The organism is Brevundimonas sp. (assembly GCF_024711105.1).
In the GTDB taxonomy this organism is placed as follows: Bacteria; Pseudomonadota; Alphaproteobacteria; order Caulobacterales; family Caulobacteraceae; genus Brevundimonas.
The window spans coordinates 1-42458 of sequence record NZ_JANJTL010000045.1; the positions used below are offsets into that span (position 1 = coordinate 1).

The 42458-nt window shown below is 70.3% G+C and carries 52 protein-coding genes, 3 tRNA genes and 1 pseudogene; 28 read left to right on the forward strand and 28 right to left on the reverse strand.

Annotated features, from left to right (window positions below):
* Both Q0M60_RS03380 and Q0M60_RS03385 read right to left on the reverse strand, forming a co-directional pair.
* A pseudogene (locus tag Q0M60_RS03380) lies at positions 1-467 on the reverse strand (M3 family peptidase); the annotation flags it as partial.
* Between the two features lie 144 nt (positions 468-611).
* Positions 612-688 (reverse strand) — tRNA-Arg (locus tag Q0M60_RS03385).
* A gap of 148 nt (positions 689-836) precedes the next feature.
* On the opposite strand from Q0M60_RS03385, the gene Q0M60_RS03390 reads away from it, so the two are divergent.
* Together Q0M60_RS03390 and Q0M60_RS03395 are read left to right on the forward strand one after the other, a co-directional pair.
* A complete protein-coding gene (locus tag Q0M60_RS03390) occupies positions 837-1721 on the forward strand; it encodes a DUF3137 domain-containing protein (protein ID WP_296815908.1) in 885 nt (294 codons plus the stop codon).
* A gap of 10 nt (positions 1722-1731) precedes the next feature.
* The gene (locus tag Q0M60_RS03395; protein ID WP_296815910.1) at positions 1732-3453 is read left to right on the forward strand and encodes a gamma-glutamyltransferase family protein; all 1722 of its coding nucleotides are present in this window, start codon (positions 1732-1734) and stop codon (positions 3451-3453) included.
* Here Q0M60_RS03395 and Q0M60_RS03400 read toward each other — a convergent pair whose 3' ends face one another.
* The 4 genes from Q0M60_RS03400 to rplU form a co-directional block, all read right to left on the reverse strand.
* Positions 3454-4899 carry a HAMP domain-containing sensor histidine kinase gene (locus tag Q0M60_RS03400; protein ID WP_296816037.1) on the reverse strand — a complete coding sequence of 482 codons (1446 nt, stop codon included), beginning with the start codon at positions 4897-4899 and terminating at the stop codon, positions 3454-3456.
* Between the two features lie 48 nt (positions 4900-4947).
* Entirely contained in the window at positions 4948-5502 is a 555-nt protein-coding gene (locus Q0M60_RS03405) for a GNAT family N-acetyltransferase (RefSeq protein ID WP_296815913.1), read from the reverse strand.
* Positions 5503-5619: 117 nt separating this feature from the next.
* Positions 5620-5889: a 50S ribosomal protein L27 gene (gene rpmA, locus Q0M60_RS03410; protein WP_296815916.1), complete on the reverse strand. Its 270-nt coding sequence runs from the start codon at positions 5887-5889 to the stop codon at positions 5620-5622.
* Positions 5890-5922: 33 nt separating this feature from the next.
* Positions 5923-6465 (reverse strand): 50S ribosomal protein L21, encoded by a 543-nt coding sequence (rplU, locus tag Q0M60_RS03415; protein WP_296815919.1) that lies wholly within the window; start codon positions 6463-6465, stop codon positions 5923-5925.
* A 206-nt stretch (positions 6466-6671) separates the two neighbouring features.
* Between rplU and Q0M60_RS03420 the strand changes: the two genes are divergently transcribed.
* The 5 genes from Q0M60_RS03420 (at position 6672) to Q0M60_RS03440 (ending at position 10757) form a co-directional block, all read left to right on the forward strand.
* Positions 6672-6746: transfer RNA gene (locus Q0M60_RS03420), tRNA-Gly, on the forward strand.
* 126 nt (positions 6747-6872) lie between these two features.
* A complete protein-coding gene (locus Q0M60_RS03425; protein WP_296815922.1) occupies positions 6873-7523 on the forward strand; it encodes an FkbM family methyltransferase in 651 nt (216 codons plus the stop codon).
* A gap of 57 nt (positions 7524-7580) precedes the next feature.
* On the forward strand, positions 7581-8294 hold the full coding sequence (locus Q0M60_RS03430) for a TMEM175 family protein (RefSeq protein WP_296815924.1): 714 nt from the start codon (positions 7581-7583) through the stop codon (positions 8292-8294).
* A gap of 111 nt (positions 8295-8405) precedes the next feature.
* Positions 8406-10250 (forward strand): PAS domain-containing protein, encoded by a 1845-nt coding sequence (locus Q0M60_RS03435; protein WP_296815927.1) that lies wholly within the window; start codon positions 8406-8408, stop codon positions 10248-10250.
* Between the two features lie 39 nt (positions 10251-10289).
* The gene (locus Q0M60_RS03440) at positions 10290-10757 is read left to right on the forward strand and encodes a hypothetical protein (protein WP_296815930.1); all 468 of its coding nucleotides are present in this window, start codon (positions 10290-10292) and stop codon (positions 10755-10757) included.
* Here the strand turns inward: Q0M60_RS03440 and Q0M60_RS03445 are convergent.
* Both Q0M60_RS03445 and Q0M60_RS03450 read right to left on the reverse strand, forming a co-directional pair.
* Entirely contained in the window at positions 10754-11287 is a 534-nt protein-coding gene (locus tag Q0M60_RS03445) for a carboxymuconolactone decarboxylase family protein (RefSeq protein ID WP_296815933.1), read from the reverse strand. The two genes, Q0M60_RS03440 and Q0M60_RS03445, sit on opposite strands and share 4 nt — an antisense overlap.
* Before the next feature lie 90 nt (positions 11288-11377).
* Complete coding sequence (locus tag Q0M60_RS03450) at positions 11378-11932, reverse strand: peroxiredoxin (RefSeq protein ID WP_296815935.1); 555 nt, start codon at positions 11930-11932, stop codon at positions 11378-11380.
* Between the two features lie 137 nt (positions 11933-12069).
* Here Q0M60_RS03450 and Q0M60_RS03455 point away from each other — a divergent pair, with 137 nt between their 5' ends.
* Positions 12070-12960, forward strand: a complete 891-nt coding sequence (locus Q0M60_RS03455; RefSeq protein ID WP_296815938.1) for a hydrogen peroxide-inducible genes activator — start codon at positions 12070-12072, stop codon at positions 12958-12960.
* On the opposite strand, the gene Q0M60_RS03460 is transcribed toward Q0M60_RS03455, so the two are convergent.
* Positions 12957-13388 carry an SRPBCC domain-containing protein gene (locus tag Q0M60_RS03460; protein ID WP_296815941.1) on the reverse strand — a complete coding sequence of 144 codons (432 nt, stop codon included), beginning with the start codon at positions 13386-13388 and terminating at the stop codon, positions 12957-12959. The two genes, Q0M60_RS03455 and Q0M60_RS03460, sit on opposite strands and share 4 nt — an antisense overlap.
* 105 nt (positions 13389-13493) lie before the next feature.
* Here Q0M60_RS03460 and alaS point away from each other — a divergent pair, with 105 nt between their 5' ends.
* Positions 13494-16142, forward strand: coding sequence for an alanine--tRNA ligase (alaS, locus tag Q0M60_RS03465; protein WP_296815944.1), 2649 nt, complete (start codon positions 13494-13496; stop codon positions 16140-16142).
* A 3-nt stretch (positions 16143-16145) separates the two neighbouring features.
* Here the strand turns inward: alaS and Q0M60_RS03470 are convergent, their stop codons facing one another.
* The 5 genes from Q0M60_RS03470 to Q0M60_RS03490 are packed head-to-tail and all read right to left on the reverse strand — an operon-like array spanning position 16146 to position 18838.
* Positions 16146-16565, reverse strand: a complete 420-nt coding sequence (locus Q0M60_RS03470; RefSeq protein ID WP_296815947.1) for a Fur family transcriptional regulator — start codon at positions 16563-16565, stop codon at positions 16146-16148.
* A gap of 16 nt (positions 16566-16581) precedes the next feature.
* Positions 16582-17016: a GNAT family N-acetyltransferase gene (locus Q0M60_RS03475; RefSeq protein ID WP_296815949.1), complete on the reverse strand. Its 435-nt coding sequence runs from the start codon at positions 17014-17016 to the stop codon at positions 16582-16584.
* A complete protein-coding gene (gene tsaB / locus Q0M60_RS03480; RefSeq protein WP_296815952.1) occupies positions 17013-17645 on the reverse strand; it encodes a tRNA (adenosine(37)-N6)-threonylcarbamoyltransferase complex dimerization subunit type 1 TsaB in 633 nt (210 codons plus the stop codon). The genes Q0M60_RS03475 and tsaB overlap by 4 nt, the downstream gene beginning before the upstream one ends.
* A 2-nt stretch (positions 17646-17647) precedes the next feature.
* The gene (locus Q0M60_RS03485; protein WP_296815954.1) at positions 17648-18250 is read right to left on the reverse strand and encodes a DUF1131 domain-containing protein; all 603 of its coding nucleotides are present in this window, start codon (positions 18248-18250) and stop codon (positions 17648-17650) included.
* A 21-nt stretch (positions 18251-18271) separates the two neighbouring features.
* The gene (locus tag Q0M60_RS03490) at positions 18272-18838 is read right to left on the reverse strand and encodes a NifU family protein (RefSeq protein WP_296816040.1); all 567 of its coding nucleotides are present in this window, start codon (positions 18836-18838) and stop codon (positions 18272-18274) included.
* Between the two features lie 117 nt (positions 18839-18955).
* Between Q0M60_RS03490 and Q0M60_RS03495 the strand changes: the two genes are divergently transcribed.
* From Q0M60_RS03495 to Q0M60_RS03505, 3 genes are read left to right on the forward strand one after another with little or no spacing between them, the layout of a single operon-like run.
* Positions 18956-19852, forward strand: a complete 897-nt coding sequence (locus Q0M60_RS03495) for a co-chaperone YbbN (RefSeq protein WP_296815957.1) — start codon at positions 18956-18958, stop codon at positions 19850-19852.
* A gap of 9 nt (positions 19853-19861) precedes the next feature.
* On the forward strand, positions 19862-20521 hold the full coding sequence (locus tag Q0M60_RS03500) for an LON peptidase substrate-binding domain-containing protein (protein WP_296815959.1): 660 nt from the start codon (positions 19862-19864) through the stop codon (positions 20519-20521).
* 7 nt (positions 20522-20528) lie between these two features.
* On the forward strand, positions 20529-20720 hold the full coding sequence (locus tag Q0M60_RS03505) for a Trm112 family protein (protein WP_296815961.1): 192 nt from the start codon (positions 20529-20531) through the stop codon (positions 20718-20720).
* Here Q0M60_RS03505 and Q0M60_RS03510 read toward each other — a convergent pair.
* Positions 20717-21688 carry a complex I NDUFA9 subunit family protein gene (locus tag Q0M60_RS03510; RefSeq protein WP_296815963.1) on the reverse strand — a complete coding sequence of 324 codons (972 nt, stop codon included), beginning with the start codon at positions 21686-21688 and terminating at the stop codon, positions 20717-20719. The two genes, Q0M60_RS03505 and Q0M60_RS03510, sit on opposite strands and share 4 nt — an antisense overlap.
* 148 nt (positions 21689-21836) lie before the next feature.
* Here Q0M60_RS03510 and Q0M60_RS03515 point away from each other — a divergent pair.
* The 5 genes from Q0M60_RS03515 (at position 21837) to lptB (ending at position 24684) form a co-directional block, all read left to right on the forward strand.
* Positions 21837-21923: transfer RNA gene (locus tag Q0M60_RS03515), tRNA-Leu, on the forward strand.
* Between the two features lie 111 nt (positions 21924-22034).
* Entirely contained in the window at positions 22035-22649 is a 615-nt protein-coding gene (locus tag Q0M60_RS03520; RefSeq protein WP_296815966.1) for a ribonuclease D, read from the forward strand.
* Between the two features lies 1 nt (position 22650).
* On the forward strand, positions 22651-23343 hold the full coding sequence (lptC, locus tag Q0M60_RS03525; protein WP_296815968.1) for an LPS export ABC transporter periplasmic protein LptC: 693 nt from the start codon (positions 22651-22653) through the stop codon (positions 23341-23343).
* 20 nt (positions 23344-23363) lie between these two features.
* Entirely contained in the window at positions 23364-23915 is a 552-nt protein-coding gene (locus tag Q0M60_RS03530; RefSeq protein ID WP_296815971.1) for an LptA/OstA family protein, read from the forward strand.
* 31 nt (positions 23916-23946) lie between these two features.
* Complete coding sequence (gene lptB, locus Q0M60_RS03535) at positions 23947-24684, forward strand: LPS export ABC transporter ATP-binding protein (RefSeq protein WP_296816043.1); 738 nt, start codon at positions 23947-23949, stop codon at positions 24682-24684.
* Here the strand turns inward: lptB and grpE are convergent.
* From grpE to Q0M60_RS03550, 3 genes are read right to left on the reverse strand one after another with little or no spacing between them, the layout of a single operon-like run.
* Positions 24681-25301 (reverse strand): nucleotide exchange factor GrpE, encoded by a 621-nt coding sequence (grpE, locus tag Q0M60_RS03540; protein WP_296815974.1) that lies wholly within the window; start codon positions 25299-25301, stop codon positions 24681-24683. The genes lptB and grpE overlap by 4 nt on opposite strands.
* Positions 25298-26371, reverse strand: coding sequence for a heat-inducible transcriptional repressor HrcA (hrcA, locus tag Q0M60_RS03545; protein ID WP_296815977.1), 1074 nt, complete (start codon positions 26369-26371; stop codon positions 25298-25300). The genes grpE and hrcA overlap by 4 nt, the downstream gene beginning before the upstream one ends.
* On the reverse strand, positions 26368-26925 hold the full coding sequence (locus Q0M60_RS03550; protein ID WP_296815980.1) for a GNAT family N-acetyltransferase: 558 nt from the start codon (positions 26923-26925) through the stop codon (positions 26368-26370). The genes hrcA and Q0M60_RS03550 overlap by 4 nt, the downstream gene beginning before the upstream one ends.
* 51 nt (positions 26926-26976) lie before the next feature.
* Here Q0M60_RS03550 and rph point away from each other — a divergent pair, with 51 nt between their 5' ends.
* On the forward strand, positions 26977-27690 hold the full coding sequence (rph, locus tag Q0M60_RS03555; protein ID WP_296815982.1) for a ribonuclease PH: 714 nt from the start codon (positions 26977-26979) through the stop codon (positions 27688-27690).
* Here rph and Q0M60_RS03560 read toward each other — a convergent pair.
* Positions 27687-28196 (reverse strand): prolyl-tRNA synthetase associated domain-containing protein, encoded by a 510-nt coding sequence (locus Q0M60_RS03560; protein ID WP_296815985.1) that lies wholly within the window; start codon positions 28194-28196, stop codon positions 27687-27689. The genes rph and Q0M60_RS03560 overlap by 4 nt on opposite strands.
* A 45-nt stretch (positions 28197-28241) precedes the next feature.
* Between Q0M60_RS03560 and Q0M60_RS03565 the strand changes: the two genes are divergently transcribed.
* Positions 28242-28979 carry a DUF6065 family protein gene (locus tag Q0M60_RS03565; protein ID WP_296815986.1) on the forward strand — a complete coding sequence of 246 codons (738 nt, stop codon included), beginning with the start codon at positions 28242-28244 and terminating at the stop codon, positions 28977-28979.
* Here Q0M60_RS03565 and Q0M60_RS03570 read toward each other — a convergent pair.
* Positions 28976-29518 (reverse strand): hypothetical protein, encoded by a 543-nt coding sequence (locus tag Q0M60_RS03570; RefSeq protein ID WP_296815990.1) that lies wholly within the window; start codon positions 29516-29518, stop codon positions 28976-28978. The two genes, Q0M60_RS03565 and Q0M60_RS03570, sit on opposite strands and share 4 nt — an antisense overlap.
* A 73-nt stretch (positions 29519-29591) precedes the next feature.
* Complete coding sequence (locus Q0M60_RS03575; protein WP_296815992.1) at positions 29592-30095, reverse strand: S-type pyocin family protein; 504 nt, start codon at positions 30093-30095, stop codon at positions 29592-29594.
* Between the two features lie 76 nt (positions 30096-30171).
* Here Q0M60_RS03575 and dut point away from each other — a divergent pair, with 76 nt between their 5' ends.
* Both dut and Q0M60_RS03585 read left to right on the forward strand, forming a co-directional pair.
* Positions 30172-30630 (forward strand): dUTP diphosphatase, encoded by a 459-nt coding sequence (dut, locus tag Q0M60_RS03580; RefSeq protein WP_296815994.1) that lies wholly within the window; start codon positions 30172-30174, stop codon positions 30628-30630.
* A gap of 121 nt (positions 30631-30751) precedes the next feature.
* Positions 30752-31315: an HNH endonuclease gene (locus Q0M60_RS03585; RefSeq protein ID WP_296815995.1), complete on the forward strand. Its 564-nt coding sequence runs from the start codon at positions 30752-30754 to the stop codon at positions 31313-31315.
* Between the two features lie 3 nt (positions 31316-31318).
* Here the strand turns inward: Q0M60_RS03585 and Q0M60_RS03590 are convergent, their stop codons facing one another.
* The 5 genes from Q0M60_RS03590 to Q0M60_RS03610 are packed head-to-tail and all read right to left on the reverse strand — an operon-like array spanning position 31319 to position 34635.
* On the reverse strand, positions 31319-31951 hold the full coding sequence (locus Q0M60_RS03590; RefSeq protein WP_296815998.1) for a hypothetical protein: 633 nt from the start codon (positions 31949-31951) through the stop codon (positions 31319-31321).
* 31 nt (positions 31952-31982) lie between these two features.
* Positions 31983-33035, reverse strand: coding sequence for a quinone-dependent dihydroorotate dehydrogenase (locus Q0M60_RS03595; RefSeq protein WP_296816000.1), 1053 nt, complete (start codon positions 33033-33035; stop codon positions 31983-31985).
* Positions 33032-33373, reverse strand: a complete 342-nt coding sequence (locus Q0M60_RS03600; protein WP_296816003.1) for a DUF952 domain-containing protein — start codon at positions 33371-33373, stop codon at positions 33032-33034. Before Q0M60_RS03600 ends, Q0M60_RS03595 begins: the two co-directional genes overlap by 4 nt.
* Positions 33370-33861, reverse strand: a complete 492-nt coding sequence (locus Q0M60_RS03605) for a histidine phosphatase family protein (protein ID WP_296816006.1) — start codon at positions 33859-33861, stop codon at positions 33370-33372. The genes Q0M60_RS03600 and Q0M60_RS03605 overlap by 4 nt, the downstream gene beginning before the upstream one ends.
* 9 nt (positions 33862-33870) lie before the next feature.
* A complete protein-coding gene (locus Q0M60_RS03610) occupies positions 33871-34635 on the reverse strand; it encodes a methyltransferase domain-containing protein (protein ID WP_296816008.1) in 765 nt (254 codons plus the stop codon).
* 17 nt (positions 34636-34652) lie between these two features.
* On the opposite strand from Q0M60_RS03610, the gene gloB reads away from it, so the two are divergent.
* Positions 34653-35402 carry a hydroxyacylglutathione hydrolase gene (gloB, locus tag Q0M60_RS03615; protein ID WP_296816010.1) on the forward strand — a complete coding sequence of 250 codons (750 nt, stop codon included), beginning with the start codon at positions 34653-34655 and terminating at the stop codon, positions 35400-35402.
* A gap of 19 nt (positions 35403-35421) precedes the next feature.
* Here the strand turns inward: gloB and Q0M60_RS03620 are convergent, their stop codons facing one another.
* Together Q0M60_RS03620 and Q0M60_RS03625 are read right to left on the reverse strand one after the other, a co-directional pair.
* Positions 35422-36231 (reverse strand): DUF4908 domain-containing protein, encoded by an 810-nt coding sequence (locus tag Q0M60_RS03620; protein ID WP_296816013.1) that lies wholly within the window; start codon positions 36229-36231, stop codon positions 35422-35424.
* A gap of 67 nt (positions 36232-36298) precedes the next feature.
* Positions 36299-37024, reverse strand: a complete 726-nt coding sequence (locus tag Q0M60_RS03625; RefSeq protein WP_296816016.1) for a beta-ketoacyl-ACP reductase — start codon at positions 37022-37024, stop codon at positions 36299-36301.
* A 252-nt stretch (positions 37025-37276) separates the two neighbouring features.
* Here Q0M60_RS03625 and Q0M60_RS03630 point away from each other — a divergent pair, with 252 nt between their 5' ends.
* The 6 genes from Q0M60_RS03630 to Q0M60_RS03655 all read left to right on the forward strand — a co-directional run.
* A complete protein-coding gene (locus Q0M60_RS03630; RefSeq protein WP_296816019.1) occupies positions 37277-37960 on the forward strand; it encodes a hemolysin III family protein in 684 nt (227 codons plus the stop codon).
* Between the two features lie 80 nt (positions 37961-38040).
* Complete coding sequence (phaR, locus tag Q0M60_RS03635; RefSeq protein WP_296816022.1) at positions 38041-38646, forward strand: polyhydroxyalkanoate synthesis repressor PhaR; 606 nt, start codon at positions 38041-38043, stop codon at positions 38644-38646.
* Positions 38643-38954, forward strand: a complete 312-nt coding sequence (locus tag Q0M60_RS03640) for a hypothetical protein (protein ID WP_296816024.1) — start codon at positions 38643-38645, stop codon at positions 38952-38954. The genes phaR and Q0M60_RS03640 overlap by 4 nt, the downstream gene beginning before the upstream one ends.
* A gap of 257 nt (positions 38955-39211) precedes the next feature.
* Complete coding sequence (locus tag Q0M60_RS03645; RefSeq protein ID WP_296816027.1) at positions 39212-39910, forward strand: hypothetical protein; 699 nt, start codon at positions 39212-39214, stop codon at positions 39908-39910.
* Between the two features lie 7 nt (positions 39911-39917).
* Positions 39918-41630, forward strand: coding sequence for a CHAT domain-containing protein (locus Q0M60_RS03650; RefSeq protein ID WP_296816029.1), 1713 nt, complete (start codon positions 39918-39920; stop codon positions 41628-41630).
* Positions 41627-42458: caspase family protein (locus Q0M60_RS03655; RefSeq protein WP_296816032.1), on the forward strand; the 832-nt coding region annotated here is incomplete at its 3' end. The genes Q0M60_RS03650 and Q0M60_RS03655, both read left to right, overlap by 4 nt.

Below are 42458 nucleotides of genomic sequence, written 5' to 3' on the forward strand. Positions count from 1 at the left end.
ACGGCGCGGATGCGCTGGAACAGGGCGTCGTTGAAGGTGATCTCGTCCGAGGCGGCCGACAGGATCGGCGACATCTCGCGGTTCAGCGCCTGCCATTCCGGCGAGCCGATGTTGGCCGTCATCACGCCGAAGATCGAACCGGCTCGGCCCAGGTGCTCGCCCGCCCGCTCGAGCGGCAGGATGGTGTTGTCGAAGCTCGCCGGGGCGGGGTTCGCCACGATGGCGGCGATCTCGTCGCGGCGGACGTCGATGCCCTTCATCAGGGCGTCGCGCGCCAGGTCCACCGTCACCTGATCCCACGGCGGGACGCCCTGGAACGGGCCGGGCCAGGGGTCGGCCAGCACGTTGCCCGTCAGGACGGGCGCCGGCGCGGGAGTCGCCGGCGTTGTGGCCGCAGCGGTGGCGCAGCCCGTGGTGGCGACCGCGAGCACGCCCGCGCTGGTGAGGATCATCTGACGTCTGTTCATGGAAACTCCCGCGAGGAATCGGCCGGCGGCTGATCACGCGCCGGGACCTGTCGGACCTACTTAGCCCGACCGCGCCTGACCGTCACATGAACGGGCTGTAATGCGTCCACCGGAGACGCCGAGGTCTGGAAAGGAAGGAGAAAATGGCGCGCCCGGAACGATTCGAACGTCCGACCCTCAGATTCGTAGTCTGATGCTCTATCCAGCTGAGCTACGGGCGCGCTGGCCGGGCGCTTGGGGTGGCCCGGCGAAGGGGCGGACACCTACCTTCGAAGGCGACCGGATGCAAGGCCCGCGTGAGGCTTTCCCAAGGCGCTGTTCCGCGCCATGATGCGCCTCTGGAAAACACCTTTAGAGTGAGAGACTTCCATGAGCGCCACCGACTGCGACGCCCTGTGTGACGGCCCGCTGAGCGAGGCCCTCGCGGGACTGGAGGCCACGCGGTCCAAGGCGGTGAAGCGCTTCTGGACCATCCTGGGCGTCTGCCTGCTGTTGGCGGCCGTGGTCTTCTTCATTCCGATGGGCCTGGAGGTTCAGCTCGTGCTGGCGGTCATTCTGGCCGTCGGCGGCTTCATCTTCGCCTCCATGCCCCTGACCAAGGCGGGCAACAGCCTCAAGCACCCGGTGCTGCAGGCCGTCTGCTCGACGCGCGGCATGAGCTACACGCCCGAGAATTTCGTCGGTGACGGCTATGAGGGGCTGCACCCCGTCTTCGGCAAGCCGACCAGCCGAACCTTCTCCGACCGGTTCGCCGGCGAGGACAACGGCAGGTCCTTCGCCTTCTACGAGGCGAACCTGGTCACCGGCTCGGGCAAGAGCCGCCAGGAGATCTTCAACGGCATGGTCTTCACCGCGTCGCGCGGCTCCGGCCTGGTGGGCGAGACGGTGGTGGCGCCGGACCGGGGTCTGCTGAACGTTTTCAAGCCGGGCAAGGGCATGGAGCGGGTCAAGTTCGACGACGCCGAGTTCGAACGCTACTTCGAGGTCTATTCGACCCAGCCGGACGAGGCGCGTAGCCTGATCAACCCCATCGTCCAGGCCAAGCTCAAGGAATGGCGCGGCAAGAAGGGCAAGCTCTACGCCCGTATCGCCGGCGACCAGGTGGCCATCGCCTTTCATGAGAGCGGCAAGAACCGCTTCGAGCCGGGGCCGATGCTGAAGTCGGTGCCGGGCCGCGAGCGCGTGCGCAACATCTGCGCCGACGTCGACCGCAGCATGGACCAGTTGAGGGACATCGTCCGCCACCTGGGCTAAGGACGGCGGCATGCGCCGCTTCTCCGCCGTCCTCGCCGTCGCCTCCCTCCTTGTCGCGGCCTGCGCGCCGCCGTGGACCGGCCCTCGTCTGCCGATGGAGGCGCCTCCGGACGCTTCCGGAGAGGGTCCCTGGGGGCCGATGGTGGCCGCCGCCAATCCGATGGCGGTCGAGGCGGGCATGCAGATCCTGAACGCCGGCGGCTCGGCGGTGGACGCCGCCGTGGCCGTCCAGGCGGTGCTCGGCCTGGTCGAGCCGCAGAGTTCGGGGCTTGGCGGCGGGGCCTTCATGGTCCATTTCGACGCCGAGAGCGGCGCGGTCACCGTCTACGACGGGCGCGAGACGGCGCCTGCGGCCGCCACGCCCGAGCTGTTCATGGAGAACGGCGAGCCGATGGGCTTTCGCGAGGCGGTGCTGTCGGGGCGCTCGACCGGCGCGCCCGGCGCGGTGGCCATGCTCGACATGGCTCATCGCGAGCACGGCCGACTGCAATGGCGCGACCTGTTCACCGAGGCCGAGCGGCTGGCCCGCGACGGCTTCCCGATCCCGCCGCGCATGGGCGCCCAGCTGAACTCCGAGGCGCCGCAGGCCCACACGCCCTGGGCCGAGGCCTATTTCGAAAGGCCGGACGGCAGCCGCCCCCAGATCGGCGAAACCTGGCGCAATCCCGCCTACGCGGAGACCGTCCGCACCCTCGCCGAGGAAGGCGCCGAGGCCTTCTACGAGGGCCGCATCGCGCGCGAGATCGTCGAGGCCGTGCACGCCGGCGACAATCCGGGCTTGCTGACGCTGGGGGATCTGGCCGCCTACGAGCCGATCCGTCGCGAGGCCCTGTGCCGACCCTATCGCGTCCACGTCGTCTGCGTACCGCCCCCGCCTTCGAGCGGCGTGGCGCTGCTGCAGCTGCTGGCCATGGCCGAGCACACGACGGACATCCAGGCGGGCCCGGACGCGCCCGAGGCCTGGGTCGCCTTCGCCCGGCTGCAGCGCCTGATGTACGCCGACCGGGATCTCTATGTGGGCGATCCGGCCTTCGTGACCGTGCCGGTCGCAGGCCTGCTGGACCCCGCCTATGTCGCCAGCCGCGCGGCGCTGGTCCCCACGGTCAACGGCCCCGTCGAGGCCGGGACGCCGCCGGGCTCGCCCTACGTGGCGCTGGATACCACCGCCGAGGTCGCCGGCACCTCCCATTTCGTCATCGTCGACCGCTGGGGCGACGCGGTCAGCATGACCACCACGGTCGAAAGCGGCTTCGGTTCGGGCCGGATGGCGGCCGGCTTCTTCCTGAACAATCAGCTGACCGACTTCGCCTTCTCGCCCATCGACGCGGCAGGCCGTCCGGCGGCCAATGCGGTGGCGCCCGGCAAGCGGCCGCGCTCGTCCATGGCGCCCGTGATCGTGCTGGACCGCCAGGGCCGGCTGGTCGCGCTGCTGGGCTCGCCCGGCGGCAACTCCATCCTGGCCTATAACGCCAAGGCTCTGATCGGCGTGCTCGACTGGAACCTGTCGATGCAGGCGGCCTTTGATCAGCCCAACCTCGTGGTGCGCGGCTCCAGCGTCGGCGCCGACACCGAGCTGTTCGCCGATCCGGTGCGCGATGCGCTCGCCGCCGCCGGCGCGCCGCTCAGGCCGAACGCCACCGAGACTTCAGGCCTGCACGGCGGGATCTGGCGTGACGGACGCTGGGACATGGGCGCGGACCGCAGGCGGGACGGCGTCGCCCGCGCCGACTAGTCAGGACTGCGCGGGCAGGGTCAGGCGGAAGACCGCGCCAGACGGCCCCGTGCTTTCCAGCTCCAGATCGCCGCCCTGGGCCTGGGCCAGCTCGCGTGCGATGGGCAGGCCCAGCCCCGCGCCGTCGGCCCGCGCCGAGCCGGTGAAGGGCTGGAACAGCCGATCCCGCGCCCGTTCGGGCAGGCCCGGGCCTGTGTCGCGGACATGGATGGCCACCAGCCCCGCGTCGCGCGCGGCGGTGACCGTGACCTTGCCGGTGCGGTCCCCTTCCGGATCCGCCTCGATGGCCTCACGCGCGTTCCTCAGCAGATTGACGAGGATGCGATGCAGGTGATCGGGGTCGGCCTCGACCCTCAGGCGCACCGGCGCCTTGTTGACCAGCTTGACGCCCGTGTCGGTCAGGCCGGCGTCCTCCGCCGCGGCGGTGACGGCGGCGGCCAGACGCAGCGGCCGGGTCGCGGGACGGGCCTCCTCCGAGCGGCCGTAGGCCAGCACGCCCTGGGCCAGCCGCAGCGCCCGGTCGAGCGCCCGTTCAAGGCGCGGCAGCGCGCGCGCCACCGTGGGATCGCCCGAGGACGCCAGGCGGTCCGACGCCATCTGGGCGGCGGTGAGCATGTTCCTGAGGTCGTGGCTGATCTTGGCCACCGCCTCGCCGAGCGCCGCCAACCGGGCGCGCGAGCGCAGGGCGTTGCGGACCTCGTCCTGCATGCGGGTCAGTTCGTCCTCGACCCGACCGATCTCGTCGGCGCGGGGCCGGCCAAGCGGCGGCGGCGCGGCCTCCGGATCGGCGCGGAACCGTTCAATGGCCTCGGTCACCCGTCCGATCGGACGCAGGACCAGGAAGGTTAGTGCCGCATAGAGCAGGGCCCCGGCCACCACCGAAATGACCAGGGACGACAGGACGATCTGCAGGACGTAGGCGCGCAGCTCCAGCTTGAGCGGCTCAGCCTCGGCGACGATCTCGATGAAGTCGCCGTCGCGGAACCGCGGCTCGGCCATGACCCGGATGCGACGGTCCTCCTCGCCCAGCAGCGTCTCCCACGGGTCGATCAGGCGCGCGGCCATGTCGGGATCGCGCAGGTCGATCAGGTCGGGCGGCGTCTCGCCCCCCTCCTGGCCGCGCAGCAGCCGGCGGATGCCCTCTTCCTGGAGCACCACGACGTCGGCGCCGACTCCGCGCAGCAGCCGCCCGGCCAGGTCGTCCTGCACCGTCGCGTAGGGCGCCGCCTCCACCGCCAGGGACGCCACCTCCGCGGCGCGGACCCGATCGGTCAGCCATCGCTCGTGAAAGCTCGCCGCCGCAGGCGCCAGGACCAGCAAATCCACCGCCACGGCGAAGGCGCCGGTGAGCAGCAGCAGCCGCGCCGACAGGCCGTGAATCCAGGCGAGCCGGGCCGGCCGCCGCACAGGCGGCGTGTCGATTTCGGCTGTCTCGCCCTCGATCATGGCCAACCGTTAGCCTGTCCGCCCTGCAAAGGTAAGGCGAAGCAAGGCTCAGGCCAGCCAGACCATCATCCGCGAAGACGCCTCCTCGCCCCGCGCGACGCTGAACATCGGGCGGCGCTCGCCCGTATAGAGGAAGCCGGCCTTGGCCAGCACGGCCCCGGACGCCGGATTGTCCTCGAAGTGACCGGCCTGGACGGCGCGGCGCTTCCAGCGCGTCTTGGCCCAGCCGAGCGCGGCCTGAACCGCCTCGGTCGCCAGGCCCCGGCCCCACCAGCGCCTGCCGATGCAGTAGCCGAGCTCGACGCCGGGCCCGCGGCCCGTGTGGGGCGCGGTCTGGGCCGGGAACAGACTCAGCATGCCAACCGGGCCTTCGTCCTCGTGATCGAGGATGAAGTTGCGCTCGACGCGCGGGTCCTGGCCCTGGGCGCGGGCGATCCAGTCGAAGGCGTTCTCGAGCGCATAGGGATGCGGCATGCGCGCGGTCATTTTCGCCACCTCGCGGTCGGAACAGATCTCGGTGATGCGGGCGGCGTCGACGTCGGTCGGCGCGCGCAGCGTCATCCGACGCGTTTCGATCAGGGGGCTGGTCTCAATGACGCACATGGTCGTCCCTTTCGGACCCGAAAACGAAAGCGGGGAGCCCGGCGTCCGGACTCCCCGCGTCGTCTTCGTCCGGATCGCCTGATTGTGGGGGCGATCCGTGACCTGTGTCAGAGATCGCTACTCGGCAGCGGCCTGCGGCTGCATGATCGAGACGTAACAACGGCCGCCACGCTTGGTGGTGAACGTGACGGCGCCGTTGACGAGCGCGAACAGGGTGTGGTCGCGGCCGATGCCGACGTTGTCGCCCGGATGGAATTTGGTGCCGCGCTGACGCACGATGATGTTGCCGGCGAGCACGCGCTCGCCGCCGAAGCGCTTCACGCCAAGGCGTTTGGACTCGGAGTCGCGACCGTTACGCGACGAACCACCGGATTTCTTGTGAGCCATGGGAGGGTGCTCCTGATCTTTATGGGCGGACGCTTAGGCCTTGTCGGCCTTGGGCGCGGCCTTTTTCTTGGCGGCGGGCTTCTTGGCTTCGGTCTTGGCCTCCGCTTCCGGAGCGGCCTCGGCCGGCGCCTTGGCGGGCTTGGCGGCCTTGGCCGGCTTGGCCTCGACCTCGGCTTCGACGCGCGGAGCCAGGCCGCGGGCGCGGGCGTTCATCTCGGCCTTGGTGGTCAGGTCGACCGCGCCGTCCCACTTGGCGGACTTGCCGTCGCCCGACAGGCCGGTGACGCGCAGAACGCTCTCGAGCTGGCGGTGGCCCTGGGTGCGGCGATAGCCCTGGCGGCGGATCTTCTTGAAGACCTTGACCTTCTCGCCCTTACGGGTCTCGACCAGCACGGCCGAGGCGAAGGCGCCGTCGATCACCGGCGCGCCCACGGACACGCCCTTGTCGTCGCCCAGCATAAGGACCTGGTCCAGACGGACCTCGGCGCCGGGCTCGCCTTCCAGCTTCTCGACGACGACGAGGTCACCCGGTTGAACCCGGTATTGCTTGCCGCCGGTTTTGATCACCGCGTACATGGGAAAAGCCTTCAGCCTGACGCAAAAAAGTTCGCGCCCGCGAGGGGGACCCGCGGGCGAAGAGGGCGGACTTATACGGATCGGCGCGTCGGAGTCAACGCGGACCTCGGCTCCAACATTGGCGAAATGAGCCCCTTGCGCCGCCGCGCCGGGTTCGGCTATAGCCCCGCCCTCTCGACTGAGGAGCCCACCCGGCTCCGAAGAGCGCGGGCGTAGCTCAGGGGTAGAGCATCACCTTGCCAAGGTGAGGGTCGGGCGTTCGAATCGCCTCGCCCGCTCCAGTCGAGATCCCAACATCTTCGCAGGGCGAGTCGCGGGTTCCTGCAGTCTCGCGTACTTCCAGTCCGTTGAAAAATGGGGCAGAGCGGGAGCATGACCCGCCTGAGGCCGCGCTGCGGCATCCGCCCATGAACCGCACTTTCAACGAGCTGATGCCATTCCTCGGGACTTTGGGCTTCAATCCAAAGACCGTTATTGACGTCGGCGTGGCCTGGGGTACGCCGTCGATGTACCAGGCGTTCCCGGAAGCCTATCTCGTTCTCGTCGAGGCGCTTCCGTATTTCGAACAGCACCTCAAGAACGTCCTGGCGGCGCGCCACGGAGAGTATCATCTCACTGCGGTCGCCGCCGAACGGGGGGAAGCCGAGTTCGCGATCCCCGAAGACACCCAGGCGCTGGCCGGCGCTTCCTTGCTCTATTCCCAGAAGGGGGGAGAGCTTCGCTACCGAGTGCCGATCGCTCTCTTGGACGACATTTGTGATCCTGAACGGCTCGAAGGGCCTATTTTGCTGAAGACGGACGCCCAGTCCGCCGATCTGGATGTCCTTCGGGGCGCGGAGCGCTTGCTGAACGCGGTTGAGGTCGTCGTGGTGGAGGCCAACGTGGCCGGACCCGTAAACCTCCTCCCTGACATCATCGCACACATGACCTCGCGGAACTTCCGGCTCTTCGATTTGGTGGACCCCGTTTATCGCCCCAGCGACCAGGCGCTCGGGCAACTAGACGCCTGTTTCGTGCGACGGGATTCCCAGCTGGTCGCGCATCGCGGCTGGCGGTAGGTAGCCGCCTATTGCTGTTCTCCGGCTTTTCCCGCAGCGTCCTTGCGGGAGGGGCCAATGACCGACGCTATCGCCGAGGCGCTCGAAAAGCGCATTCGTCCGACCGAGACCAAGCGGCTGGACGCCTTCGTGGACGCAGCCTTCGCCTTCGCGGTCTCGCTCTTGATCATCGCCGGCGGTGAGCCGCCGCGCAGCTTCGAGGAGCTGATGACGGCGCTGGGGCGTATCCCCGCCTTCGCCATGGGCTTCGCCCTGATCGTCATGTTCTGGCTCGGGCACCGCCAGTTCGGCCGCCTTGCGCCCCGGCGCGACGGCGTGTCGGTCGTGCTGAGCCTCGCCATCGTCTTCATGGCGCTGATCTACGTCTTTCCCTTGCGCATGCTGACCGACGCGGCGGCGCATTTCCTCTCGGGCGGCATCCTGCCGGGCGGCGTGACCATCGACAGTTACGCGGACCTCGCGGGCGTTTACACCGTCTATGGCGTCGGCTTCGCCGTCCTGGGCGTCCTCTATTGCCTGCTCTACCGGCACGCCGCCCGGCGAAGCGACCAACTCGGCGTGGCCGCAGAGGACCTTGACGATGTCCGGTCCTGGGCCGGCGTGTGGGCGATCATCGCGCTCTCGGGCGTCGTCTCCGCTTTGGTCGCCCAGGTGTTCCCGCTCCACCTTTTCCCGGGCCTGCCGGGATTCTGTTACTGGCTCATCCCGGTCGGGATCTTCGTGCTGAACCGCCGGAAGGCCAGACCGGCGGGCACATCCTCCGAGGCCTGAGGCGCATCCGCACGACTCGCCTGCGGGGCGCATGTGGTCTATCGGTCGAAAGCGGCCCGGCCCTTGCTTGCCTGAGGTTCCTTCGAGGGCTGCCGCAAGGGTGCGTGCGTAATGATCATGGAAGGCGACATCGACTGGGTTCCCTTGCTGGGCCTGGCTTCGGCGGTCTTTGGCGCGCTCGCCCTCTTCTTCATCTTCGCCGCCGGTCGGGCGGGCCTAGCGTATCGAAATGCGACAGGGGACCGTGACCGGGCCCTGGCCGAGGCCGAGGCGCACCGCACGCGGCTTTTCGAGGTGCTGGCCGCCATTCCCGTGGCGCTCGTCGAGACGGACCTGCAGGGCAAGTTCGTCTTCGCCAACCGCGCCGCGCATCAGCTTCTGGGCCGCCGCGATCAGGAGCTTCTGGGCCTGAGGTTCCACTCGGCCACCTGGGGCATCACCTATCCCGACGGCCGCGTCATCCCGCCCGAGCTCCTGCCCAATGCGCGGGCGCTGCGGGGCCAGACGGTCAAGGGCTTCCAGCACGTCATCGCCCACCCCGGGACCAAGCGGAAACTGCTCGTCTCGGTGACCGCAATGCCCATCCTGAACGGCATCGGGGAGGTCACCGGCTCCATGGCCGCGGTCGTCGAGATCGACAGCCTAAACCCGGCCGCCTCGCCCGAGGCCGAGCTGACGCGCCGCGTGTTCGACGCCGCGCCGTCCGTGCTGCTGGTCGTCGGCGGCGAAGGTCAGGTGCGCGAGGCCAACCGCCTGGCCTCCGATCTGTTTGGCGTGGAACCCGACGCCCTGCGTGGCCGTCCGTTCGCGGAACTGGTGGCTCCGGAGCACCGCTGGGAAGCCGCGCGTGCGTTCGCCCTCGAAGTCATCCGGACCGGCGAGGCGCCGGCGGCCACGCTCGAGGAGGCGATCACTGCGGGCGATGGCCAACGGCGCTTCGTGCGCTGGACCGCGCTTCCCCTGCCCTTCGCAGGTGATCTCGACGCCGTCCTGATGGTCGGCGAGGACGTCACCGAACAGCCGCTCGAGACGGACGAGGACGCGGTGCGCAGCGCCGCCGAGCTGACCCAGGTGACCGAGCGGCTCATGCTGGCCGAACAGGCGCGGGAACGGGCCGAGCGCGTCGCCGCCGAGGCCGAGGCGGCGCTGAGCGCGGCCCTCGCCGCGTCCGAGGATCGTCGGGCTCGCGCCGAGGGCGACGCCACGAGCGCCCGCCGACTGGAGGACGTCGGCCGCCTGACCGGCGGTGTGGCGCAGGACTTCAATGCGCTGCTGACCGTGATGCTCGGCGCGCTCGACATGATCGGACGCAACGCCGAGAGCCCCGAACGCGTGCGGCGGGTGGCCGAGGCCGCGCTGGCCGCCGGCCGCCGCGGCGAACGCCTGACGCGTCAGCTTTCCGCCTTCTCGCGCGGCGAGGATGTGGAGCTTCGGGCGCTGGACCTTGCCGTCGTGGTGCGGGGCCTGCCCTCCCCGATTCAGGCGGGGGCCGTGGACATCAAGACGGCCGAGGCGCCCCTGTGGGCCCGTTTCGATCCCGTCCGGCTGCAGGCGGCGGTGACCGCGCTTCTGGAAAACGGCCGTCAGGCTCAGGGCGCCTCGGGGGCGCTGCGCCTGCGCGTCGAGCCGGTCCGGCTGGACACCGGTGACGGCGAATTGCCCGCCGGCGACTACATCCGCCTGACTGTCGAGGACGAAGGCCCCGGAATGGCTCCCGACGTCCTGGCGCGCGCGCAGGAACCCTTCTTCTCGACGCGCGAGGGCGCGCAAGGCCTGGGCCTCGCCCAGGCGCGGGGCTTCGCGCGATCGGTCGGTGGCGGCCTGCGCCTGCAGTCCGAGCCCGGCCGCGGAACGGTCGCCGCCCTATGGCTGCCCCGCGCGGACGCGCCGGCGAGCCCTGGCGACAATGGCGAGGACGGCGCCAATTCTCCTGACGTCCACGCCAGACCGATGTAATCTGGACGTCAGGGGGCTGGTTCGGATCGGGAGGGATCCTTGAAACTGCTCAGATTCATCGCGGCCTTGGCCGTGATCGCCTATGCTGGCTGGCTGGCCTGGCCGCTGATTTCCCCATTCTTCGAAGGCGGCGGCGCGGGCGCGGCGATCGAGATGTCGCGCGCGGAAGCGTCGATCGAGGCGGCCGGCAACATGCCGCGCACCCTGATCTGGGGCGCGGCCATCCTGCTCTATGTCCTGTCGGCGTTCCTGCTCGGAGGCGGAAATCCCCGGGCCTTCATCGCCTATCTGCTGGGCTTCATGGCGGATGCCGCGCTGCGGCTGGCGATGTCCGGTGACGGGGGCGCGGCCGACGTGGCGGCCCGTTCCGCCGAGGCGGCCCCGGCGGGCCTGGACCCGACCTGGTTCGTGCTCGGCGCCCTGTTGATCGGAGCCGTCGTGGTCTTCTGGCTGTCGCGGCGCAGGCGCCGGGCCAGGGCCGCGCCGCTCGCGCTTCAGGAAGGCTAGGCGGCCCGGGCGGCTTCCGCGGCCAGGACCCGCGAGACCGCGTTCACCACCGCGCCGATGCGCAGGGCGGCCTGGACCTGGGTGTTGGTCGCCCCGTGGTCGCGCAGCGTCTTCTCGTGTGCGTCGACGCAGGCGCCGCAGCCGTTGATGGCCGAAACCGCCGTGCACCACAGCTCGAAGTCGACCTTCGGAGCTCCGGGGTTGCCCAGCACATTCATGCGCAGCCGGGCCGGCAGGGTGGCGTACTCGCGGTTCGCCATCAGGTGCAGCGCCCGATAGTAGACGTTGTTCATTCCCATGATGGCCGCGGCCGAACGGGCGGCGTCGCGCACCGCGGGCTCCAGCCGGGCCTCGGCCTCAGCCTCGAAGGCGCGGACCACGGCCGGCGTTCCCACCGCGTGGGCGCAGGCCAGGAAGGTCCCCCACTTCTGCTGGTCGTTCAGCGTCGTCTCGGCGGAGAGCGACGACAGGTTCAGCGACAGATCCTTGGCGTAGGCGGGAATCGTCTCCCGCAGGGCGTCCAGCGACATGGGGACTCCGGATAATTCTCGATCTCTGAGGGGAACGGGGCCCGCCCGGGGAGGGAGGGGGAGGACGGGCCCCGTCTGGCCGGCGGCGGCTTAGGCCGCCAGCGTCTCGCCGCCCACCGGGCGGTTGCACGGACACAGTTCGTCGGTCTGCAAGGCGTCGACGACACGCAGGGTGTCGGCCGGCGCACGGCCCACGTTCAGGTTGGTCACGTAGACGTGCTGGATGACATTGTGCGGGTCGACCACGAAGGTGGCCCGCAGGGCCACGCCTTCTTCCTCGTCGAGAACGCCGAGCGCGCGGGCCAGCTTGCCGCCGTTGTCGGCGAACTGCCAGATCGGCAGCTTGTTCAGGTCGGCGTGGTCACGCCGCCAGGCCAGCTTGGTGAACTCATTGTCGGTCGAGCCGCCGAGCACCACGGTGTCGCGGTCTTCGAAGTCCTTACCGAGGCGAGCGAACTCCGCGATCTCGGTCGGGCACACGAAGGTGAAGTCCTTCGGGTAGAAGAAGATGACCTTCCACTTGCCCGGGAAGCTGTCCTGGGTGACGGCTTCGAAGGCCGACTGGCCGTTCTCTTCGTGGCTGTTGAAGCCGGGCTTCACGCCCACGATCTTGAAGTCAGGAAGTTTCTGGCCGACGCCGAGCATGGGTCTCTCACAAAAGCGGATATAGGGAGGGGCCGAATCGCGCCCCGCGCGACCGGCGAGCGCTATCTGGGGATCCGGATCCCCTATGGCAAATCGATTGTTATTGGCGGCTCGATAAGATGAGCTTATAGGCAGCCGTGCTCCCGACCCTGCGCCAGCTTCGCTACCTGACTCTCTTGGCCGAGCACCGGTCATTCCGGGCGGCCGCCCAAGCCGCGCATGTCAGCCAGCCGGCCCTTTCGGCCGGCATCGCCGAACTCGAGAAGATCCTTGGGGCTCCGGTCGTGGACCGGGCGCGCAGCGGACTGGTCCTGACCGCCGTGGGCCAGGCCGCGGTCGAGCGGGCCGGCGACATCCTGGCCCGCACCGAGGATCTGGTCGACGCCGCCCAGGCGGCGGGACGGCCGCTGACCGGCCGGTTCCGGCTGGGCGTGATCCCCACCATCGCGCCCTTCATGCTGCCGGTGGCTCTGCCGCGACTGAAGGCGGCCTATCCGCAGCTGAGGCTGTATCTGCGCGAGGACCTCACGCCACGCCTGGTCCAGGGCCTGAAGACCGGCGGGCTGGAGGCTGCCCTGATCGCCCTGCCCTATGACATGGCCGGGCTGGAGTGGGCCCATATCGCCGACGACGAGCTCCTGGCCGCCACGCCCGCCGACCACCCCCTGGCCGCGCAGAGCAAGGTGACGCCCGAGGCCCTGGACGGCGAGGCCATGATCCTTTTGGAGGACGGCCACTGCCTGCGCGAGCACGCCCTGGCCGCCTGCGGCCTGCCCGATCCCGGTCCGGGCGACGATGAAGGCTTCGCCGCCTCCTCGCTTCCGACCTTGGTGGAGATGGTCGGCTCGGGCCTCGGCGTCTCCTTCCTGCCGGCAATGGCGGTCCGCTCGGGCCTGACCCGCAACAGCCAGGTGGCGGTCCGGCCGCTGGCCGCCGACCATCCCAGCCGCGAGATCGTCATCGCCTGGCGGAAGGGCTCAAGCCGCGGCGCCGAGGCGCGCCTGCTGGCGGAGGCCTTCCGGCCCTAGGACTCCGCGCGCGCCTTGATGGCCTCGTTCACCGCCTCATAGGCGGCGCGCAGCTTGCGCCGCCGGGCCGCGGCCCAGTCCTCGCCGCGCCAGCCCTCAAAAATCTCGCCGTTGGCGAGCACGCAGCCGGCCCCCTCGCCGAGCGGCTCCAGCTCGAAATAGCGGCGAGAGCGCGCCATGAAGCCACGCTTGTCGTCCCAGATGAGCTGGGTCTCAGGCGTCCAGTCTGGCACGCGGACCTGGGCGCGGCGGTCCGGCTCGCCGTCAAGCCGTTCGACCAGGTCCAGCGTCCCGCCGATGGCGATGCGGCCGGACGCCTCCGGATGCAGGGGATTCCACTCTCCCCAACGCTCCAGGTCCGCGATGATCTCCCAGACCCGCTCCGTGGTGGCGGCGACGCCGATGCGATGTTCGATACGAATGGCCATGGCCGCTATCTGCCATGGAGAAACGCGGTGTGCGAGCGCGCCCGTCAGCTTGGCTTCGCAGGCGCGAAAGCCCTATATGGCGGGCTCCCCATCAGACAGTCGGCCATGACCTCCCTCAAAGACATCCGCTCGACCTTCATCGACTTCTTCAAGGCCGACGGGCACCTGGAGGTGCACTCCGCGCCGCTCGTGCCGCAGAACGATCCGACCCTGCTGTTCGTCAACGCCGGGATGGTGCCGTTCAAGGACTATTTCACCGGCGCCGCCCGCCCGCCCGCACCGCGCGCGGTCAGTTCGCAGAAGTGCGTCCGCGCCGGCGGCAAGCACAACGACCTGGACAACGTCGGCTACACGGCCCGGCACCTCACCTTCTTCGAGATGCTGGGGAATTTCTCCTTCGGCGATTATTTCAAGGACCACGCGATCGAGCGCGCCTGGACCCTGGTGACGAAGGACTTCGGCCTGTCGCCCGAGCGGCTGATGGTCACCGTCTATATCGACGACGACGAGGCCTTTGACATCTGGAAGAAGGTCACGGGCTTTCCGGACCACAAGATCGTGCGCATCGCCGGCTCGGACAACTTCTGGGCCATGGGCGACAACGGGCCGTGCGGGCCGTGCACCGAGATCTTCTACGACTACGGCGAGCACGTGCCGGGCGGGCCTCCGGGCAGCCCGGACGAGGACGGCGACCGCTTCGTGGAGATCTGGAACAACGTCTTCATGCAGTTCGAGAAGGAGAACGACGTCATCGTTCGCGACCTTCCGAAGCCCTCGGTCGACACCGGCATGGGTCTGGAGCGGATCGCCAGCGTGCTCCAGGGCAAGAACTCGGTGTTCGACACCGACCTGTTCCGCACCCTGATCGCGGCCTCACAGGACGCGACCTCGAACCACTCGGCCGAGATGGCGGCCAGCCATCGGGTCATCGCCGACCACCTGCGCTCCTCGGCCTTCCTGATCGCCGACGGCGTGACGCCTTCGAACGAGGGCCGCGGCTATGTGCTGCGCCGGATCATGCGCCGGGCCATGCGCCACGCCCACCTGCTGGGCGCGTCCGAGCCCCTGATGCACCGGCTGGTGCCGACGCTCGTGTCCGAGATGGGCGAGGCCTATCCGGAGCTGAAGCGCGCCCAGCCCTTCGTCGAGGACACGCTGAAGCAGGAGGAGCTGCGCTTCCGCACCACGCTCGGGCGCGGCATGGCCCTGTTTGAGGACGCGGTCGCGGGCTTGCCGGAAGGTGGCGTCCTGCCCGGCCAGACGGCGTTTTCGCTCTATGACACCTATGGGTTCCCGCTCGACCTGACTCAGGACGAGGCGCGCCGGCGCGGTTTCACCGTCGATGACGCGGGCTTCGAGGCCGCCATGGCCGAGCAGCGCGGCCGCTCGCGCGAGCACTGGAAGGGCTCTGGCCAGACCGCCTCGGCTGGCGAATGGCTGTCCCTGCGCGACCGCCTCGGTCCCACGGTCTTCACCGGCTATGACGGCGTCGAGGGGACCGGCGAGGTCCTCGCCATCGTCCGAGACGGCCAGGCGGCGGACGCTGCCGAGGCCGGCGAGACCGTCGAGGTGCTGTTCGACCAGACGCCCTTCTACGGCGAAGGCGGCGGTCAGGCGGGCGACAAGGGCTCCGTCGAGTGGGCCGGCGGCCAGGGCAATGTGGTCGACACCTCCAAACAGGCGGGCGGCGACCTCTATGTCCACCGCATCGAGGTGCAGTCGGGCTCGCTGAAGGTCGGCGACCGGGTCACGCTGGAGGTCGGCGCCGATGCGCGCCAGGCGACCCGCGCCAACCACTCGGCCACCCACCTGCTGCACGCGGCGCTGAAGAACGTGCTGGGCGACCACGTCGCCCAGAAGGGCCAGATGGTCGACCACGAGCGCATCCGCTTCGACTTCAGCCACAACGCGCCCGTCACCGAGGACGAGATCGCGGCCATGGAGGCCGAGGTGAACGCGGTGATCCGCCAGAACCTGCCGGCCGCGACCGAGCTGATGGCGCCGGACAAGGCGATCGAAGCCGGCGCCGTGGCCCTGTTCGGCGAGAAGTACGGCGACGAAGTCCGCGTGCTGACGCTCGGCCGCTCGCTGACCGACGAGGCCAAGGCCTATTCGGTCGAGCTGTGCGGCGGCACCCACGTGGCCCGCACCGGCGACATCGCCCTGTTCAAGATCGTCTCCGAGAGCGGCATCGCCGCGGGCGTGCGCCGCATCGAGGCCCTGACGGGCGAGCCGGCGCGCCAGTATCTGGAGGCCCAGGCCAGGGTCGCCCGCTCGCTGGCGCGCGACTTCAAGATCCAGCCGGGCGACGTGCCGGCCCGGGTCGAGGCCCTGCAGGGCTCGGTCAAGGCGCTGGAAAAGCAGGTCGCCGAGCTGAAGAAGCAGCTGGCGCTGGGCGGCGGCTCCGGCGGCGCCGCGGCCCCTGAGGAGATCAACGGCGTCAAGCTGATCGCCCGGGTGCTCGACGGCGTCGGCGGCAAGGAGCTGCGCGGCGTGGCCGAGGAGTTCCGCCAGCAGGTCGGCTCGGGCGTCATCGCCCTCATTGGTCTGGTCGACGGCAAGGCGGCGGTCACGGTGGCGGCCACGTCCGACATGGCCGGGCGCGTCAATGCCGCGGAGCTGGCCAAGGCCGCAGTCCTGGCCATGGGCGGCCAGGGCGCCGGCGGCAAGCCGGACTTCGCCCAGGGCGGTGCGCCGGACGGCTCGAAGGCGGAAGATGGTCTGAAGGCGATCCGCGAGGCGCTGGCGGCCTGACCGTCAGCCCTTGTCGGCGCTTTCCAGCGGCACGCCGTACAGCTCCAGCTTGTGGCCGATGAGCTTGTAGCCGAGGCGTTCGGCGATCGCGGTTTTGAGCTGCTCGATCTCGGCGTCGAAGAACTCGACCACCTTGCCGGTCTTGGTGTCGATCAGGTGGTCGTGGTGGTCGTCGCCGGCCTCTTCATAGCGGCTGCGGCCGTCGCCGAAGTCGTGGCGCTCGACCACGCCCGCCTCCTCGAACAGGCGCACCGTCCGATAGACCGTGGCGATCGAGATGTGCGGGTCCTGGGCCGAGGCGCGACGGTAGAGCTCCTCGACATCCGGGTGATCGTGGGACTCGCCCAGCACGCGGGCGATCACGCGCCGCTGCTCGGTCATGCGCATGCCGCGCTCGGCGCAGAGTTTCTCGATCCGGTCCATGGCGCGGAAGATAGGCTCAGCCGTTCGGAGTGGGAAGCCGTTCGGTGATGTCGAGCGTGAGGATCAGGGCGTCCGCCGCCGGGGCGTCGGAACGCGGATAATACCCCGGCCGCCGCCCGGCCTCGACGAAGCCCGAGGCGCGATAGAGCGCGATCGCGGCTGCATTGTCCTCAGCCACCTCGAGATGCAGCTTTTCGGCGCCCAGGCCGTGCGCCAGTTCGGCCGCGCCCTCGACCAGCGCCCGGCCGAGCCCGCGCCTGCGCGCGGGCGGCTCGACGGCCAGCGTCAGGATCTCGGCCTCGTTCGCGACGACGCGCGCCAGCACGAAGCCGCCGTCGCGCTCGAAGGCGACGACACCGTCCTGGGCGAGCAGTCCCTCAAAGGTCGCGGCGTCCCAGGGCCGGTCGAAGGCCGTCGCGTGCAAGGCCGCCAGCCGCGCGGGCAGACTCACGGATCGATACCGCCGGGCAGCTTGGCGTCCGGCGCGCGAAGATAGACCGGCTCGGCCGGATGCGACGCCGGATCGACCTGGGCGCCCAGCCGCGCGACCGCGAACGGGGCCGGCCCGGGGCGCGGGTCGACTTCCGCGTCCGGGAAGTGCTCGGCGAGCAGCGCGGCGCCCGGGCCGGCGATCCAGGCCAGGTCGCCGCTCTTCGCCACCAAGTCCTCGACGGTGAGGGCCTGGGCCGGGCCCACGGGTTCGGCGCCGTCGAACAGCCGGGCATAGACCTGGCCCCGGCGCGCGTCGATCAGCGCGCAGCCGCGCCCGGACCGTTCGGCCGAGGCGGCGATCGCGTGCAGGCTCTCGATCCCGACCACCGGACGGTCCAGCGCCAGCCCCAGTCCCTTGGCGAAGGCGATGCCGACCCTCAGTCCGGTGAAGGACCCCGGCCCCACCGTGACCGCGACGCGGTCGACCTCTTCGAACGGACGACCCGCCATCATCTCGGCCGCCATCGGCGCGAGCCGCTCCTGATGGCCCTGCTGCATGGCCTCGCTGCGCACCGACGTGATCCGGCCGTCCTCCGCGAGCGCCGCCGAGCAGAGCCCGAGCGCGGTGTCGATGGCGAGAACCTGCACTCTTAGGGCCGGGTCCAGATCCAGGCGGCCAGGCGCGCCCGACCGTTCAGGGTCGTGGGATCCGGCAGGCCTTCGCCGCGCCAGTTCGGCACCGCCAGCACCATCGCCACGTTCTGCGCATCGGCGCGGCGGCAGATCGGCTGGCCGACGTTCCGGCCCTCGCCCATCACGCAGTCAGACGCCGAAACGCCCAGATCCGGCCAGCCGGCCATGAGCTGCGCTCCGCCCGGCCCGACGTAGGGACCGCCGAGGACGATGACCTGCCCGACGTTCCCGTCCGGCGCGCCGTGGATTTCGAGCGCCGTCTCCTCGGCCCCCGTGACGGAGATAATGGGGGTGGTCTCCTCGCCGAAGTGGAGGAACTCCGCCTCGACCTGCGCGGCGGGAAACAGGGCGGCGATGGCGTCCCGGTCGAAGGGCGTGTCGGCGCGCAAAGGGCCGACGCCCTCGACGCCGACCTCACGCATGTCGATGAGTCCCCGCGTTGGGGCGGCCGGCTGTTCGGGCGCAGCGGCAGGGGCGTCGGCCGGTTCGTCGCCCTCGGGCGCGCCTGGCTGGCAGGCCGCGAGCGCCGCCAGGACCGGCAGGAGACTGAGCACACGCATGGGAACCTCCGTGTCGGCTGATTAGAGGGTCTGCTCCACCCGCGTCACCTCGGGCACGTAGTGGCGCATCATGTTCTCGACGCCGGCCTTCAGGGTCGCGCTGGAGGACGGGCAGCCCGCGCAGGCCCCGCGCATCGACAGCCACAGAACGCCCGTGTCCGGCTCGAAGCGGTCGAACAGGATGTCCCCGCCGTCCTGGGCCACCGCCGGGCGGATGCGGCTGTCCAGCACCTGCTTGATCTCGGCGACGATCTCGGCGGCCTCGCCCTCGTAGGCGGCATGGTCGCTGGCGCCCGAGCCCTCGCGCATCAGCGGCGCGCCGGACAGGAAGTGGTCCATGATGACGGACAGAATTCCGGCCTTCATCTCGTCCCAGCCCGGCGCCGCGGCCGCGCGGGTGACCGCCACGAAATCCTCGCCGAAGAAGACGCGCTCCACGCCTTCCAGCTCGAACAGGGCTTCGGCCAGGGGCGAGGCGGCCGCCTGATCGATCCCGGCGAACTCGACCGGCCCGTCGGTCGCCACATGGCGGCCGGGCAGGAACTTCAGCACATTGGGATTGGGCGTGGCTTCGGTCTGGATGAACATGCCCGCCAGATAGGCCCGGTCCGTGGCCTTGGAAAGGCGCTCCGCATTGCGAAGCCGCCGCCGCGCGACCATCTTGGCCTTCGTTCGTTACCGCTTCTGGACGCTCAAGGACCGCCGATGTTCGCCGACACCCAAGCCTCTCCCTCCGACGACCTCATCAAGGAAGGCTCCGACGCCGGCTTCATGCAGGACGTGGTCGAGGCGTCGAAGACCCAGCCGGTCATCGTGGACTTCTGGGCGACCTGGTGCGGCCCCTGCCGCCAGCTGACGCCCGCTCTGGAAAAGGCCGTCCGCGCGGCCAAGGGTGCGGTCAAGCTGGTCAAGATCGATGTGGACAGGAACCCGGCCTACGCCGGCCAGCTGCGCGTCCAGTCGATCCCGACGGTCTACGCCTTCGTCAACGGCCAGCCGGTCGACGGCTTCCAGGGCGCCATTCCCGAAAGCCAGATCAAGGCCTTCATCGACCGGCTGAGCGGCCAGGAGTCCGGCTCCTCCGACATCGATCAGATCCTGTCGATGGGCGCCGAGTCGCTCGGCGTCGAGGACCTCGGCGGCGCAGCCCAGGCCTACGCCCAGGTGCTGCAGCTCGATCCCCAGAATCAGAAGGCCATCGCCGGCATGGCGCGCGTCTATCTGGCCGGCGGCGATCCCGAGCAGGCGCGCCAGACCATCGCCATGGCCCCCGCCGACTCAAAGGAGCCGGATGTCGTCGGCGTGCGCGCCGCGCTCGCCCTGTCCGCCGACGGCGGCGACAGTGACACGGCCGACCTGGAACGCCGGGTGGCCGCCGATCCTGCCGACCATCAGGCCCGCTTCGACCTGGCCAAGGCGCTGGCCGCCAAGGGCCGGTTCGACGACGCCGTCGATCACCTGCTGGCCATCGTCGCCGCCGACCGCGAGTGGAACGACCAGGCCGCCCGCAAGCAGCTGCTCACCGTCTTCGACGCCGCCGGCGCCAACTCCGAGACGGCCCGCAACGGCCGCCGCCGCCTGTCCTCGATCCTGTTCGCCTAGAGGAGACCCATGCCCCGCGGATTCAGTCGGATCGTCGACCTTCCGGAGATCGCCCCGGTCTTTCCGCTGGACGGGGCAATCCTGCTGCCGCGGGCGCAGTTGCCCCTGAACATCTTCGAGCCGCGCTATCTGAACATGATCGACGACGCCATGGCCGGCGACCGGACCATCGTCATGGTCCAGACGGCGGGCGGTCCCAAGAGCCTGCCAAAGCTGGCCCCGGTCGGGGGCCTGGGGCGGATCACCTCATTCTCCGAGACCTCGGACGGCCGCTATCTGATCACCCTGACCGGCGTGTGCCGCGTCACCCTAGGCGCCGAGCTGCCGGCGACCAGCCCCTACCGGCAGTGCCGGCTGCAGTACGCCGCCTTCGAGCCTGACCTGACCGCGCCGGAGGACGACCTGGCGGTCTTCGACCGCGGGCGGCTGATGAACGCACTGCGCAGCTACCTGCACCACCGCCAGCTCGACATCGACTGGGAGACCGCCGAGGCCGCCCCGCCCGAGCCGCTGGTCAACAGCCTGTCGATGGCTCTGCCTTTCGATCCCTCGGCCAAGCAGCTGCTGCTCGAGGCGCCGGACCTGGTGCGCCGCACCGACGCCCTGATCGCCCTCCTCCAGATCGACGCCGCCGACCCGGGTGACGGCGAGCCACCGCCCATGCAATGAGGGGCGCATGAGCGACGATTTCTCCGTTCCCCCCTCGGTCGACCCGCGCCTGCTGGAAATCCTGGTCTGTCCGGTGACCAAGGGGCCGCTGGAATACGACCGCGCCAAGGGCGAGCTGATCAGCCGCTCGGCCAAGCTCGCCTATCCGATCCGCGACGGGGTGCCGATCATGCTGCCAGACGAAGCGCGCTCGCTCTAGGCCGGGGCGACCTCGGCGAACTGGCCGCCGCGGCGGTAGCGCCAGAGGTAGGAGGCGGCGACGGCCGCCATGCCGGTCGGGGTGACGCCCAGATCGGCCAGGCCCGGCGCGTCGGCGGCCGGGACGTTGTCACGCCGCAGCAGGATGACCTGGTCAGCGGTCAACGGCGGCTTGAGGCCCACCCAGGCCAGCGGCGCGGACAGGGTCCCGATCAGCGAGGCCGCCTCCCACGGGAGCGGCACGAGCGCGCGCTTGCGGCCGGTCTCGGCCAGCACGAACTCGAGGATGCGGCGGAAGGTCCAGGTCTCGGGCCCGCCGACCTCATAGGTGCGGCCGGCCGCCGACGGGTCGGAGACCGCGTTGGCGATGGCCTGGGCGACGTCCCCGACATAGACCGGCTGGAACAGCGTCTCGCCGCCGCCCGGCAGGGGCAGGGCCGGGGCGAAGCTGGCCATGAAGGCGAAGCGGTTCAGGAAGTCGTCGCCTCGCCCGAAGATCACCGACGGGCGGATGACCACCGTCGACGGCAGGGCGACGCGGGCGCCGGTTTCGCCCTCGGCCTTGGTGCGGGCGTAACGTGACTCGGACGCCGCGTCGGCGCCGATGGCCGAGACCTGGACGAAGCGGGTGATGCCGCGCTCGGCGCAGGCGCGGGCGATGCGCGCCGGAGCCTTGGCCTGCAATTCCTGAAAGCGGCGGCCGGGCGTTTCGAACAGGATGCCGACCAGGTTGATCGCCGCGCTCGCGCCCTCCAGGGCCGCGGCCACCTGGGCGTCGTCCGAGACGTCGCAGGCCATCAGCTGGATCTGGCCGACGTCGCCTTGCGGCTTCAGGTGCACGGCCAGGTGCGGCTTCCTCACCGCCACGCGCACGCGCCAGCCCTGACGCGCCAGCGCCCTGACCGTCTGGGCTCCGACAAAGCCGGACCCGCCGAAGACCGTGACCAATTCCGAACCGGGGCGCGCCATCTGGCGTCCTTCCCATGAGAGCATGAAAGACGGGACAGCCGATTAGCCGAGCCGCCCGTTTCCGGCAACGCGCGAAAGGCGGTCACAGGCCGTTGACCGCCTGACGGCTCTGCCCTATGTGTCCGCGCCTTCGGCCCCCCAGGGTCGGGCCCAGGTGGCGGAATTGGTAGACGCGCTGGCTTCAGGTGCCAGTGGCCGAAAGGTCGTGGAGGTTCGAGTCCTCTCCTGGGCACCAAGTTTCCGGACGCTCTCGATCTGAGGGCGCCAGTTTCTAGAACGGCGTCGGTCCTGCGGACCGGCGCCGTTCGTGTATAAGGACCCGACTCGAAAGAGGACCCGGCCTTACGTGACCACCTTCCTGCATGAGGGCGACCTGCCCGACGGACTGGACCTCGGTCCGGTCGTGGCGCTCGATTCCGAAACCATGGGCCTGCGCTTCCGGCGCGATCCGCTGTGCGTGGTCCAGCTGTCGTCCGGCGACGGCCACGCCCACGTGGTGCGGCTGAACCGGCCCGGCTACGACTGTCCGAACCTGAAGCGGCTGCTCACCGACCCGCAGGTGCTGAAGATCTTCCATTTCGCCCGCTTCGACGTCGGCATGTTCGCCCTGCACCTGGGGGTGACCACCGCCCCGATCTACTGCACCAAGATCGCGTCCAAGCTGGCGCGGACCTACACGGACCGGCACGGGCTGAAGGACGTGACGCGCGAGCTGCTCGGGATCGAGATGTCCAAGGTCCAGCAGAGTTCGGACTGGGGGGCGGCCGAGCTGTCGCCCGAACAGCTGGCCTATGCGGCCTCGGACGTGCTGCATCTGCACGAGCTGAGGGAAAAACTCGACGCCATCCTGGAGCGCGAGGGCCGCATGCCGCTGGCCCGTGCGTGTTTCGACTTCCTGCCGACACGCGCTTCTCTCGACCTGGCGGGCTGGGAAGATCAGGATATCTTCGCCCACGCCTGACATGACCGACACCCGCAACCCCGCTCCTTCGCTGCTCGAAGACCAGCCCGCCGACCTGGCGACGGTCCGGCGCGAGGATTCGCGGCGGGTGATCGAGGCCATGGAGCAGTGGCGCAGGCGCTCGCGTCTCATCCATTTCTTCCGCCGGGCCCTGCCCGTGGCGATCGGCCTGCTGCTCGTCGGCGTCGTCGGCTGGGTCGTGGCCCGCACGGTCCTGGCCGATATGGCGGACCGGGAGGCGCAGCGCGCCGAGGTGCGGATGACCAATCCGCGCTTCTACGGGCAGGATTCGCGCGGCCGCGCCTTCGTCCTCGGCGCTGCCGAGGCGGTGCAGGACCGCCGCCGGAACGGCCTGATCGACCTGACCCGCCCCGCCCTGCGACTGGACGCCACGGGCGAGCGCCCCACGGAGATCACGTCCCAGGACGGCGTCTATTCCGAGAGCGAACGCAGCGTGTCCCTTTCGGGACAGGTGCTGGTGATCGATGGCGGCTCCGGCTTCCGGTTCCGCACCGACGAGGCCCACATAGACACTGAGACAGGCGTGATCTCGGGTGACGCCCCGATCTCGGGACGCGGCCCTCTTGGAACCATCGACGCGTCGTCCTATGCCATCTACGATCAAGGCGCGCGGCTGGTCTTCGAAGGCGACGGCGACAACAAGGTCCGCGCCCTGATCAACACGACCGACTGAGGAATTCGAGGAACCGGGCGATGAGACTTGAAGGCCTGCCTCTGAAGCGCATCCTGACCGGCGCGGCCGTGGCCGCGACGGCGGCCGCCTTGCTGGGCGGCGCGGCGCTGGCCCAGATCGCCCGCGACGGCGGCCCCATCGCCATGGGCGCGGACCGGCTCGAGGTCATCGACGCCGAGGGCGTGCAGATCTGGTCCGGCCGCGCCGAGGCCGTGCAGGGCGAAAACCGCCTGCGCGCCGATGTGATCCGCGCCTTCCACGCGCGCCGCCAGGGCCCCTCGGCCCCCAACGACGCCCCGGGCTCGAACCTGCGTGGCGACATCGAGCGCATGGTCGCCACAGGCAACGTCTATTTCGTCACCCCGACCCAGGTCGTGCGGGGGGACGAGGCCACCTACACCCGCTCCACCGACACCATCGTGGTCACCGGCGACGTGATCCTGACCCAGGGCGAGAACGTCCTGACGGGCAGCCGCCTGACCGTCCAGGTCGCCTCGGGCCGCGCCACCATGGACGGGGCACCGACGGCCGCCGGCCAGCGCGTGCGCGGCGTCTTCTATCCGGACGAATAGGCCCGATCGCTTGACCGCCCAGCCCCTTCCCATGACCGACGGCGCCGCCGACCGCGAGGGGCTGTTCGTCGATTCCGTCGGCCGCTCGTTCAACGGGCGCGCCGTGGTCAAGAGCGTGTCCCTGCGCCTGCGCCGCGGCGAGGTCGCGGGCCTGCTGGGCCCCAACGGGGCTGGCAAGACCACCTGCTTCTACATGATCACCGGCCTGATACCGGCCGACTACGGCGCGATCTACCTGGACGGCGAGGACATCACCAACCAGCCGATGTACCAGCGCGCCCGCCTCGGGGTCGGCTACCTCCCGCAGGAAGCTTCGATCTTCCGGGGCATGACGGTCGAGGAGAACATCCTGTCGGTGGTCGAGCTGCGCGAACGCGACCGCCGCAAGGCCGCCGAGGACACCGAGAGGCTGCTCGAGGAGCTGCGCATCTCGCACCTCAAGAAGGCCTCGGCCATGGGCCTGTCGGGCGGCGAGCGTCGCCGCGTCGAGATCGCCCGCGCCTTGGCGTCGGAGCCCAGCTTCATGCTGCTGGACGAACCCTTCGCCGGCATCGACCCGCTGGCCATCGCCGACATCCGCGAGGTCATCGGCTACCTCGCCTCGCGCGGCATCGGGGTGCTGATCACCGACCACAACGTGCGCGAGACGCTCGACATCATCGACCGCGCCTCGATCATCCACGCCGGCGAAGTGCTGTTCGAGGGCTCGCCCTCGGAGATCATCTCGAACCCCGAGGTGCGCCGCGTCTACCTGGGCGAGGCGTTCTAAGCCTTGGTGTCAATCGACGCGCCGGACGCGTCCGAGCCTTCCGCGCCGTAGCCGCCCTTCGGGCCCGAGCCCTTGGCGGCGACCACGACCATGGCCGGGCGGATGGTGCGGCCGAACAGGACATAGCCCGGCTGGTAGGTCTGAAGCACACAGCCGCCCTGCACTTCGCTGGAAGGCTGCTCGGCCATGGCCTGGTGCACGTTCGGATCGAAGCGGTCGCCCGCCTGAGGCGCCACGCGGGTCAGGCCGTTGGATTCGAAGGCCTGCAGCAGCGACTTCTCGGTCATCTCCAGGCCGGTCACCAGGCCCTGGACCCCGGGGTCGGCGCTGCCGGCCGGCGCGGCGGCGAGCGCGCGCTGGAGATTGTCGGCCACCCCCAGCAGGTCGCGTGCGAAGCGCTGGATCGCGTAGGCCCGCGCGTCGTTGGCCTCGCGCTCGGCCCGGCGCCGGGTGTTCTCGGCATCGGCGACGGCCCTCAGCGCCTTGTCCTTCCACTCGTCGCGTTCGGCGAGGATGGCGTCGACATGGGCCAGGTCGTCGCCCGGGGCGGCGTCCAGACCGGCCTCGGCGTTCATCTCGGCGTCGGAGTCGAAGTCGGGATTATGGGTGTCGGTCACGTGTCTTGTCCGTCCAGCATGCGGCCCAGGACCCTGGCGGTGTAGTCCACCAACGGTATGACCCGGGCATAGTTCAATCGGGCGGGGCCGATTACGCCGATCGCGCCGACCACCCGCTGTCGGCCGGTCATATAGGGCGCCGCGACGACGGCGGAACCCGAAAGGGAAAACAATCGCGTTTCCGACCCGATGAAGATGCGCAGCCCCTGCGCCTCACGCACCCCGTCGAGCAGGCCGATCAGCTGCTCCTTCTGCTCAAGATCGTCGAACAGCATGCGCACCCGTTCGAGGTCTGCGAGCGCCGAAGGATCCTGAAGCAGGTTGGCGCGGCCACGGACGATCAGGGCCCGCTCCCGCGCCTCTCCGCCGGACCAGGCGGCCAAGCCGTCCTCGACCAGCCGGGCGGCGGTGGCGTCCAGGGCGGCGCGCGCCGCCTTCAGCTCCGCCGAGGCCTCGGCCTGGGCCTCCGCCAGGGTCCGGCCCTTCAGTCGTGCGTTCAGGAAGTTCGACGCCTCCTGCAGGCTCGACGGCGTCACCCCGGGCGACAGCCGCATGAGGCGGTTCTCGATGCCGCCGTCCTCGAAGACCAGGACGGCCAGCGCCTGGTCCGGTCCAAGCGAGACGAACTCGACGTGCTTGACCCCCGCCTCGCGGACCGGGGCGGCGTCGACGCCCGCCCCGCCCGCCAGGCCCGACAGCAGGTCCGACGCCGCCTCCAGCGCGTCCTCGAAGTTGCGGCCCCGTCCGGCCAGGCGCGCATCGACCTCGCGCCGCTCTTCCGACGACAGGTCCCCGATCTCGAGCAGGCCATCCACGAAGAGACGCAGGCCCGCGTGCGTCGGAATCCGTCCCGCCGAGGTGTGCGGCGCGGCGAGCAGACCCGCCTGGGTCAGGTCCTGCATGGTGTTGCGGATCGAGGCGGGCGACAGGTGCACCCCGCCCCGGGACACGGTGCGCGACCCGACCGGCTCACCGGTCTGCAGATAAGTCTCGACGATGCTGCGGAAGATGTCGCGGGCGCGCTGGTCGAGAGAGGCAAGGCTGGCGCTCTGGGACAGGAAGGCCGTCATGCGGCCAGGCGCCCTTCCCAGTCCGCGCGGGTCAGGCGGTGGACCAGGCAGTCGTCCTCGCCGTTGAACAGCCGGCGCCCCTCCGGCCGGAAGCCCAGCCGCTGATAGAAGCGATGCGCATCGACGTTGGAGTTCAGCGGATCGATGACCACGCCCTGCACGTCCGGATCGGCGAAGCAGGCGTCCAGCGCCTGGTTCATCATGGCCGTGCCGAAACCGCGGTTCAGGGCGTCGGGCTCGCCGATCCAGATGTCCAGCGCGCGCAGGCCCGGCTCGATCTCGCCCCAGTAGTGCGTCGGCTCCAGGTGCGGGTCGATCACCTGCATGGCCCCGATCGGCCGGCCGTCCGCCTCGGCGATCAGATAGAAGCTCAGCTCCCACGAGGTCTCGATCTCGTCCAGCCAGTCCGCGCCGGCGAAGGCCGTCTCCGCCTCCCGGTCGTCGGTGGTGCAGGCGATGACGTGCGGCTGCCGGTCCCAGGCGGCGAGCAGAACGGCGTCCTCGCGCGTCGCGCGGCGCAGGATGATCACGGGCTTGGGTGTGGCGGCGGTCACCTCGATAGGATAAGGCCCCCCACCTTCCCTTCAAGCCTCAGGACCGATTGCATGCGCCCGTCCGAACGCCAGCCCGACCAGATGCGCGCCGTGACCCTCGAAATCGGCGTCAACCGGTATGCCGAGGGCTCCTGCCTGGTCAGCTTCGGCCATACGCGCGTGCTGGTCACGGCCTCGGTCGAAGAGAGCCTGCCGTCGTGGCTGCGCGGCAAGGGCCAGGGCTGGGTCACGGCGGAATACGGCATGCTGCCGCGCGCCACCCACACCCGCGGCCGGCGCGAGGCCTCCGCCGGCAAGCAGTCGGGCCGCACCCAGGAGATCCAGCGCCTGATCGGCCGGTCCCTGCGCGCCGTGGTCGACCTCAAGGCGCTGGGCGAGCGCCAGGTGCTGATCGACTGCGACGTGATCCAGGCCGACGGCGGCACCCGCACCGCGGCCATCACCGGCGCCTGGGTCGCCATGGCCTCGGCGCTGAACTACCTGCGCGCCGAAGAGGTGCTGAAGGCGGACCCCATCCTCGATCAGGTCGCCGCGGTCTCCTGCGGGATCGTCGAGGGCCATCCGGTGCTCGACCTCGACTACGAGGAGGACTCCAACGCCGAGGCGGATTCCAACTTCGTCCTTACCGCCAAGGGCGGCATCGTCGAGATTCAGGCGACCGGCGAGAAGCGCGGCTTCTCCCGCGTCGAGTTCGACCAGCTCTTCACCCTGGCCCAGGGCGGCTGCGCCGAGTTGTTCCGGCTGCAGCGCGAGGCCCTGGCCTAGGCCACGACTTCGAGCGCCGCGAAGTCCACCACGATGGGCTCGACGCCGATCGCCTCCAGGAACCGGCGAAAGCCGGCCTGATCCACGCCGGTCGTGGCCGTATTGGTCAAAGGGTGGAAGGTCACCCGCTCGGCCTCCCACAGGCGGCGGTCGACCACGAAGGTCACCCACTTGTCCGCGTCGTTGATCAGGCCGAACGCGGTGACCGACCCCGGCGTCACGCCCAGGGTCTCGACCATCAGCTCGGCCGAGCCGAAGGACAGCCGGTCCGAGCCGATCACCTTGTGCAGCCGCTTGAGGTCGATCTCGGTGTCCTGCCGGGCCGAGATCAGCCACAGCCGGTCCTTCTTGTCCTTGAGGAACAGGTTTTTCGTGTGCGCGCCCGGCAACGCCGCCTTGAAGTCGTCGCCCTCGCCGACGCGGAACACCGCCGGATGATCAAGCGTCTTGTGGGCGATTCCCTGCTTTTCCAACCAGTCGAGGAAACTGTCGCGGTCGTGAGCCATGGTTCCGCTTTGACGCGCCGAGCCGGGCGGCGCTAGGGAAATCGCATGGAGCTTCTCTGCTATCCGATGAACAACCGCCCGCCCGAGATCGTGCCGGGCCGGGCCCAGCGGCGCTGGATGGACAACTTCTCCAACCGCCACCCCTACAAGTGTTTGCCGCTGACCATGGCCAACACCACAGGCTGGGAGATTCTCTCGCCGTGGGACGTCACCATCGAGTGGACCGGCGGTCCGCATCAGGAGGACATCACCTTCCGGTTCGACCGGCCGGTGCCTGACCAGGACCAGTTCGTCACCTCGCACTTCACTCAAGGCGTGGTGACCTTCCATCCCGGCTACATGTTCCGCACGCCGCCGGGCTGGGCCGTCTGGGCCTCAGGCCCACCCAACCACGTCAAGGACGGCATCCAGCCGCTGACCGGCCTGGTCGAGACCGACTGGCTGCCGTTTCCCTTCACCATGAACTGGATCTTCACCCGCCCCGGCCGCGTGAAGTGGGAGCGGGGCGAGCCCTTCTGCTTCATCACCCTGATGGAGCATCGCCGCATGGACCAGGTCCAGCCGGTCCAGCGCTCCCTGACCCAGGAGCCGGAGCTGCTGCACCAGTTCGAGACCTGGAACCGCGAGCGCACCGGCTTCAACCGGCGGCTAATGGCCGGCGATCCCGACACCATGCGCGAGGCCTGGCAGCGCTTCTACTTCAAGGGCGAGATCCCCGAGGAGGGCCCGGCGCCTGCCGAACACGTCAACAAGCGCCGGCTCAAGCCCATCCGCTTCACCTAGTAGGCGGAGGCGGGCCGGACCACGCGCGGGCCGAGGTTGGCCAGAATCTCCCGCGCGTCGAACGCGTGGCGGTCAGGCGGCGGCGCGCCTTGGCCCATGACGATCTCGGCGCGCGCCTCGTAGCGGCTGACCTCGCGGACATCCATGCGCGACCCCCAGGGATCCCATGGCGACCAGTAACCCCGGCGGTAGAATCGCCAGCTCGGGCCCCAGTAGCGCCCGTAGCCGCCCGCGAACCACGGGTCCGGATCGGCGTAGTAGCGCGTGTCGCGGTCCGTTGCGCGATACTCGGTGGCGAACCAGTCATAGCCGCTCTGCAGGGTCAGTTCGGCGGCCCGGTACAGCAGGTACATCTCCACCGTGTCCCGGCTGGTGAGGGAGTTGCCCGAGAACTCGACCGCCCAGCGGTCCTGCTGCAGGCGCATTTCGGAATAGCCGCCGCGCTGGCCGCCATAGCCCTCGGGCGCATAGGTGGTGGCCGTGGCGCAGGCCGAGACCGCCAGGGCGGCGGCCGCCACGGCGGCGAGAATGGGTCTCATCGTTGGACCTCCGGAAAAGGGTTCGAACCTGAGAATATTAACCCAGGCTCGCCCAAGGCGTTCCGGAATCGTCTCAGCCCTCGCCGTCGCCCCTGTCGAGGCTGGCCTGCTGCTGAGCCCAGTAGGCGGCCCCGTCGTCCGGCTTGAACATGGTGCGCGGCGCTCCGTCCGCCGTGGCCACGGCGAAGGTGTTCGAGGCCGCGTGGTAGAACAGGGTGTCGCCGTTGCGGCGGCGGACCGTCTCGGTGCCCGGCGGAGGGCTGGAGATGAACGCGTGCGCCTGGCGGACATAGGCGTCCACATCGGCCGCGCCGAAGGCCTGGCCGTTCCGCTCGAAGGCGCGCTGGGCGTTCTGCTCCGCCGTGTAGCGCCGCGTCGAGGACCAGATCGGCGCGCCGCGCGCCGCCTCGCGGCCGCCCCCGGCCGCCGGGGTCGGCGCCGATGCGTCAACGGCCGCACCCTCCGCCGATGCGGCCTCGGCCTCCCGATCCCGCGTCTCGACGGCCGAGCCGCCGTTGCCGCAGGCCGCCAGCCAGATTCCCGTGACGGCGATCGCCGCCGCTTGCCTGATACGCATCCTCATCCCTCCAGCCCCCATGTTTTCCTTCGACTTACCGGTCGGGGCCGCTAAGCCTTGTCCGAAGGAGATTCCCATGACCATCGACGTGCGGTTGAAGCGGCTCGACCACGCCGAGGGGCTGCCGCCGCCGGCCTATGAGACGTCGGGCTCGGCCGGCATGGATCTGCGCGCCGCCGTCGACGAGGGGGCGCCGGTGACCCTGCCCCCGGGCGGCCGGGCGCTTATCCCGACCGGCCTGGTTCTAGGATTGGCCGAGGGGTTCGAGGCTCAGGTCAGGCCCCGTTCGGGCCTGGCGCTGAAGTTCGGGGTCACCTGCCTAAACACGCCCGGCACCATCGACAGCGACTATCGCGGGGAGGTGGGGGTCATCCTCGCCAACCTGGGCTCGGAGCCCTTCACGGTCCGGCGCGGCGACCGGATCGCGCAACTTGTGGTCGCGCCCGTTACCCAGGCCCGGCTGGTCGAGGTCGCCGAGCTGGACGCCACCGACCGCGGCGCCGGGGGATTCGGCTCGACCGGCGTGACGTCATAGGACTGTGAGCGAATCACGCGTAGGCTAGTTGTAGAGGCGGCCTATCGGGGCCCTCTCCAGTTCGAGCGAAGCGGGGGCGTGTCTTCAGTCCTGTCGACTTGAGCCTTTCGGACCGCAGCCCATGCAGGTCCTGACGCGGCCCCCGTCCGGCTGGCCGGCGTTGGTCCTCAACGCCGATTTCCGGCCCCTGTCCTACTATCCGCTATCGCTGTGGTGCTGGGAGGACGTGGTCAAGGCGGTCTGGCAGGACCGGGTCGACATCGTCTCGACCTACGACAAGGTCGTCCGCTCGCCCTCGATGGAGTTCCGCCTGCCGAGCGTCGTCTCGCTCAAGGCCTTCGTGCCCCAGGACCGGTCGCCCGCCTTCACCCGCTTCAACCTGTTCCTGCGCGACCAGTTCACCTGCCAGTACTGCGGCCTGAACGGCGGGGACATGACCTTCGACCATGTAACCCCCCGCTCGCGCGGCGGCCGGACCACCTGGGACAACATCGTCACGGCGTGTGCGCCCTGCAATCTCAGGAAGGGCGGCCGCACGCCCGCCGAGGCTCAGATGCCGCCCCGGCGCGAGCCCCGCAGACCGACCGCCCATCAGCTCCAGGCGCTCGGCCGCCGCTTCCCGCCGCACTACCTGCACGAGAGCTGGCTGGACTATCTCTACTGGGATATCGAACTAGAGCCGTAGGGTTCAGTAGAAGGCGCCGCGCGGTTGGGCTCCCTGGGCGCGGGCGATGTCCTCGCGGACCTGTCGGGGATCGCGGACCGGGGCGGTGGGCTGGGGCGGATGCGGCGCGCGCGGCGGCTCCATCCGATACTCCCGCGGCGGTTCCGGTCGCCGGTAGGCCACCTCTCGCGGCGGTGGCGCGGCCTCGCGATACGCGTCGCGAAGGGCGTCCCGCGACGCGTATCTGACCTCGCGTTCCTCGCGCCTCACGTCGTAGGGCTCCGAGCGGCGATAGGCGTCGTCCCGGTCCCGCGTCTCGATGCGCACGACATAGGCCGGCGGCAGGTCGTCGGGCGGCGAATAGCTGGCGGGGCGGGCCTCCGCGTCCATCCTGGCGAAGGCCGCGTCCCAGGCCGCCTCGAACTCCGCGAAGGGGTCGCGCTCGGCTTCGGGATAGAGCGGCGGCGGCGCCCACGACGGATAGGCTGGGGCGGAAGCGAAGGCGCCCTCGTCCGACAGGGCGTGTATGACGGGGGTCTCGAAGGCTTCCCATACGGGCGGCACGCGCAGCTGCGTTCCGGCGATGGCTCCGAAGCCGCCGGCGACGACCGAGCCGCAGGCGGCGATGGCGATCAGGCTGGTGTCCAGGCTCGGCATGCGAACCCGAACGCGGAGCGAGCCGGTCGGTTCAGTCGGCGCCCACCGCCGCCTCGACCGAATTGAAGCCGTCGGCCCTCAGACGCGTGGCCAGATCGCGCTTGATCCGGCCGACCAGGCCCGGGCCCTCGAACACCAGGGCCGAGTAAAGCTGCACGGCCCGGGCGCCGGCCCGGATCTTGGCGTAGGCGTCGGCCCCGCTGGCGATCCCGCCCACGCCGATCAGGGCCGGGCCGGTCGGTCCGCCAGCCTGCCGGAACCAGCGCAGGACCCGGGTCGAGGCCTCCTTCAGCGGCGCGCCGGACAGACCTCCGGTCTCACCCGCGTGGGCCGACCTCAGGGACGCCGGCCGATCCAGCGTCGTGTTGGAGACGATGATCCCCTCGATCGCATGCCGCCGGCAGGCCTCGGTGATGATCTCGGCGTCGGCCTCCTGCAGGTCGGGCGCGACCTTGAGGAACACCGGCGCCGGAGGCCCCGTCAGAGCGGAGCGCGCCTCCGCCACCCGGCCCAGCAGATCGTCGAGCGCCTCGGCAGACTGCAGCGCCCTCAACCCCGGCGTGTTTGGCGAGGAGATGTTCACCGCGAAATAGTCGGCCAGCCCCCACAGCCGCTTCAGCCCAACGACATAGTCGCCGGTGCGGTCCTCGGAATCCTTGTTGGCGCCGAGATTCACACCCAGCACGCCGCGCCGCGGCCGCCGCGTCAGGCGCCCAGCAAAGGCCTCCAGCCCCTCGTTGTTGAAGCCCATGCGGTTGATCACCGCCCGGTCCTCGGTCAGGCGAAACAGGCGGGGCCTGGGATTGCCCGGCTGGGGCCGAGGCGTGACCCCGCCGCATTCCACGAAGCCGAAGCCGAGGTCCAACAGGGCGTCCGGCGCCCTCGCGTCCTTGTCGAAGCCCGCCGCCAAGCCGACCGGATTGGCAAGCCTCAGTCCGCAAAGATCGACGGCCAGCACAGGATCGTCCGAGGCGCGCTGGCGCGGACCGAGACCGAGCTCCAGGCTCTTCAACGCCAGTCCGTGCGCCGTTTCCGGATCGAGGGTCCGCAGCAGGACCGTTGCGGTGTCGGACAGGACGCTCATCCGCCGATATCGGCCAGGGCCGAGGCGTCGGCGTCGACCTCCAACGGCCTCACCTCGATGACGGCCATCGCCGGCAGGGGACCATAGAGGTGCGGAAACAGCGCCCCGCCCCGCGATGGCTCCCAGACCGGCGGCGGGTCGAGCCGGTCGGCGTCGACCGTGACCAGGACGAGGTCCGTCCGCCCGGCGAAGTGCAACTGCGCAGTCCGGCGGACCTGGTCAGCGTCCGAGAAGTGAATGAAGCCGTCCCTGCGGTCGAGTTCGGAGCCCGAATAGGCCCCGTCCGCCTCGGCTCGCCGCCACTCCTCGGCCACGCAAATCTTGTAGATTCGCCTCATCCCAGGTCACCGGGCTGGATGAAGTCCTCCAGGCTGGCCTGGCCGCCGGCGTCGATGACGAAGACGGCGGCGGCTGCCGGCTCCAGCCCGCCGGCCACGCGCTCGAACGCGGCGGGCTCGGCCGACTCGGCCGCAAGTTCGACGGTCAGCCGGTGCAGGCCTGGATTGTGGGCGATCAGCAGGACGACGCCGGCGCGGTCCGCCACGGCCTCGACCGCCGCCCGCAAGGTCTCGGCGGCCGCGTTGTAGAGACCCGGATCGACCACAAGTTCGGCGTCGCCGAACCAGGCGCTGGCTCCGTCCCACGTCTGACGCGCGCGCGTGGCCGAGGACACGAGCGCCAGGTCGGGCCGGAAGCCGCGACTTGCCAGGGCCTCGCCCATGGCTCGTGCGTCCGCCTGTCCGAGCGCAGTCAGTCTCCGGCCTATATCGCCGGTGGCGCTCGAGGGCTCCGCCTCGGCGTGGCGCATCAGGATCAATCGCCGCATGCGCCCTCGCTAGTCGGCTTCCATCGCTTCGTCCATGCGCACCGGCTCGGGCGCGCCGCGTCCGGCCGCCTGGGGAGTGAGCACGGCCGACAGCCGATCCGCCGCCGTCACCGCAGCGGCCTTGGGCCGGAGCGCATAGGTCGATTTCACCGCCTCCAGCAGCACGACCCCCGAAAGACCTGGCGCCAGAAGGCCTCCGACCGTCTCGAACAGGTCCGCTGCGCCGGCCAGCCGCGACCAGGGCGGGGTGAACAGGGCGTGGGTGCGCGCGAAGGGGTCCAGCTCGGCCTCTCCGACCAGCCGCTCGAGCTGGCCCAGCGTATAGGGGCGGCCATGCCCGAACGGCGTCGACTCCGCGCGGGCCCACAGCCCTCCGCGATGCGCCACGACCAGGATCAGCCGCCCGGACGGCGCCAGGACCCGCCCGAGTTCGCGCACCAGCGCCGCGGGATCGCCGGCCTCCTCGAGCGCGTGCACGGCCAGGACCCGATCGAAACAGCCGGTCGGAAACGGCAGGCCGGTCTCATCCACCAGGCAGGTCCGCGAGCGGGGGTTGGGCCAGGATTCCGCGCCCTGCCCGCCCGGCATGGCGGCCAGCGCCCGGCGGGCGGTGTCCATCGTTTCCAGCCAGGGCGGGGCATAACCCACGCCCAGCACATCGAGACTGGCGGTCGAGCCCCAGGCGTCCGCCAGCTTGGCGGCGATCATCCGCGCGGCGACGCAGCCGAGGGGAGTCTCGTAGAATCGCCGGACTTCGCTGACCTCGCGCCGCATCGGGCTATATAGAGCAGATGAGCCTCGACATCCGCCAGTTTCCCTGTCTCTCGGACAACTACGGCTTCCTGGTCCGAGACGCCGCGACCGGCCAGGTCGCGACCGTCGATACGCCCGACGCCGAGGCGATCCTGCACGAACTGGAGGGTTCGGGCTGGGGCCGTCTCGACCTCATCCTCAACACCCACTGGCACCCGGATCACGCGGGCGGCAATGAGCGCCTGAAGTCCGAGACAGGCTGCCAGATCGTCGGCCCAGCCGAGGTCCGCCGCATCGCCCCGCTCGACCGCGATGTTTCCGGCGGAGAAACGGTCCAGCTGGGCGACACCGATTTTCAGGTGTTGCCCGTCGGCGGCCATACGCTCGGCCACATCGCCTATTGGTCTGCGGAGAACAGCGCCGCATTCGTGGGCGACACCCTGTTCGCCATGGGCTGCGGCCGCCTGTTCGAGGGCGACCCCGGCCAGATGTGGGCCAGCCTCAAGCGCCTGTCGGACCTTCCATCCGAGACCCGTCTCTACTGCGCCCACGAATACACGGCGGCCAACGCCCGTTTCGCCCTGTCGGTTGACCCTGATCCTGCGGTGAGGGCCCGCGCCGACCAGGTGTTCGCGGCCCGTGAGCGCGGCGAGCCCACCGTTCCCACGACCGTCGCGCTGGAACAGGCGACCAACCCCTTCCTGCGCGCGCCCCTCCTGCGTCCGGACCTGGAAACCGTCGAAGCTTTCGCCGCGATCAGAGCGGCCAAGGACAGCTTCTCCAGCTGAACGCTCCGCCGGAATCCGGTCACGGCATCAGGGCGCGCATCACCCGGGCGGAGGAGGGCCGGCCCGCGGGGCCGAGGCGGGGGGCGACGGTTATGATCAGACGCGAGCCAGTCCGCGACACGCCCGGGCTGCTGCCGAACACGATCTGGATCTCGCGCAGACCGTTGAGCCGCTCGTGGCCCGTCTGGGTCTGCGCGAGGCGGACGATGCCGTCGACGGCCACCGTCACCGCGTCACCGACGATGGCGGCGGATTCGTCGCTGACCTCCTGGGCCTCGATGAACAGCCGGTCTTCCATGGCCGACCCGCCGCGGGCGGTTTCGCGCAGCATGTGCCGGAACAGGCTGGTCACGCTGTGGTCCTGCATCCGCAGGGGCCGCGCGGCGCCCGCGACTGCGCAGGGCAGGCCACCCGGCGATTGCCGCGTGTAGAGCGTCAGGCCGCCGAGCCGAGTCTGGCGCAACACGACCTCGCCGACGTCATTGCGGTAATAGACGTCGCCACGGACCCCGGCCGACGGCCGCAAGGCCCAGATCTCGTTCGAGCCGTCGAAACGCAGGAGCGGCCGCGCGCCCGACTGATCCAGTGTGAAGGCCGGACCGCCCTGGCTGGTGAATCGCGCCACCGCGGGCGCCTCGTCGCGTCCGTCGCGGCCGAACAGTCGGTCCCTGAAGGAGGGGGAATCCTGACTGATCGAAAGCACGAAGGTGGCGCGGATCTCCACCAGCCGGTCGCGGGCGTAGGCAGGCGCAGGCGCGAGCCATCCGCCGCACTGGCAGGCGACGGCCATCGCCGCCAGCGCCGCGATTATCCGAACCCGGTCAAGCATCGGACTTGCCATTGAACCGCCAGCTTGGCGGATTTGCGGCGACAAACCGCGCGCTTGGAGGCCGCGCCTAGCCCACCATGTACTGGCCGCCGTTGAGCGACAGGGTGCAGCCCGTGACGAACCCGGCCCGGTCGCCGGCCAGCCAGCTGACCATGTCTGCGATCTCCTCGCCCTTGCCGAGCCGGCCGACGGGGATCTGCCCCACGATGCCGGCCAGGACCTTCTCGTCCATCGCGCCCACCATCTCGGTGTCGATATAGCCGGGGGCGATGCAGTTCACCGTGATGCCCTTGCGCGCGTTCTCCAGCGCCAGGGCCTTGGTGAAGCCGATCATCCCGGCCTTGGCCGCCGAATAGTTGGTCTGGCCCATCTGGCCCTTCTGGCCGTTGATCGAGCTGATGTTGATGATCCGGCCGAAGTTGCGCTCGCGCATGCCCTCGATGACCTGGCGGGTCATGTTGAAGACGGAGTCCATGTTCACGCGGATGACATCCGACCACTGGTCCTTGGACATCTTGTGGAAGAACCCGTCGCGGGTGATCCCGGCGTTGTTGACCAGAACGTCGACCGGGCCGAGCTCGGCTTCGACCTCCGAGACGGCGCGCTGGCAGTCCTCGAAGGAGCCGACATTGCCCTTGATGACCATCACGCCCAGTTCGCGCGCGGTGGCCTGGGCGGCCTCCTCGTTTCCGGAATAGCCGGCGGCGACCTTCAGGCCGTCGGCTTTCAGCCGCTCCACGATCGACTTGCCGATGCCGCGCGTCCCGCCGGTGACCAGGGCCACTCTCGTCATGTGCTGATTTCCTCTCCGCCGGGCCGTGCCGCCCGTTGCCGATCCCGGTTCTATGCGCACAGGACGGTCGCGTCACCCCGGCCGGATGACAGACGCGGGCTGTTGCGATTCCGCCGCACCTCGCGCGCTTCGTCGCGGATCGCCGCCGAACGCGGCCCCGTTCATCGAATATGCAGCTCCCCCGCGTACCGTGACCGGAACCTCAACCCAAACCTCGCCGTTCGGCAGGTCATGAGAAAGGTAGGCGCGTACGTGTTCCGTCGGATCTGCGAACCAGACGAACTGGACATGATCGAGCACTACCCGACGCGGGCCGAACGGGTCGCCGACTCCTGGGTCCACGCCATCGCCCTGATGCTGGCGGCCATCGGCGGAGTCGTCCTGGCCTGGATCTCGGCCGCCAACGGCGGCCCGTCCATGGTGCTGGCCACGGCCGTCTACGCCATCTGCCTGATCGGCATGCTCGCGGCCTCGACGGTCTACAACCGCTCCAGGCCCTGCGCCGCCCGGCCAATCCTGCGCCGGCTGGACGAAGGCGCCATCTTCCTGATGATCGCCGGTTCCTACACGCCGTTCACGACCCAGAGGTTCGAGGACCCCGCCTGGGCCGTCGGCTTCACCGCGCTGGTCTGGCTGCTGGGCCTCGGCGGCGCGATCGGCAAGATCTTCGCGCCGCGCCTGAACGACACCTTCTGGGGTGTCGTCTACGCCCTGTTCGGCTGGCTGGCCGTGCTGGCCATCAAACCTCTGACCGAAGGCCTGTCGCCGCTGGCCCTGACGCTTCTGGTGGCGGGCGGTCTGATCTACACCCTGGGCGTGCTGATCTTCATCAAGCAGGCCCTGCCGTTCCGGCGGGCCATCTGGCACGGCTTCGTGGTGGCCGGCGCTGGCGTGCACTACGCGGCTGTCCTGGTCGGGGTGGTCCTGGTTTCCTGAGGCCATGTTGCGCCGCACTGGCGCTCGCCTCGCGCATGCAGGATACTCCGGCCACCGAAGTCTGAGCGGGGAACCCCAGCGTGGCTGAATCCGAAAACGGCGCCGACAAGAGTTCCGGCGACCGCGTGGTCATCAAGAAGTACGCCAACCGCCGCCTCTACAACACCGCGACCAGCGCCTACGTCACCCTCGACAACCTCGCGGCCATGGTGCGCGAAGGGGTGGATTTCGTCGTCTATGACGCCAAGTCCAACGAGGACATCACCCGCTCGGTCCTGGCCCAGATCATCTTCGAGGAGGAGAGCAAGGGCGAGAGCCTGTTGCCCATCCAGTTCCTGCGCCAGCTGATCGGCTTCTACGGCGACAGCATGCAGGCGGTCCTGCCCAGCTACCTGGAGATGTCGCTCGACAACTTCACGCGCCAGCAGGAGCAGTTCCGCAAGCAGTTCGCCCAGACCTTCGGCGGGACACCCGGCGCGGGCCTGTTTGACGAGCAGGTGCGCCAGAACGTGGCCATGTTCGAGCGGGCCATGAAGATGTTCACGCCCTTCGCCTACGCCCCGCCACCGGCGGCCGCCAAGCCCGAGCCGGCGCCCGAGGCCCAGGCCGACGCGCTGGCCGAGATGCGCCGCCAGATGGCCGAGATGCAGGCCCAGCTCGAGCGCCTGTCCAAGGCCGGCCAGTGAGCGAACGGCGCGGCTCCGACCGGCGGCGCTCCGATCGGCGTGGGCCGCCGGAAGACAGCCGCGCCCTCGTGCCTGTGACGGCCGCCAAAGCCGACAAACCGGACAAACCGGACAAGGCGGGCCCCGCCGAGCCCCGGCCCGATCCCGCCTTCGAGGCGCAGCGGCTGGGACAGCCGGGGGTCAAGCGCGGCCTGAAGGGTGGGCAGGAAGTGCTCGATCAGGCGCGTTCGACCTATCTCCGCTCGGAATATTCCGGCTCGGCCGAGCGCCGGCCTGCGCCGGGAAAGACCACCAAGACCGAAATCTGAGGCGCGAGGGCGCTGGCCCGGTCCTTGCTTGCCTGACGGGCTCCGAACGAGCTTTGCCCGGGTCGCAAGTCCATGTCCGCCGTCCTGACCTTCGCCTCTCGCGCCTTCGACACCCTGGTGGTGGCGTTGATCTTCGTCGCCTTCGGCTAGAAGGGACCGTCAGCTTCGAAAAGTCGATCCCCCCGGCCCGACCCGGCTAGAACGCGGGTTGGCGGTCCCCGGCGGCCGTGATTAGCTGGCGCAATGGGGGCTTTCCGATGCGCATAGAACGGTTTGCGGCTGTGGCCCTGCTCCTGGCGGCGACCCCTGCGCTTGGCCAGGAAACGCGCTCCGCGAACGCAGAGGCGGGCCCGGCGACCGCGCCGCCGGAGGCCCGCGCGGTGGACCAGCTCGTCACCGCCGCCCGTCTGGCGGACTGGGGCCGGCGCAACGGCGATTCACAGGCGCTCATCGTCGCGGCGCGGATTATCGGCGAGATTCCGCTTCGCCCCGACACGATCGAGGGCCGTAGCGAAGGCGGCCAGCCCTCCGAACGGGCCGATCCTGGCCAGCCCTCGATCCAGGGCCTGCTGGATCGGGCCCGCACGCTGGCTGACGGGGATGGCGACACGCTGGACCAGATCGACGCGGCGCGCGCCGCCGCCGCCCGGGGTGTGGTCAACTCCGCCTTCGGGCGCGGGCCGATCTACGCCGTGCGCGACATCGAGGCCCAGGCCACCTACTGGTTCCGGCTCGACGCCCGTGGCGGCGAGGTGCTGCGCGTCGCCGCCGTCGGCGATGGCGACACCGACATCGACATGATTATCCGCGACGAGTTCGGCGAGGAGGTCTGCCGCGACACGGCCTATGACCACTATCCGGTCTGCACCTTCGTACCGGCCTTCTCGGGCCGCTTCCGCGTCGACATCATCAACCGTGGCCGGGTCTGGACGCGCACCCAGATCCTCAGCAACTGAGGCCCGGATGCGCGCCTGGGGCGTCCTTTCCCTCATCCTGGCCCTGGCCCTTGCGCCGCTCGCCGAGGCGCGCCGGTCGCCCAACGACGCGGCTCACCTGAGAGACGAGGCCTTCGAGGCCGCCCAGTGGGCCATGACCTCCGAGGCCGCCGAGGCGTTGGCGCGCATGTCGGCCCGCTTCGCCCAGGGGGACGACGCCATCGCAGCCCTGGCCGAGGAGCGCGAGGCGCTGATCGCGCGCCGCGACCGGCTCGAACGCCAGACCGAACAGGTCAACCAACTTGAGGGCCCCGACCGCGATCAGCGCCGGGCCGAGGCGGCGACGGATTATGGCCGGGTCCTCGCCCGACTGCGCGAGATCGACGCCGAGATCGACACCCGCTTCCCCGCCTATGGCGAGCTGACCAGCCCACGGGCGCTCGACGTGGCGCGCACCCAGGCCTTGCTCAATGAGGACGAGGGCCTGCTGCTGGTCCTGGTCAATCGCGACGCCGCCTATGTCTGGGCTGTGACGCGCGAGCAGGTCGCCTGGGCGCGGGCGGCCGATCTCGGCGAGGCCGAGGTGACGCGCGTGGTCGCCCGGTTGCGCGAGAGCCTGACCGCCGAGGCCTCCCGCGGCCAGCCCTATATAGACCCCAGCCAGATCCAGGCCGGGCGCGGCTTCGACCTCTTCGAGGCGCACCGGCTCTATGATCGGCTGATCCGTCCCGTCGAGCCGGCGCTCGCCGGCAAGACGACCCTGATCACCGTGACCACGGGCGCGCTCAGCACCCTGCCGCTCTCGGTTCTGATCACCGAACCGCCGACCGCGCCGGACACCAGCGCGGCGGCCCTGGCGGCTTCTCCCTGGCTGATCGACCGCTACGCCCTGGCAAGCCTTCCCGCCGTCTCGAGTCTCGAGGCGCTGCGCTGTCACCTCGCTGCGCCGGGGCGCCGGCACCCCGGATGCGGCGGCGGGGCCGACGGCTCGGCACGAACCGCCACGCGCGAGCCTGGCCCGACACTGGCGGCCTTCGGCGCGCCCACCCTGGCCGGGCGGGTCGAGCCGGCGACCCGCGGCTCTCCCGGCACGGACACCGTCTTCACCGAGGAGGGCGGCCTGGCGGACGTCGAGCGCCTGCGTCGTCTGCCGGCCCTGCCAGGCTCACGCGACGAACTCGGAGCGCTGTCGGCCCGTTTCCCCGACGCCCTGATCCGCATGGGGGACGCCGCCACCGAGCGCGCCGTTCGCTTCGAGGATCGCGAAGCGCTCTCTCGCGCCCGCTACGTCGTCTTCTCGACCCACGGTCTGCTCGCCGGCGAGGCGGCCGGGCTGGGCGAGCCCGGGCTGGTCCTGACGCCGCCGCAGGAGGCGGGCCCCACGGACGATGGCTATCTGGCCGCCTCGGAGGCCGCGCAGCTGGAGCTGTCCGCCGACTTCGTGGTGCTGTCGGCCTGCAATACGGCCGCGTCGGATGGTCGACCCGGCGGCCAGGGCCTGTCCGGTCTTGCCCGGGCCTTCTTCTACGCCGGGGCGCGTTCGATGCTGGTGTCCCACTGGGCGGTCAGCGACCGCGCCACCAGCCGGCTGATCACGGAAACCTTCGAGGCCATGGACGATGGGGACTTCGGTGGCCACGCCCGGGCGCTCCAGCATGCCATGCGCGAGGTCCGGTCCAACCGCGCCTGGGCGCACCCGGCCTATTGGGCGGCCTTCACCCTGGTCGGAGAGGCGGCGTGAAGCTTCGGCTGGCCGCCCTTGCCGTCGGGCTTGCGGCCATGGTCGGCGCGGCCGAGGCGCAGGAGAGTCCGCGCATCCGCGGTCTGATCGTCGGGGCGTCCGGCTATGCGGAGGGCGGTCTGGGGCTGGCTCCCCTGTCTGGTCCACGCAACGACGCCCTGCTCATGGCGGATTTCCTGACCGAACGGGGGGCGGCCCGGGCTGACCTGATCCTTTTGACCGAGGGCGCGGACGTCGCCGAATATCGTCCGTCGGCGGCCTTGGCGCCGGACGGCCCCGCGTCTCGCGAGGCCATCAGCGCGGGATTTCGCCGGCTGGCGCAGGAGGCGCGGCCTGGCGATCAGGTGGTCATCCTCCTGTCTGGCCACGGCTGGCGGCAGTTGGAGCGGATCGAAGGTTCAGAACCGGACGGGCTCGATGAGGTGTTCCTGCCGGTGGATTACGGCCCGGTCGCGCCTGGCCACGACATCGATGCGGGCGACCGGGTTCCGGGAGCCCTGAGCGACGACGAGATCGGCGGCTGGATCGACGCGATCCGCGATCGTGGCGCGGATGTCGTGCTGATCGCCGACTTTTGCCACGCAGGCGATTCCGCCCGCGGCGAGCCGGAACTCTCGGGCAGGGGCCGGGAGTCGCGCCTGGACCCCGTCGCCGACCGGCGGGGCGCCTACACCGCCTTCTTCGCGGCCCCGGCTGACGGCCGCGCGATGCAGGGGCTGGCGCCCATCTGGGCGCCGCGAGAGGCGCGCGCCGCTCACGGCCTGCTCACCGTCTATACGGTCGCCGCGCTTCGCGACCCGGCCGTCGCCACCTACGCCGACGCCGCGG

What these genes read in the sequence shown, in the direction of transcription:
- Q0M60_RS03390 (WP_296815908.1), top strand. Translation starts at nt 837, where the DNA reads ATGAGCGCCACCGACTGCGACGCCCTGTGTGACGGCCCGCTGAGCGAG.
- Q0M60_RS03395 (WP_296815910.1), top strand. Translation starts at nt 1,732, where the DNA reads ATGCGCCGCTTCTCCGCCGTCCTCGCCGTCGCCTCCCTCCTTGTCGCG.
- Q0M60_RS03400 (WP_296816037.1), bottom strand. Translation starts at nt 4,899, where the DNA reads ATGATCGAGGGCGAGACAGCCGAAATCGACACGCCGCCTGTGCGGCGG.
- Q0M60_RS03405 (WP_296815913.1), bottom strand. Translation starts at nt 5,502, where the DNA reads ATGTGCGTCATTGAGACCAGCCCCCTGATCGAAACGCGTCGGATGACG.
- rpmA (WP_296815916.1), bottom strand. Translation starts at nt 5,889, where the DNA reads ATGGCTCACAAGAAATCCGGTGGTTCGTCGCGTAACGGTCGCGACTCC.
- rplU (WP_296815919.1), bottom strand. Translation starts at nt 6,465, where the DNA reads ATGTACGCGGTGATCAAAACCGGCGGCAAGCAATACCGGGTTCAACCG.
- Q0M60_RS03425 (WP_296815922.1), top strand. Translation starts at nt 6,873, where the DNA reads ATGAACCGCACTTTCAACGAGCTGATGCCATTCCTCGGGACTTTGGGC.
- Q0M60_RS03430 (WP_296815924.1), top strand. Translation starts at nt 7,581, where the DNA reads ATGACCGACGCTATCGCCGAGGCGCTCGAAAAGCGCATTCGTCCGACC.
- Q0M60_RS03435 (WP_296815927.1), top strand. Translation starts at nt 8,406, where the DNA reads ATGATCATGGAAGGCGACATCGACTGGGTTCCCTTGCTGGGCCTGGCT.
- Q0M60_RS03445 (WP_296815933.1), bottom strand. Translation starts at nt 11,287, where the DNA reads ATGTCGCTGGACGCCCTGCGGGAGACGATTCCCGCCTACGCCAAGGAT.
- Q0M60_RS03450 (WP_296815935.1), bottom strand. Translation starts at nt 11,932, where the DNA reads ATGCTCGGCGTCGGCCAGAAACTTCCTGACTTCAAGATCGTGGGCGTG.
- Q0M60_RS03460 (WP_296815941.1), bottom strand. Translation starts at nt 13,388, where the DNA reads ATGGCCATTCGTATCGAACATCGCATCGGCGTCGCCGCCACCACGGAG.
- alaS (WP_296815944.1), top strand. Translation starts at nt 13,494, where the DNA reads ATGACCTCCCTCAAAGACATCCGCTCGACCTTCATCGACTTCTTCAAG.
- Q0M60_RS03470 (WP_296815947.1), bottom strand. Translation starts at nt 16,565, where the DNA reads ATGGACCGGATCGAGAAACTCTGCGCCGAGCGCGGCATGCGCATGACC.
- Q0M60_RS03485 (WP_296815954.1), bottom strand. Translation starts at nt 18,250, where the DNA reads ATGCGTGTGCTCAGTCTCCTGCCGGTCCTGGCGGCGCTCGCGGCCTGC.
- Q0M60_RS03490 (WP_296816040.1), bottom strand. Translation starts at nt 18,838, where the DNA reads ATGTTCATCCAGACCGAAGCCACGCCCAATCCCAATGTGCTGAAGTTC.
- Q0M60_RS03495 (WP_296815957.1), top strand. Translation starts at nt 18,956, where the DNA reads ATGTTCGCCGACACCCAAGCCTCTCCCTCCGACGACCTCATCAAGGAA.
- Q0M60_RS03500 (WP_296815959.1), top strand. Translation starts at nt 19,862, where the DNA reads ATGCCCCGCGGATTCAGTCGGATCGTCGACCTTCCGGAGATCGCCCCG.
- Q0M60_RS03505 (WP_296815961.1), top strand. Translation starts at nt 20,529, where the DNA reads ATGAGCGACGATTTCTCCGTTCCCCCCTCGGTCGACCCGCGCCTGCTG.
- Q0M60_RS03510 (WP_296815963.1), bottom strand. Translation starts at nt 21,688, where the DNA reads ATGGCGCGCCCCGGTTCGGAATTGGTCACGGTCTTCGGCGGGTCCGGC.
- lptC (WP_296815968.1), top strand. Translation starts at nt 22,651, where the DNA reads ATGACCGACACCCGCAACCCCGCTCCTTCGCTGCTCGAAGACCAGCCC.
- Q0M60_RS03530 (WP_296815971.1), top strand. Translation starts at nt 23,364, where the DNA reads ATGAGACTTGAAGGCCTGCCTCTGAAGCGCATCCTGACCGGCGCGGCC.
- lptB (WP_296816043.1), top strand. Translation starts at nt 23,947, where the DNA reads ATGACCGACGGCGCCGCCGACCGCGAGGGGCTGTTCGTCGATTCCGTC.
- hrcA (WP_296815977.1), bottom strand. Translation starts at nt 26,371, where the DNA reads ATGACGGCCTTCCTGTCCCAGAGCGCCAGCCTTGCCTCTCTCGACCAG.
- rph (WP_296815982.1), top strand. Translation starts at nt 26,977, where the DNA reads ATGCGCCCGTCCGAACGCCAGCCCGACCAGATGCGCGCCGTGACCCTC.
- Q0M60_RS03560 (WP_296815985.1), bottom strand. Translation starts at nt 28,196, where the DNA reads ATGGCTCACGACCGCGACAGTTTCCTCGACTGGTTGGAAAAGCAGGGA.
- Q0M60_RS03565 (WP_296815986.1), top strand. Translation starts at nt 28,242, where the DNA reads ATGGAGCTTCTCTGCTATCCGATGAACAACCGCCCGCCCGAGATCGTG.
- Q0M60_RS03570 (WP_296815990.1), bottom strand. Translation starts at nt 29,518, where the DNA reads ATGAGACCCATTCTCGCCGCCGTGGCGGCCGCCGCCCTGGCGGTCTCG.
- Q0M60_RS03575 (WP_296815992.1), bottom strand. Translation starts at nt 30,095, where the DNA reads ATGCGTATCAGGCAAGCGGCGGCGATCGCCGTCACGGGAATCTGGCTG.
- dut (WP_296815994.1), top strand. Translation starts at nt 30,172, where the DNA reads ATGACCATCGACGTGCGGTTGAAGCGGCTCGACCACGCCGAGGGGCTG.
- Q0M60_RS03585 (WP_296815995.1), top strand. Translation starts at nt 30,752, where the DNA reads ATGCAGGTCCTGACGCGGCCCCCGTCCGGCTGGCCGGCGTTGGTCCTC.
- Q0M60_RS03590 (WP_296815998.1), bottom strand. Translation starts at nt 31,951, where the DNA reads ATGCCGAGCCTGGACACCAGCCTGATCGCCATCGCCGCCTGCGGCTCG.
- Q0M60_RS03595 (WP_296816000.1), bottom strand. Translation starts at nt 33,035, where the DNA reads ATGAGCGTCCTGTCCGACACCGCAACGGTCCTGCTGCGGACCCTCGAT.
- Q0M60_RS03600 (WP_296816003.1), bottom strand. Translation starts at nt 33,373, where the DNA reads ATGAGGCGAATCTACAAGATTTGCGTGGCCGAGGAGTGGCGGCGAGCC.
- Q0M60_RS03605 (WP_296816006.1), bottom strand. Translation starts at nt 33,861, where the DNA reads ATGCGGCGATTGATCCTGATGCGCCACGCCGAGGCGGAGCCCTCGAGC.
- Q0M60_RS03610 (WP_296816008.1), bottom strand. Translation starts at nt 34,635, where the DNA reads ATGCGGCGCGAGGTCAGCGAAGTCCGGCGATTCTACGAGACTCCCCTC.
- gloB (WP_296816010.1), top strand. Translation starts at nt 34,653, where the DNA reads ATGAGCCTCGACATCCGCCAGTTTCCCTGTCTCTCGGACAACTACGGC.
- Q0M60_RS03620 (WP_296816013.1), bottom strand. Translation starts at nt 36,231, where the DNA reads ATGCTTGACCGGGTTCGGATAATCGCGGCGCTGGCGGCGATGGCCGTC.
- Q0M60_RS03625 (WP_296816016.1), bottom strand. Translation starts at nt 37,024, where the DNA reads ATGACGAGAGTGGCCCTGGTCACCGGCGGGACGCGCGGCATCGGCAAG.
- Q0M60_RS03645 (WP_296816027.1), top strand. Translation starts at nt 39,212, where the DNA reads ATGCGCATAGAACGGTTTGCGGCTGTGGCCCTGCTCCTGGCGGCGACC.
- Q0M60_RS03650 (WP_296816029.1), top strand. Translation starts at nt 39,918, where the DNA reads ATGCGCGCCTGGGGCGTCCTTTCCCTCATCCTGGCCCTGGCCCTTGCG.